The organism is Rhodoferax sp., from assembly GCF_028714215.1.
Taxonomy (GTDB): domain Bacteria; phylum Pseudomonadota; class Gammaproteobacteria; order Burkholderiales; family Burkholderiaceae_C; genus Rhodoferax.
This window is the reverse complement of sequence record NZ_JAQTMS010000027.1, coordinates 1-53,501: the sequence shown is the minus strand read 5'-3', so window position 1 is coordinate 53,501 and position 53,501 is coordinate 1. Positions and strand designations below refer to the sequence as shown.

General features: G+C 64.5%; 59 protein-coding genes and 2 pseudogenes (1 of these 61 running past the window's edge). 32 read left to right on the top strand and 29 right to left on the bottom strand.

The window, feature by feature from the left end; translation table 11 throughout:
• From PHS32_RS13690 to PHS32_RS13655, 8 genes are all read left to right on the top strand, one after another.
• Positions 1-456, top strand: partial view of an ABC transporter ATP-binding protein gene (locus PHS32_RS13690; protein WP_301079563.1) — the 3' portion only. 369 nt of this gene lie to the left of the window's left edge; 456 of the gene's 825 nt are visible here — the last part of the coding sequence; its start codon lies beyond the left edge, outside the window; the stop codon is at positions 454-456.
• Entirely contained in the window at positions 449-1,348 is a 900-nt protein-coding gene (locus PHS32_RS13685) for an ABC transporter permease (RefSeq protein WP_301079562.1), read from the top strand. The genes PHS32_RS13690 and PHS32_RS13685 overlap by 8 nt, the downstream gene beginning before the upstream one ends.
• Positions 1,345-2,289 carry an ABC transporter permease gene (locus tag PHS32_RS13680; protein ID WP_301079561.1) on the top strand — a complete coding sequence of 315 codons (945 nt, stop codon included), beginning with the start codon at positions 1,345-1,347 and terminating at the stop codon, positions 2,287-2,289. Before PHS32_RS13685 ends, PHS32_RS13680 begins: the two co-directional genes overlap by 4 nt.
• Positions 2,290-2,431: 142 nt before the next feature.
• Entirely contained in the window at positions 2,432-3,436 is a 1,005-nt protein-coding gene (locus PHS32_RS13675) for an ABC transporter substrate-binding protein (RefSeq protein ID WP_301079560.1), read from the top strand.
• Positions 3,437-3,572: 136 nt separating this feature from the next.
• Positions 3,573-4,247 (top strand): TetR family transcriptional regulator C-terminal domain-containing protein, encoded by a 675-nt coding sequence (locus PHS32_RS13670; protein ID WP_301079559.1) that lies wholly within the window; start codon positions 3,573-3,575, stop codon positions 4,245-4,247.
• A gap of 137 nt (positions 4,248-4,384) precedes the next feature.
• On the top strand, positions 4,385-4,642 hold the full coding sequence (locus PHS32_RS13665; protein ID WP_301079558.1) for a FeoA family protein: 258 nt from the start codon (positions 4,385-4,387) through the stop codon (positions 4,640-4,642).
• A 7-nt stretch (positions 4,643-4,649) separates the two neighbouring features.
• Positions 4,650-6,545, top strand: coding sequence for a ferrous iron transporter B (locus PHS32_RS13660; RefSeq protein ID WP_301079557.1), 1,896 nt, complete (start codon positions 4,650-4,652; stop codon positions 6,543-6,545).
• Positions 6,546-6,548: 3 nt separating this feature from the next.
• A complete protein-coding gene (locus tag PHS32_RS13655) occupies positions 6,549-6,812 on the top strand; it encodes a hypothetical protein (protein ID WP_301079556.1) in 264 nt (87 codons plus the stop codon).
• A gap of 21 nt (positions 6,813-6,833) precedes the next feature.
• On the opposite strand, the gene PHS32_RS13650 is transcribed toward PHS32_RS13655, so the two are convergent.
• The 5 genes from PHS32_RS13650 to PHS32_RS13630 form a co-directional block, all read right to left on the bottom strand.
• Positions 6,834-7,934 carry a sulfate ABC transporter ATP-binding protein gene (locus PHS32_RS13650; RefSeq protein WP_301079555.1) on the bottom strand — a complete coding sequence of 367 codons (1,101 nt, stop codon included), beginning with the start codon at positions 7,932-7,934 and terminating at the stop codon, positions 6,834-6,836.
• A gap of 144 nt (positions 7,935-8,078) precedes the next feature.
• On the bottom strand, positions 8,079-8,942 hold the full coding sequence (gene cysW / locus PHS32_RS13645; RefSeq protein WP_301079554.1) for a sulfate ABC transporter permease subunit CysW: 864 nt from the start codon (positions 8,940-8,942) through the stop codon (positions 8,079-8,081).
• Complete coding sequence (cysT, locus tag PHS32_RS13640) at positions 8,939-9,823, bottom strand: sulfate ABC transporter permease subunit CysT (protein ID WP_301079553.1); 885 nt, start codon at positions 9,821-9,823, stop codon at positions 8,939-8,941. Before cysT ends, cysW begins: the two co-directional genes overlap by 4 nt.
• A complete protein-coding gene (locus tag PHS32_RS13635; RefSeq protein ID WP_301079552.1) occupies positions 9,824-10,825 on the bottom strand; it encodes a sulfate ABC transporter substrate-binding protein in 1,002 nt (333 codons plus the stop codon).
• Entirely contained in the window at positions 10,822-11,403 is a 582-nt protein-coding gene (locus PHS32_RS13630) for an alpha/beta hydrolase (RefSeq protein ID WP_301079551.1), read from the bottom strand. Before PHS32_RS13630 ends, PHS32_RS13635 begins: the two co-directional genes overlap by 4 nt.
• 147 nt (positions 11,404-11,550) lie before the next feature.
• On the opposite strand from PHS32_RS13630, the gene PHS32_RS13625 reads away from it, so the two are divergent.
• The 5 genes from PHS32_RS13625 (at position 11,551) to PHS32_RS13605 (ending at position 15,717) form a co-directional block, all read left to right on the top strand.
• A complete protein-coding gene (locus tag PHS32_RS13625) occupies positions 11,551-11,925 on the top strand; it encodes a thioredoxin family protein (protein ID WP_301079550.1) in 375 nt (124 codons plus the stop codon).
• 87 nt (positions 11,926-12,012) lie between these two features.
• Positions 12,013-12,339, top strand: coding sequence for a hypothetical protein (locus PHS32_RS13620; RefSeq protein WP_301079549.1), 327 nt, complete (start codon positions 12,013-12,015; stop codon positions 12,337-12,339).
• 269 nt (positions 12,340-12,608) lie between these two features.
• Positions 12,609-14,006, top strand: a complete 1,398-nt coding sequence (locus tag PHS32_RS13615) for a hypothetical protein (RefSeq protein ID WP_301079548.1) — start codon at positions 12,609-12,611, stop codon at positions 14,004-14,006.
• Between the two features lie 26 nt (positions 14,007-14,032).
• Positions 14,033-14,950 (top strand): zinc ABC transporter substrate-binding protein, encoded by a 918-nt coding sequence (locus PHS32_RS13610; RefSeq protein WP_301079547.1) that lies wholly within the window; start codon positions 14,033-14,035, stop codon positions 14,948-14,950.
• Positions 14,947-15,717, top strand: coding sequence for a metal ABC transporter permease (locus tag PHS32_RS13605; protein WP_301079546.1), 771 nt, complete (start codon positions 14,947-14,949; stop codon positions 15,715-15,717). The genes PHS32_RS13610 and PHS32_RS13605 overlap by 4 nt, the downstream gene beginning before the upstream one ends.
• Before the next feature lie 25 nt (positions 15,718-15,742).
• Here the strand turns inward: PHS32_RS13605 and PHS32_RS13600 are convergent, their stop codons facing one another.
• The gene (locus tag PHS32_RS13600) at positions 15,743-18,004 is read right to left on the bottom strand and encodes a diguanylate cyclase (RefSeq protein WP_301079545.1); all 2,262 of its coding nucleotides are present in this window, start codon (positions 18,002-18,004) and stop codon (positions 15,743-15,745) included.
• Positions 18,005-18,184: 180 nt separating this feature from the next.
• On the opposite strand from PHS32_RS13600, the gene PHS32_RS13595 reads away from it, so the two are divergent.
• Together PHS32_RS13595 and PHS32_RS13590 are read left to right on the top strand one after the other, a co-directional pair.
• Positions 18,185-18,730 carry a GNAT family protein gene (locus tag PHS32_RS13595; RefSeq protein WP_301079544.1) on the top strand — a complete coding sequence of 182 codons (546 nt, stop codon included), beginning with the start codon at positions 18,185-18,187 and terminating at the stop codon, positions 18,728-18,730.
• A 172-nt stretch (positions 18,731-18,902) separates the two neighbouring features.
• Positions 18,903-19,826 (top strand): EamA family transporter, encoded by a 924-nt coding sequence (locus PHS32_RS13590; protein WP_301079543.1) that lies wholly within the window; start codon positions 18,903-18,905, stop codon positions 19,824-19,826.
• Positions 19,827-19,967: 141 nt separating this feature from the next.
• On the opposite strand, the gene PHS32_RS13585 is transcribed toward PHS32_RS13590, so the two are convergent.
• Positions 19,968-20,981 (bottom strand): NAD(P)-dependent alcohol dehydrogenase, encoded by a 1,014-nt coding sequence (locus PHS32_RS13585; protein WP_301079542.1) that lies wholly within the window; start codon positions 20,979-20,981, stop codon positions 19,968-19,970.
• Between the two features lie 102 nt (positions 20,982-21,083).
• Between PHS32_RS13585 and PHS32_RS13580 the strand changes: the two genes are divergently transcribed.
• Both PHS32_RS13580 and PHS32_RS13575 read left to right on the top strand, forming a co-directional pair.
• Entirely contained in the window at positions 21,084-22,004 is a 921-nt protein-coding gene (locus PHS32_RS13580) for a LysR family transcriptional regulator (RefSeq protein WP_301079541.1), read from the top strand.
• Positions 22,005-22,124: 120 nt separating this feature from the next.
• Positions 22,125-23,219 carry a M14 family metallopeptidase gene (locus PHS32_RS13575; RefSeq protein ID WP_301079540.1) on the top strand — a complete coding sequence of 365 codons (1,095 nt, stop codon included), beginning with the start codon at positions 22,125-22,127 and terminating at the stop codon, positions 23,217-23,219.
• 29 nt (positions 23,220-23,248) lie between these two features.
• On the opposite strand, the gene PHS32_RS13570 is transcribed toward PHS32_RS13575, so the two are convergent.
• On the bottom strand, positions 23,249-24,151 hold the full coding sequence (locus tag PHS32_RS13570; RefSeq protein ID WP_301079539.1) for a LysR family transcriptional regulator: 903 nt from the start codon (positions 24,149-24,151) through the stop codon (positions 23,249-23,251).
• A gap of 112 nt (positions 24,152-24,263) precedes the next feature.
• Here PHS32_RS13570 and PHS32_RS13565 point away from each other — a divergent pair, with 112 nt between their 5' ends.
• Genes PHS32_RS13565 through PHS32_RS13555 form a run of 3 tightly spaced genes read left to right on the top strand, consistent with a single transcriptional unit; the run spans position 24,264 to position 26,425 of the window.
• Positions 24,264-24,887 (top strand): glutathione S-transferase family protein, encoded by a 624-nt coding sequence (locus tag PHS32_RS13565; protein ID WP_301079538.1) that lies wholly within the window; start codon positions 24,264-24,266, stop codon positions 24,885-24,887.
• Positions 24,888-24,910: 23 nt separating this feature from the next.
• Positions 24,911-25,771 carry a pyridoxamine 5'-phosphate oxidase family protein gene (locus tag PHS32_RS13560; RefSeq protein ID WP_301079537.1) on the top strand — a complete coding sequence of 287 codons (861 nt, stop codon included), beginning with the start codon at positions 24,911-24,913 and terminating at the stop codon, positions 25,769-25,771.
• Positions 25,772-25,789: 18 nt separating this feature from the next.
• Positions 25,790-26,425: a LysE family transporter gene (locus PHS32_RS13555; protein ID WP_301079536.1), complete on the top strand. Its 636-nt coding sequence runs from the start codon at positions 25,790-25,792 to the stop codon at positions 26,423-26,425.
• A 4-nt stretch (positions 26,426-26,429) separates the two neighbouring features.
• Here PHS32_RS13555 and PHS32_RS13550 read toward each other — a convergent pair whose 3' ends face one another.
• Together PHS32_RS13550 and PHS32_RS13545 are read right to left on the bottom strand one after the other, a co-directional pair.
• On the bottom strand, positions 26,430-27,725 hold the full coding sequence (locus PHS32_RS13550; RefSeq protein WP_301079535.1) for an aminotransferase class I/II-fold pyridoxal phosphate-dependent enzyme: 1,296 nt from the start codon (positions 27,723-27,725) through the stop codon (positions 26,430-26,432).
• 191 nt (positions 27,726-27,916) lie between these two features.
• On the bottom strand, positions 27,917-29,164 hold the full coding sequence (locus PHS32_RS13545) for a D-alanyl-D-alanine carboxypeptidase family protein (RefSeq protein WP_301079534.1): 1,248 nt from the start codon (positions 29,162-29,164) through the stop codon (positions 27,917-27,919).
• A 69-nt stretch (positions 29,165-29,233) separates the two neighbouring features.
• Here PHS32_RS13545 and PHS32_RS13540 point away from each other — a divergent pair, with 69 nt between their 5' ends.
• Entirely contained in the window at positions 29,234-29,560 is a 327-nt protein-coding gene (locus tag PHS32_RS13540; RefSeq protein WP_301079575.1) for a thioredoxin family protein, read from the top strand.
• A gap of 122 nt (positions 29,561-29,682) precedes the next feature.
• Here the strand turns inward: PHS32_RS13540 and argC are convergent, their stop codons facing one another.
• A complete protein-coding gene (gene argC / locus PHS32_RS13535) occupies positions 29,683-30,645 on the bottom strand; it encodes an N-acetyl-gamma-glutamyl-phosphate reductase (RefSeq protein WP_301079533.1) in 963 nt (320 codons plus the stop codon).
• A gap of 120 nt (positions 30,646-30,765) precedes the next feature.
• On the opposite strand from argC, the gene PHS32_RS13530 reads away from it, so the two are divergent.
• Positions 30,766-31,650 (top strand): LysR family transcriptional regulator, encoded by an 885-nt coding sequence (locus PHS32_RS13530; protein ID WP_301079574.1) that lies wholly within the window; start codon positions 30,766-30,768, stop codon positions 31,648-31,650.
• 296 nt (positions 31,651-31,946) lie between these two features.
• On the opposite strand, the pseudogene PHS32_RS13525 reads toward PHS32_RS13530, so the two are convergent.
• From PHS32_RS13525 to PHS32_RS13460, 14 genes and pseudogenes are all read right to left on the bottom strand, one after another.
• A pseudogene (locus PHS32_RS13525) lies at positions 31,947-32,072 on the bottom strand (xenobiotic (desulfurization)monooxygenase subunit A, NtaA/SnaA/SoxA/DszA family protein); the annotation flags it as partial.
• Positions 32,073-32,078: 6 nt separating this feature from the next.
• Positions 32,079-32,873, bottom strand: a complete 795-nt coding sequence (locus PHS32_RS13520) for a MetQ/NlpA family ABC transporter substrate-binding protein (protein WP_301079532.1) — start codon at positions 32,871-32,873, stop codon at positions 32,079-32,081.
• 39 nt (positions 32,874-32,912) lie between these two features.
• A complete protein-coding gene (locus PHS32_RS13515; RefSeq protein ID WP_301079531.1) occupies positions 32,913-33,578 on the bottom strand; it encodes a methionine ABC transporter permease in 666 nt (221 codons plus the stop codon).
• Positions 33,571-34,623, bottom strand: coding sequence for a methionine ABC transporter ATP-binding protein (locus PHS32_RS13510; RefSeq protein ID WP_301079530.1), 1,053 nt, complete (start codon positions 34,621-34,623; stop codon positions 33,571-33,573). The genes PHS32_RS13515 and PHS32_RS13510 overlap by 8 nt, the downstream gene beginning before the upstream one ends.
• A 9-nt stretch (positions 34,624-34,632) precedes the next feature.
• Positions 34,633-35,958: a sulfatase-like hydrolase/transferase gene (locus tag PHS32_RS13505; protein WP_301079529.1), complete on the bottom strand. Its 1,326-nt coding sequence runs from the start codon at positions 35,956-35,958 to the stop codon at positions 34,633-34,635.
• Positions 35,959-35,967: 9 nt separating this feature from the next.
• On the bottom strand, positions 35,968-36,981 hold the full coding sequence (locus tag PHS32_RS13500) for a tripartite tricarboxylate transporter substrate-binding protein (RefSeq protein WP_301079528.1): 1,014 nt from the start codon (positions 36,979-36,981) through the stop codon (positions 35,968-35,970).
• 17 nt (positions 36,982-36,998) lie between these two features.
• Positions 36,999-37,214, bottom strand: coding sequence for a molybdopterin-binding protein (locus PHS32_RS13495; protein WP_301079527.1), 216 nt, complete (start codon positions 37,212-37,214; stop codon positions 36,999-37,001).
• Positions 37,215-37,257: 43 nt separating this feature from the next.
• Entirely contained in the window at positions 37,258-38,073 is an 816-nt protein-coding gene (locus PHS32_RS13490) for an ATP-binding cassette domain-containing protein (RefSeq protein WP_301079526.1), read from the bottom strand.
• Positions 38,074-38,096: 23 nt separating this feature from the next.
• Positions 38,097-38,987, bottom strand: a complete 891-nt coding sequence (gene ssuC / locus PHS32_RS13485) for an aliphatic sulfonate ABC transporter permease SsuC (protein ID WP_301079525.1) — start codon at positions 38,985-38,987, stop codon at positions 38,097-38,099.
• Positions 38,988-38,992: 5 nt separating this feature from the next.
• Positions 38,993-40,156 (bottom strand): FMNH2-dependent alkanesulfonate monooxygenase, encoded by a 1,164-nt coding sequence (gene ssuD, locus PHS32_RS13480; RefSeq protein WP_301079524.1) that lies wholly within the window; start codon positions 40,154-40,156, stop codon positions 38,993-38,995.
• 16 nt (positions 40,157-40,172) lie between these two features.
• On the bottom strand, positions 40,173-41,207 hold the full coding sequence (locus PHS32_RS13475) for a sulfonate ABC transporter substrate-binding protein (protein WP_301079523.1): 1,035 nt from the start codon (positions 41,205-41,207) through the stop codon (positions 40,173-40,175).
• 22 nt (positions 41,208-41,229) lie between these two features.
• A complete protein-coding gene (locus PHS32_RS13470; protein ID WP_301079522.1) occupies positions 41,230-42,192 on the bottom strand; it encodes a sulfonate ABC transporter substrate-binding protein in 963 nt (320 codons plus the stop codon).
• A gap of 113 nt (positions 42,193-42,305) precedes the next feature.
• Complete coding sequence (gene ssuE / locus PHS32_RS13465; RefSeq protein WP_301079521.1) at positions 42,306-42,896, bottom strand: NADPH-dependent FMN reductase; 591 nt, start codon at positions 42,894-42,896, stop codon at positions 42,306-42,308.
• 41 nt (positions 42,897-42,937) lie between these two features.
• Entirely contained in the window at positions 42,938-43,948 is a 1,011-nt protein-coding gene (locus tag PHS32_RS13460; protein WP_301079520.1) for a sulfate ABC transporter substrate-binding protein, read from the bottom strand.
• A 272-nt stretch (positions 43,949-44,220) separates the two neighbouring features.
• Between PHS32_RS13460 and PHS32_RS13455 the strand changes: the two genes are divergently transcribed.
• From PHS32_RS13455 to PHS32_RS13445, 3 genes are all read left to right on the top strand, one after another.
• A complete protein-coding gene (locus tag PHS32_RS13455) occupies positions 44,221-44,439 on the top strand; it encodes a CsbD family protein (RefSeq protein WP_301079573.1) in 219 nt (72 codons plus the stop codon).
• A gap of 78 nt (positions 44,440-44,517) precedes the next feature.
• Complete coding sequence (locus PHS32_RS13450) at positions 44,518-45,132, top strand: hypothetical protein (RefSeq protein ID WP_301079519.1); 615 nt, start codon at positions 44,518-44,520, stop codon at positions 45,130-45,132.
• 46 nt (positions 45,133-45,178) lie between these two features.
• On the top strand, positions 45,179-45,973 hold the full coding sequence (locus PHS32_RS13445; RefSeq protein WP_301079518.1) for a helix-turn-helix domain-containing protein: 795 nt from the start codon (positions 45,179-45,181) through the stop codon (positions 45,971-45,973).
• 10 nt (positions 45,974-45,983) lie between these two features.
• Here PHS32_RS13445 and PHS32_RS13440 read toward each other — a convergent pair whose 3' ends face one another.
• Positions 45,984-46,916 carry a LysR family transcriptional regulator gene (locus tag PHS32_RS13440; protein ID WP_301079517.1) on the bottom strand — a complete coding sequence of 311 codons (933 nt, stop codon included), beginning with the start codon at positions 46,914-46,916 and terminating at the stop codon, positions 45,984-45,986.
• Between the two features lie 201 nt (positions 46,917-47,117).
• Between PHS32_RS13440 and PHS32_RS13435 the strand changes: the two genes are divergently transcribed.
• From PHS32_RS13435 to PHS32_RS13425, 3 genes are all read left to right on the top strand, one after another.
• The gene (locus PHS32_RS13435; protein ID WP_301079516.1) at positions 47,118-47,600 is read left to right on the top strand and encodes a DUF4148 domain-containing protein; all 483 of its coding nucleotides are present in this window, start codon (positions 47,118-47,120) and stop codon (positions 47,598-47,600) included.
• A gap of 220 nt (positions 47,601-47,820) precedes the next feature.
• A complete protein-coding gene (locus PHS32_RS13430) occupies positions 47,821-48,252 on the top strand; it encodes a putative toxin-antitoxin system toxin component, PIN family (protein ID WP_301079515.1) in 432 nt (143 codons plus the stop codon).
• The gene (locus PHS32_RS13425; RefSeq protein WP_301079514.1) at positions 48,249-48,485 is read left to right on the top strand and encodes a DUF6290 family protein; all 237 of its coding nucleotides are present in this window, start codon (positions 48,249-48,251) and stop codon (positions 48,483-48,485) included. Before PHS32_RS13430 ends, PHS32_RS13425 begins: the two co-directional genes overlap by 4 nt.
• Positions 48,486-48,527: 42 nt before the next feature.
• Here the strand turns inward: PHS32_RS13425 and PHS32_RS13420 are convergent, their stop codons facing one another.
• Entirely contained in the window at positions 48,528-48,974 is a 447-nt protein-coding gene (locus PHS32_RS13420) for an EVE domain-containing protein (RefSeq protein ID WP_301079572.1), read from the bottom strand.
• Between the two features lie 94 nt (positions 48,975-49,068).
• Here PHS32_RS13420 and PHS32_RS13415 point away from each other — a divergent pair, with 94 nt between their 5' ends.
• Together PHS32_RS13415 and PHS32_RS13410 are read left to right on the top strand one after the other, a co-directional pair.
• Positions 49,069-50,049 (top strand): 2-dehydropantoate 2-reductase, encoded by a 981-nt coding sequence (locus PHS32_RS13415; protein ID WP_301079513.1) that lies wholly within the window; start codon positions 49,069-49,071, stop codon positions 50,047-50,049.
• Complete coding sequence (locus tag PHS32_RS13410) at positions 50,046-50,522, top strand: hypothetical protein (RefSeq protein WP_301079512.1); 477 nt, start codon at positions 50,046-50,048, stop codon at positions 50,520-50,522. Before PHS32_RS13415 ends, PHS32_RS13410 begins: the two co-directional genes overlap by 4 nt.
• 74 nt (positions 50,523-50,596) lie before the next feature.
• Here PHS32_RS13410 and PHS32_RS13405 read toward each other — a convergent pair whose 3' ends face one another.
• Positions 50,597-50,932 carry a histone protein gene (locus PHS32_RS13405; protein WP_301079511.1) on the bottom strand — a complete coding sequence of 112 codons (336 nt, stop codon included), beginning with the start codon at positions 50,930-50,932 and terminating at the stop codon, positions 50,597-50,599.
• A gap of 51 nt (positions 50,933-50,983) precedes the next feature.
• Here PHS32_RS13405 and PHS32_RS13400 point away from each other — a divergent pair, with 51 nt between their 5' ends.
• Positions 50,984-52,294, top strand: coding sequence for a polysaccharide pyruvyl transferase family protein (locus PHS32_RS13400; RefSeq protein ID WP_301079510.1), 1,311 nt, complete (start codon positions 50,984-50,986; stop codon positions 52,292-52,294).
• Between the two features lie 48 nt (positions 52,295-52,342).
• Here PHS32_RS13400 and PHS32_RS13395 read toward each other — a convergent pair whose 3' ends face one another.
• Positions 52,343-52,786 (bottom strand): universal stress protein, encoded by a 444-nt coding sequence (locus tag PHS32_RS13395; RefSeq protein ID WP_301079509.1) that lies wholly within the window; start codon positions 52,784-52,786, stop codon positions 52,343-52,345.
• A 143-nt stretch (positions 52,787-52,929) separates the two neighbouring features.
• On the opposite strand from PHS32_RS13395, the pseudogene PHS32_RS13390 reads away from it, so the two are divergent.
• Positions 52,930-53,165, top strand: a pseudogene (locus tag PHS32_RS13390) (ketopantoate reductase C-terminal domain-containing protein); the annotation flags it as partial.
• Positions 53,166-53,501 lie beyond the last annotated feature (336 nt).

The following is a 53,501-nucleotide window of genomic DNA, read 5'->3' as shown; positions in this document are numbered from 1 at the left end:
CAGGGCCGCTCCAGGGCCGACAGCAATAGCATCGCGCTGGAGCACTTGGCCCGCGTCGGGCTGACCGGCTTTGAGAGCAAATACCCGTGGCAGCTGTCCGGCGGCATGCAGCAGCGCGTCTCGATTGCGCGGGCGCTGTCATTCGAGCCGCGCATTTTGATGATGGATGAACCTTTTGGTGCCTTGGACGAAATCACGCGCGACCGGCTCAACGAGCAGTTGCAGCAGCTGTGGCAGCGGGAACGCCGCACGGTGGTGTTTGTCACCCACTCGATCGCCGAGGCGGTGTATTTGTCGACCCGCATCGTGGTCATGTCGCCGCGGCCGGGGCGCATCGTCAAGGTGATTGACTCGCTGTTGCCGGACGAGCGGCATCTGGGCTTGCGCGACACCCCGGCTTTCATCGAAGTGGCGCACGCCGTGCGCGAGGCCTTGGCCGATGGCCATCATGACTGACACCTGGCGGCAAAACCCGGTGGCGCGGTTCCGGCAGCAGGGCTTGCCGGTGGCGATCCTGCTGCTGGCGCTGTTGCTGGCCTGGTACGGCGCCGCCTGGGCGCTCAACGCGCCGGGAGCGATCGAACGCGTGCTGCCCCAGGATGGGGCGTGGACTTGGCGCGATCTGCTGGAGGCCACCATGGTGATGCAGCGCCCGCTATTGCCGGCGCCCCATCAGGTGGCGCTCGATCTCTGGTCCAGCCTGCTCGACTGGCCGCTGGACTCGCCGCGCAACCTGTTGTACCACGTGGCGGTGACGGCCGAGTCGACGCTGTGGGGTTTTGTGATGGGCACCCTGCTGGGCCTGCTGCTGTCGGTCTGCATCGTTCATTCACGCACGCTGGACCGGGCCTTGCTGCCCTGGATCGTGGCCTCGCAAACGGTGCCGGTGCTGGCGATCGCGCCTATCGTGCTGGTGATTCTGGGCAGTCTGGGTTTTGCCGGTGTGGCGCCCAAGGCCGTGATCGCCATGTACCTGTGTTTCTTCCCGGTCACGGTGGCCATGGTGCAGGGGCTGCGCTCGCCCCAGCGCATAGAGACCGAGATGTTGCACACCTATGCCGCCAGCCGCTGGCAGGCTTTGTGGCTGTTGCGGCTGCCGGCGGCCCTGCCATTCTTGTTTCCCGCACTGCGGGTTGGCATCGCCGCCGGTCTGGTGGGCGCCATGGTGGCTGAATTGCCCACCGGCGCGCAGGCCGGTTTGGGCGCGCGGCTGTTGACCGGCTCTTATTACGGCAACACCGTGCAGATCTGGTCGGCATTGGTGATGTCTGCTCTGCTGGGCCTGACCCTGACCAGCGTGGTGGCGGGCGTTGAACGCGTGGTGTTGCGGCACCGGAGCCAGGCATGAAGCGCAGCACAAGGGCCACCGCGCTGCTGGTGCTGGCCGGCCTGGCGGGCGGCGCCCTGCTGATGCAATTCCCCGTCGCCGCCGGTGAGGCGCCGACGCCGCTGTTCTGGCTGGCAACGACGGCGCTGGCGCTGCTGGCGCTGCAGTCGATCCGGCGCCTGGCGGCACTCGATGGTGCCCGCATCTATGGCCTGTTGACGGCGGCCCTGTTTGGCGTCTGGGTGGTCTATTTTTGGCAATTGCTGGTGGTGGTGCTGGAGGTACCCAGGGTCTTGCTGCCGCCGCCCAGCCTGATCCTGCAATCGATCGCCGACCATGGGCCCACCTTGTGGAGCGACTTTGTGCAAACGGTGCTCAAGGCGGTGCTGATCGGTTGGGCACTGGGTTCCGGGCTGGGGTTTGCGGTGGCCGTGGCGATTGACCGCCTGCCCTTCCTGCAACGCGGCCTGCTGCCGCTGGCCTCCCTGACCAGCACCATTCCCCTGGTGGCGGTGGCGCCGATCGCCGTGATGTGGTTTGGCTTTGAATGGCAGTCCAAAGCGGCGGTGGTCGTGCTGATGACTTTTTTTCCGATGCTGGTGTCGACCCTGGCCGGGCTCAAGGCCGCCGGCAAACTCGAGCGTGAGCTGATGCACAGTTATGCCGCCAGTTATGGGCGCACCCTGCTGGCGCTGCGTTTGCCGTCCGCACTGCCCTTCATGTTTGCGGCCCTCAAGGTGAATGCCACACTGGCCCTGATCGGCGCCATCGTGGCCGAGTTTTTCGGCTCGCCCACGTCGGGCCTGGGCTTTCGCATTTCGACCGAAGCCTCGCGCATGAACATGCCCCTGGTCTGGGGCGCCATTGTGGTGGCGGCCGTGACCGGTTCCGTGGCCTATGCCTTGCTGGTGCAACTGGAGCGACGTGCCGCGTTCTGGCACCCGTCGGTGCGGGAGGGCTGATGTCTACGGCGTTCATCCAGGTCAGAAATTCTGTCATCCCGGACTTGATCCGGGATCCATGCTGGCGTCAAGTGGATCCCGGCCTGCGCCGGGATGACAGCTGTGGCGCATTCTCTTTTTCACCACCCCCAAGGAGCTTCCCATGATTCGTTCTTCCAAGTTCACCAACAGCCTGCTGGCCGCGCTGCTGGTTGTCTGCGGCGCCAGTGCCAGCGCGGTGGACAAGGTCACTGTCCAGCTCAAATGGCTGCCGCAAGCGCAGTTTGCCGGTTATTACGTGGCCCAATCCAAGGGTTACTACAAGGCCGAAGGCCTGGACGTGACGATCAAACCGGGTGGCCCGGACATCTCGCCGGTGCAGGTGATTGCCGGCAACGGTGCCGACGTGGTGGTGAACTGGATGCCCGATGCCCTGGCCGCGCGCGAAGCCGGTGTGCCGCTGGTCAACATCGCCCAGGTGTTCAACAAATCGGGCCTGATGCTGACCTGCAAGAAATCCAGCGGCGTTGCCAGTCCCAAGGACTTCAAGGGCAAAACCCTGGGTGTCTGGTACGGTGGCAACGAGTATCCGTTCCTGAACTGGATGGCCAAGCTGGGTCTCAAGACCGACACCGACATCAAGATCCTGAAGCAGGGTTTCAACGTCGATCCGCTGCTGCAGAACCAGGCCGCCTGCATCTCCACCATGATCTACAACGAATACTGGCAAGTGGTGGATGCCGGTGTCAAGGAAAGCGATCTGGTCACCTTCTTCTATGAAAAAGAAGGCGTCGCTTCGCTGGAGGACGGCTTGTATGTGCTCGACTCCAAACTCAAGGACCCGGCTTTCGTGGCGCGCATGGGCAAGTTCCTGAAGGCCAGCTTCAAGGGCTGGAACGACGCCGTGAAGAACCCGGCCGAAGCCGCCAAGATCGTGGTGGCAGCCGATACCTCCGGCAGCGCGTCTGAAAAAGTGCAGAAGCGCCAGATGGAAAACGTGGCCAAGCTGATCAGCACCGCTGGCACGCCCAAGATGGGCTACCTGGAGCCGGCCGCCTTTGAGCGCACCGTCAAAGTGTTGCTGGCCGCCGGCAGCTCGCCGGTGATCAAGAAGGATCCAGGCAAGGCCGCTTACTCGCACGTGGTGTGGGAAGCCGCCTCCAAGTAAGCCACCGTTGCTGTCATCGGGGGTCTTATCCTGACGGGTAGGACCCCTTTTTTCCAGAATTGGCGCGACCGGCCGCAGCTTTGCGCAAGCGGGCCGGCGCAGTACGCAAGCGATTGTCAGATGTTGGATGTCCCAGATGATTCCTCTCTCCACCAGCAAGTCGGCGGTTGCCGCCGAGGAGGCGTCCAAAGGCCAGATTCGCCAGGCCAATGAAGCCCTGATTCTGGCTGCCGCCGAACGCGTGTTTGCCGGCGCCGGTTTTGGCGGTGCCACCATGGCGGCGATTGCCGAGGCCGCCGGCCTGCCGAAGGCCAACCTGCACTACTACTTCGGCAGCAAGCAGGAGCTTTACCGTACCGTGCTGGCGCGCATTCTGGAAGACTGGCTGGTGCCCACCCATGGCATTACGGCGGCGGCCGATCCCAGGACCGCGATCGAGCGCTATATCCGCGCCAAAATGGCTTTGTCGGCGCAACGCCCGCACGCCTCCAAGGTGTTCGCCAACGAGTTGCTGCATGGCGCGCCGGTGGTGAAAACCCTGCTGGCCACCGAGTTGCGCGAGATGGTGGCGGCCAAGGTAGCGGTGATTGACGGCTGGATTCGCGCCGGCCGCATGGCACCGGTGGACGCGGTGCACCTGTTCTTTACCATCTGGGCGGCGACCCAGACCTATGCCGACTTCGACGTCCAGGTGCGCGCCGTGCTGGGTCGGCCCGAGTTGACGGCCCAGGACCACGCCCGTGCCACTGAGCATGTGGTGTCGCTGATTCTGCGCGGCTGCGGCCTGCTGGCCAACCCCGCAAACCGATAGCAAAGCCGCAGCAGCGCTTGCCCGATCTGCTGGATCGGTGCTCTGGCAATGTTCTTGTTGCAAATTCTAAATGCGATAGAATCTCATTTGCATTTGGACCAGTCCAACCCGGTCCGGTACTTTTAGGGGTCTGCTGCATGCTTTTGTCTCAATTACCGAAGGGCTCGCACGCACTGGTGGCGCGTGTGGTGTCGACTTCCGCCGAGGTCGGCGCCGCCACTTTGCGCCGTCTGGGCGAGTTGGGCTTCATCGCCGGCGAGCCGGTTCGCCTGTTGCGGCGCGGTCCCGGCGGCCGCGAGCCGCTGGCCGTGCAGGTCGGCGAAACGCTGCTGGCGCTGCGCCTGCTGGAAGCGCAGTGCATCGAAGTGCACAGTGTCGAAGCCCGCGGCGCCTGAGGTTCTTATGTCCCACGCCGCCGTAGCCGGTTCACTCGCCGCCTTCAAAAGCATCGCGCTGGTGGGCAACCCCAACTGCGGCAAGACTGCCTTGTTCAACCTGCTCACCGGCGCGCGCCAGAAGGTGGCCAATTACGCCGGTGTCACGGTCGAGCGCAAGGTCGGCCAGGCGCGCCTGCGCAACGGCCAGACGGTGTCGGTGGTGGATTTGCCGGGCGCCTACAGCTTGTCGCCGGCGACGCCGGACGAGCAGGTGATGCTGGAAGTAATCGAAGGCCGGCGTGCCGGGGAACAGGCGCCCGACGTCATCGTGGTGGTGGTCGATGCCACCAATCTGCGCATGAACCTGCGGCTGGTGCTGGAGCTCAAGCGCACCGGGAAACCGCTGCTGGTGGCGGTCAACATGGCCGACGTGGCGCGCGCCCAGGGCCTGAAGTTGGACCTGGCCCGGCTGGCGCTGGAGTTGGCTTGCCCGGTGGTGGAAACGGTGGCCGTCAGGCACGATGGCCATGCGCAGTTGTTGACCCAGCTCGAACTACAGTTTGCCAACCCCGGCGCAACGCAGCCGCGCCCGGTCGCCGAGCCGACGCCGGTCACATCAACCGATCTGCAGCGCGAAGTGCGCCGCATCCTGGCCCTGGTGGCACCCACGGCGCCGACCTTGAGCCGTTTTCAGCACCGGCTGGACGCCGTGGTGATGCACCCGGTAGGGGGGCTGGTGATACTGGCAGCGGTGTTGTTCCTGATTTTTCAGGCGGTGTTTTCCTGGGCCAACCTGCCCATGGATCTGATCAAGGGCGCGATGGCGGCGGTGGGCGACTGGACCATCGCCCATATGGTGGCCGGGCCTTTGCGCAGCTTGCTGGTGGATGGTGTGATTGCCGGGGTCGGCGGTGTGCTGGTGTTTTTGCCGCAAATCCTGATCCTGTTCTTCTTCATCCTGCTGCTGGAAGACTCCGGTTACCTGCCGCGCGCGGCCTTTCTGCTGGACAACCTGATGGGCAAGGTGGGTCTGTCGGGGCGCGCCTTCATTCCCTTGCTGTCCAGCTTTGCCTGCGCCATTCCGGGCATCATGGCGACGCGCACTATCGCCAACTGGAAGGACCGGCTGGCCACCATCATGGTGGCGCCCCTGATGACTTGCTCGGCGCGTTTGCCGGTCTATGCCTTGCTGATCGGTGCTTTTGTGCCGCAGCGTGACATCGGCGGGCTCAGCCTACGCGGCCTGACCTTGTTTGGCCTGTATCTGGCCGGTGTCGTCTCCGCCATGGGCGTGGCCTGGGTCTTCAAGCGGGTCTGGATGAAAAGCGGCTACCAGCCCCTGATGCTGGAACTGCCGCCCTACCGCCTGCCCAGCCTGCGCAACCTCGGATTGGGTTTGTGGGAGCGGGCCCGCATCTTCCTGCGCCGGGTCGGCGGCATCATCTTTGCGTTGATGGTGGTGCTGTGGTTTTTGTCGACTTACCCGGCGCCGCCGGCCGGTTGGGACGCCAGCCAAGGCCCTGCCATCCAGTACAGCGTGGCAGGCTTGCTGGGCCATGCGCTGCAATGGCTGTTTGCGCCGATCGGGTTCAACTGGCAGATCTCGATCGCCCTGGTGCCCGGCATGGCGGCCCGTGAGGTGGCGGTGGGGGCGTTGGGGACGGTCTACTCGCTGTCGGCGGCAGACAAATCGGTGGCCGACGCCTTGTCGCCGGTGATCGCGCAGGGCTGGTCGCTTGCCACCGCTTATGCACTGCTGGCCTGGTTTGTGTTTGCGCCGCAGTGCCTGTCGACGCTGGCCGTAGTGCGGCGCGAGACCAACTCCTGGCGCTATCCGCTGTTCATGGCGCTGTACCTGTTTGTGCTGGCTTACGCGGCGGCGTTTGCGACCTACCGCCTCACGCTGTGGATGGGGGCCTAAGCAATGGCGCTCCAATCCCTGATCGTGTTCGCGGTGGTGGCCGGTTGCTTTGGGTACACGGCCTGGAGCCTGCTGCCCCAAGCCGCCTGCCGCGCACTCGCCAAGGGCTTGCTGCGTTTGCCATTGCCCCCGTCACTGGTGTCGATTTTGGAGAACACTGCCAGTGCCGCCGCCGGCTGCCAATGCAGTGGCTGTGATCAGGCCCAGCCCAAGGCGTCCCCGTCGGCCACGCAGGCGTTGGTGTTTTACCCGCGCAAACGCCGGTAGGCGCGGTGCCGCCCAGCCTCCTCAAGCCACAAAGACCCGTGCCTTGCGCGGCGTCAGCACCAAAGCCTCATCGGTCTTGAAACCGAGTGCCTGGAACTGTTGCGCCGGGATCTGCGCTTCGATCAGCTCCCCATTGCCGGTGGACGCGTCGAGCGGCATTAACTCCAGCCGCGCAATGGGCCCCACCACAATGGCGCGCGTCAGCTTGGCAAGAATGCCGCGCGGCTGGTCCGCCGCGTTCAAGCCAGGCGTGTAGCGTTGCACGTCCAGGTCATGCGGGCGCACGTAGGCAAAGGCTTTGGCGTCTTGTGCGTCGCCGTGCTCGGGCGTGGTCAGGCGCAAACCGTGGTGGTCTTCGCCAATCAGCATCTCGCCTTCGTGAGCCCGGCCATGGAACAGGTTGACGTCGCCCAAAAAGCCGTAGACAAAGCGGCTTGCCGGGTGGTCCCAGACCTCTTGCGGCGAGCCGATCTGCTCGACCACGCCGCTGTTCATCAGCACCACGCGGTCGGCCACTTCCAGCGCTTCTTCCTGATCGTGCGTGACAAAGATGCTGGTCACGTGCAAGTCGTCGTGCAGGCGCCGCAGCCAGCGCCGCAACTCCTTGCGCACCTTGGCGTCCAGCGCGCCGAAGGGCTCGTCCAGCAGCAGCACCTTGGGCTCCACCGCCAGCGCGCGCGCCAGGGCGATGCGCTGGCGCTGCCCGCCCGAGAGTTGCGCCGGATAGCGATCCGCCAGCCAGTCCAGTTGCACCAGGCCCAGCAGCTCATGCACTTTCTGCTTGATCTTGTCTTCGCTGGGGCGGCTGGCGCGCGGCTTCATGCGCAGACCGAAGGCCACGTTGTCGAACACGCTCATGTGCCGAAACAGCGCGTAGTGCTGAAACACAAAGCCGACATTGCGCTCGCGCACATGCACCTCGGTGGTATCTTCGCCGCTGAACAGGATGCTGCCCATATCAGCCGTCTCCAGGCCGGCAATGATGCGCAGCAGCGTGGTCTTGCCGCAGCCCGACGGCCCCAGCAGCGCCACCAGTTCGCCCGAGGCTATGTCCAGCGACACGTCGCGCAGCGCGTGAAAATCGCCAAACTGTTTGCTGACGTTGCGGATTTGGATGCTCATATCAGTTTCTCTTCGATTTCAAGGTTGTCATTCCGGGCTCCAAAGCTGTCATCCCGGACTCGATCCGGGATCCAGTGCCACGCAGCCACTGGATTGCGGGTGCTGAAACCCCGGACCTGATCCGGGGCCGCAATGACAAGTCACTCAAGATCGCGGTTTCTCCGGCGGCAATTGAGCGGCGGCCTTTTGCTCCCGCTCGAACTGCCACTCCACCACCGACTTGATCAACAGCGTGGCAACCGCCAGCAGCGCCAGCAGCGAGGCCACGGCAAAAGCCGCCACCGACTGGTATTCGTTGTACAGAATTTCCACATGCAAGGGCATGGTGTTGGTCTGGCCACGGATGTGGCCCGAGACGACGGACACCGCGCCGAACTCGCCCATGGCGCGGGCGTTGCACAGAATCACGCCATAGACCAGGCCCCATTTGATGTTGGGCAGCGTCACATGCCAGAAAGTCTGCCAGCCGCTGGCGCCCAGCACCATGGCGGCCTGCTCTTCCTCGGTACCTTGCGCCTGCATCAACGGGATCAGCTCACGGGCGATGAACGGGAAGGTGACGAACACCGTGGCCAGCACAATGCCCGGCACCGCGAAGACGATTTTGATGTCGTGCGCCTGCAGCCAGGGGCCGATCCAGCCATGGGCGCCGAACAGCAACACGTAGACCAGGCCCGCCACCACCGGCGAGACCGAAAACGGCAGGTCCACCAGCGTCGTCAGCAAGGCCTTGCCGCGGAATTCGAATTTGGCGATGGCCCAGGCCGCGGCCACGCCGAACACCAGGTTCAGCGGCACGGCAATGGCGGCCGTGAGCAGGGTCAGGCGGATCGCCGTCCAGGCATCGGGCTCTTGCAGCGCTTCCAGGTAGGCCGCAAAGCCTTTGCGCAAGGCCTCGGTGAATACGGCAGCCAGCGGCAGCAGCAGGAACAAAAAGACGAAGCCCAACGCGAGACCGATCAGCGTCCACTTCACCCACGCAACTTCGCCGGTGGGGGATTTACTCATGTCCCGCCTCCGGAACGCCGGCGCTGCCAGGCCTGCAGAGCGTTGATGAACAGCAGCAGCACGAAGGAGATGAGCAGCATCACCACCGCCACCGCGGTGGCGCCAGCGTAGTCGTACTGCTCCAGCTTGCCGATGATGATCAGCGGCGTGATTTCCGACACCATGGGCATGTTGCCGGCGATGAAAATGACCGAGCCGTATTCACCGACCGCGCGCGCAAAAGCCATGGCAAAGCCGGTCAACAGCGCCGGCGCAATGGTGGGAAAAATCACAAAGCGAAAAGTCTGCCAGCGCGTGGCGCCGAGGCAGGTGGCGGCTTCTTCCAGCTCTTTCTCGGCGTCTTCCAGCACCGGCTGCACGGTGCGCACGACAAACGGCAGGCCGATGAAGATCAGCGCGATCACGATGCCCATGCGGTTGAAGGCCAACTTGATGCCGTGCGGCTCCAGCACCTGGCCGACCCAGCCGTTACCGGCCAGCAAGGCGGTGAGCGCGATGCCGGCCACCGCAGTGGGCAGGGCAAACGGCAGGTCCACCAGCGCGTCGATGATCTTCTTGCCGGGGAACGGGTAGCGCACCAGCACCCAGGCCAGCAGCAGGCCAAAAAAAACGTTCACCAGCGCCGCCAGCAAGGAGGCACCGAAAGTCAACTGGTAGGAGGCCAGTACGCGCGGGCTGGTCACCGCGGCCCAGAACTGCTCCCAGCTCAGCGTGAAGGTCTTGAACAGCAGGGCCGAGAGCGGAATCAACACGATCAGGCTCAGGTACAGCAGGGTGTAGCCCAGCGTCAAGCCGAAGCCCGGCAGCACGCGCCGGGTCGGCCGCTTGCGCGAGGCCTGGCCCGGTGCCACCGGCAGCGCGGAAATCGTGGCAGCGGTCATTTACTTGACGGCGTAGAGCTTGTCGAACTGGCCGCCGTCATTGAAGTGCACTTTTTGCGCTTCCGACAGGGAGCCGAAATACTCGCTGACCGGGAACAACTGAATCGGCTTGAACGTGCTGGCGTATTTCTTCAGGATGGCGGCTGAGCGCGGGCGCAGCGCGTGTCTGGCGGCAATCTCCTGTGCTTCGTCGGAATACAGATAGTCCAGATAGGCCTTGGCCAGTTCGCCAGTGCCCTTTTTGGCTACCGTGCGCTCCACCACCGCCACCGGGTTTTCCGCCACGATGCTGACCGAGGGGTGCACGGCATCGACCTTGCCGGCGCCGAACTCGCGCTCCACCGATACCACTTCGGACTCGAACGTCACCAGCACGTCGCCGATATTGCGTTGCAGGAAGATGGTGGTGGCATCGCGCCCGCCTTTGGCCAGCACCGGCACGTTCTTGAACAGCTTGCCGACAAACTCGGCGGCCTGCGCGTCGCTGCCGCCTTTCTTGCGCACATAGCCCCAGGCCGCCAGATAGGCCATGCGGCCGTTGCCGCCGGTCTTCGGATTCACCACGATCACCTGCACGCCGGGCTTGACCAGGTCGTCCCAGTCCTTGATGTGTTTCGGGTTGCCGTTGCGCGTCAGGAACAGCATGGTGGAGCTGGTGGGCGAGGCATTGCCCGGGAAGCGCTTGGCCCAGTCCTTGGCCACCACGCCGGTACTGGCCAGAAACTCGATGTCGGTGGTGGTGTTCATGGTCACCACATCGGCGTCCAGTCCGTCGTTGACGGCGCGCGCCTGGGCGCTGGAGCCGCCATGCGCCTGGTCGATCTTGACCTCCTTGCCGGTGGTCTTCCTGTAGTGCGCAATGAAGGCAGTGTTGTAGTCCTTGTAGAACTCGCGCGCCACGTCGTAGGAGGCGTTCAGCAAAGTGGTTTGCGCCACCGCCAAATTACCGGCGGTCAGCGCCAGACTGGCCAGGGCCAGGGCTATATTTCTTTTCAGGTTCATACGGATTCCAGTTGCGATTTCGAATGCGATTGAGGGGTGGACGAGGCCAGCAATTGGCTGTCTCCGATCAGAGACTGCAACAGCGCCAGCCCCAGTGGCCAGGGTCCGAAGCCGGCCTCGATATTGATGTGGCCGGCCATTTGCAGCCGCACAAACTCGGAGCCCCAGGCGCGGGCATAAGCACCTGCGGTACGGACCGGGCAATAAGGATCGTTGCTGCTGGCGACGATGATGCTGCGGTACGGCAGCGGCTGGTAGGGCACCGGCGCAAAGTCGGCCAGCACGCCCCGGCGCTCCGGGTCGGCCGGCGCCACCAGCAGCGCACCCCGGATGCGTGCGCTCGCTTGCGGCGGCAAATGGGTGGTCGCAATGCTGCCCAGGCTGTGGGCAGCAATCACCACCGGGCCTGCTTGTTCGAGTATGGTGCGCGCGATCGCCGCCACCCAGGCGCTGCGTGACGGCGTGATCCAGTCGTCCTGCTGCACCCGCACGGCGCCCGGCAAGGTGTCGGCCCACAGGCTTTGCCAGTGACCAGGGCCGGAGTCACGCCAGCCGGGAACGATGATGATGCGGGCCATAGGGATAGCAAGTGTGTTGATGGAGCAAAAATAGTGTTGTTGAAGAGGCGCTGGCGGATTGTGAAGGGCACTCCTTAAAACACAAACTACTTATTTCGCATTTGTTTATCGCCGATTTGGCATAACGATTTTTGCGATCATTGCCCCATGAATCCTGAAACTCCGGCTTTGCCCGCCTCCGTCCTGGTCGTCTGCCTGTGTGCCGAGTGGTGTGGCGTCTGCCGCGACTACCGCAGCCGTTTCTGGCAGTTGCAATCCCGTTTTCCGCAGGCGCGTTTTCTCTGGATCGACGTCGAAGACGAGGCCGATCTGCTGCACCCGCTGGATGTCGAAGACTTTCCCACCCTGCTGCTGGCGCTGGGACAGGAGCCGCGTTTTTTCGGCCCGGTCACGCCGCAGGCCGAAATGCTGGAGCGCCTGATTCGCTCGCAGATCCAGGACCCCGGTACGCCAGCGTTGAAAAATCAAGCGCTTTCCGATCTGGTGGCCAGACTCTGGGCCAAGGCGTCGACCCCGGAGTAAGGTAGGCTGGGTGGCCCGCAAGCCGCTTCAGCAGAGCTTGAAGCTTTCGACTACCATCCAGCCCTTATGCAGACCCTGCGCCGCAACATGCTCTCACAGCGCCACCTGGCGTGGCTGCTGTGGCTGGTGTTGCTGCTGCCGATGGCGCAGACCGCCGCCACCTGGCACCTGCTGTCGCACGTGCGGGCAGACCAAGCGGACGTGGACGGTGGCAAGCCGGCGATCCACCTGAGTCAATGCGATCTGTGCCTGAGCGCTGCGGCCCTGGCCGGCGGCGCGCCGCTGCTCTCGACCCCTCGCCTGCCGCCGGCCGGGGTGTTGCACGAAGCCCCGGTGGTCGATTCGCGCGGCATCGTGTGGCTGGCGACTACGCCGGCCTACCACAGCCGGGCGCCCCCTTCTTTCCTGCGTTGATTGCCAAATCCTAGCGTCCGGCTGTGCAGCGCGTGGCCGGGTTTAAGCAGTTGGGGACAGAGCTGGCGAACGGCCAACATCTCGTTTCCAGTTGGGGACAGAGCTGGCGAACTGCCAATATCCCGTTTCAAGTTGAGGACAGAGCTGGTTCGCTTCGCGTAACTGCGGTCTGTCCCACAAGAGATTCGACCTGTGGCTGCGGTCTGTCCCGCAAGATATTCGACCTGTAACTGCGGCCTGTCCCGCAAAGTTTCAAAGAAAGAAGATTCATGTCCAAATTATTGTCGGCGAGCCTCGCGCTTGCCTTGGCCGCGCCGTTTGCCGCGCTGGCCGCCCCGCCTTCCAACACCAGCTCTGAAATACAAGGGCTGCGACAGGAAATCGAAGCCCTGCGCGCCGCTTATGAAGCGCGTTTGCAGGCCATGGAGCAGCGCCTGCTGGCGGCCGAGCGAGGCGCCGCAGTGTCAGCACCGGTCATGGCCGAAGCGGCTCCGCCCCAGCCCGCCGCGGCCCCGGCGCCAGCCAGCGCGGCGGGCGGTGCCAACGCCTTCAACCCGGCCATGTCCCTGATCCTCTCGGGCGGCTATACCCGTACCTCGCAGGACCCGGCCGGCTACCACCTGAGCGGCTTCCAGTTGCCGGCCGGCGCCGAGCTGGGGCCTGGCTCACGAGGCTTTGGCTTGGCCGAATCGGAACTGGGCCTGGCCGCCAATATCGACCCCTGGCTGCGCGGCGCCGCCAATATCTCGCTGCATCCGGACAACACCGTGTCGGTCGAGGAGGCCTTTGTCCAGACGACGGCACTCAGCCATGGTTTGTCCCTGAAGGCGGGGCGCTTCTTTTCCGGCGTCGGCTACCTCAATTCGCAGCACGCCCACACTTGGGACTTCGTCGACAACCCGCTGGCCTACCAGGTGTTTCTGGGCACCCAATACGGCGACGACGGCGTGCAACTTCACTGGCTGGCGCCCACCGATCAATACCTGGAACTGGGCGCCGAGCTGGGTCGCGGCCGCAGTTTTCCGGGCAGCGACACGGGCCGCAACGGCGCTGGCATGACGGCCCTGACCGCGCACACCGGCGGCGACATCGGCGACAGCCACAACTGGCGCGCCGGGCTGTCGGTGCTGACGGCCCAGGCCAACGACCAGAGTCTGACGACCATGGATGCCGGTGGTGGCAGCGTCATCAACAGCGCCTTCACCGGCAACACGCGCGTCTGGTTGCTGGACGGTGTCTGGAAATGGGCGCCCAACGGCAATGCCACGCGCACCAGCTTCAAGTTGCAGGGCGAATACCTGCACAGCACGCGCAGTGGTAGTTTGACCTACGATCCCGGCAACGCCAACCTGTCCGACGCCTACCGCGCCGAGCAGTCGGGCTGGTATCTGCAAGGCATCTACCAGTTCATGCCGGCTTGGCGTGTCGGCCTGCGCACCGAGCGACTCAATCCCGGAACGCCCGACTACGGCCTGAATGCCGCTGCGTTCGCCAACAGCGGCTACCAGCCGAGCAAGAACACCTTGATGCTGGACTTCAACCCGAGCGAGTTCTCGCGCGTGCGCTTGCAGCTGGCGCAGGACAAGTCGAGAGAAGGGCTGACCGACAACCAGGTCTTCCTGCAGTACCAGATGAGTCTGGGCGCACATGGCGCCCACAGTTATTGAACCCCTAGCCCATTCAAGGAGCCTTCATGATGAATCGAAAAACTTTGTTCGCCCTGCTCGCCGCACCCGTGCTGCTGCTGGCGCTGCCGGCGCAGGCCGCGCTGCGCGTCTTTGCCTGCGAGCCCGAATGGGGCGCGTTGGCGCAGGAACTGGGTGGTAATCTGGTCGAGGTGTCGGTCGCCACCAGCGCCTTGCAGGACCCGCACCAGATCCAGGCTAAACCAAGTCTGATCGCGCGTGCCCGCAACGCCGATCTGGTGGTTTGCACCGGGGCCGAACTGGAGATCGGCTGGTTGCCGGTGTTGCTGCAACAGTCGGGCAATGCCAAGGTGCAGCCGGGGCAGAGCGGCAACTTCGCGGCCGCCGATTTTGTCCGCAAGCTTGACCTGCCGGGCCAACTGGACCGCTCGCAGGGCGACGTGCACGCCGCTGGCAATCCGCACATCCAGACCGATCCGCGCAATATCGCCCAGGTGGCGACGGCGCTGGGGGCGCGGCTGGCGCAAGTCGACGCCGCGCACGCCAGCCAGTACGCGCAACGCCTGAGCGACTTCTCGCAACGCTGGCAGCAGGCGATAGTGCGCTGGAACACGCAGGCGGCGCCGCTCAAGGGGGCGGCGGTGGTGTCGCAGCACAAGGCTTTTGTCTACCTGTACGACTGGCTGGGAATGAAGGAAGTGGCGGTGCTGGAGCCGAAACCGGGCGTCGAGCCCACCGCCTCGCATTTGCAGCAGGTGCTGGCTTCGCTGAAAAACGCGCCGGCACGCATGACCTTGTACTCGGCCTACCAGGACCCGAAACCGGCCGAGTGGTTGAGCAAGAACGCCGGCGTGCCGGCGGTCAAGATCCCCTTCACGGTGGGCGGCACCGAGGGCGCCAAGGACTTGTTCGGCCTGTTCGATGACACGCTGGCGCGGCTGCTGGCGGCCGGAGCCAAGCGATGAACTGGAGCGCGCTTGACTGGGGCATCCTGGGCCCGGCCCTGATCGCCGGACTGCTGGTGCTGGCCACCCACGTGCCGCTGGGGATGCAGGTGCTGGACCGCGGCATCGTCTTCATCGACCTGGCGATTGCCCAGATCGCCGGCCTGGGCGTCATCGGCGCCGATGCGCTGGGCCTGCCCGAAGGCGGCGTGGCGGTGCAGGTGGCCGCCGTCTCCGCCGCCCTGCTGGGTGCCTTGCTGTTGACCTGGACCGAGCGGCGCGCGCCGCAGCAGCAGGAAGCCCTGATCGGTGTCATGTTCATTCTGGCGGCCTGTGCCGGCATCTTGCTGCTGTCCGGCAATCCGCATGGCGGCGAGCATCTGAAAGACCTGCTGGTGGGGCAAATCCTGTGGGTCAACACAGCCCAGTTGCTGTGGCTGGCCGGCGTCTCGGCGTTGCTGTTGTTCGCCTTGTGGCGGGGCTGGGTGCAGCGCCTTGGGCGCTTCGGCTTCTACGCCGCCTTTGCACTGGCGGTGACGGCCTCGGTGCAACTGGTGGGTGTCTACCTGGTGTTCTCCAGCCTCATCATTCCGGCGCTGGGCACGCGCCGCTATCAAGGCCGGCGTCGCCACCTGATGGCCTACGCCATCGGTGCGCTGGGCTACGCCAGCGGCTTGACGCTGTCCGCCTTGTTCGACCTGCCCTCCGGCGCCGTGATCGTCTGGACGCTGGCGGCCTGCGCGTTGGTCGCCGCCACCATGGGCGGTCCGAAAAGCGCGCCGCTTTGACGGGGGATTTACCGTGCGCGACAAGTCATAGGGCCGCGCCATCCCGCCGTTGATAGGTGCAGACCCGGTTGCGGCCGCTGTGCTTGGCTTCATAGAGCGCTTGATCGGCCTGACTGAGCAGTGTGTCGATGTTGTTGCTGGCGCCGGCGAGCGTGGTCATGCCAATGGAGACCGTGAAGTGGAGCGGTCGCCCCTGGTCCAGGGCGACCTCGGTATCGGCCGTCAACCGGCACAAGCGTTCAGCCACTTCCAGGGCGTGTTCGCCATCGGTCTGCGGCAGCACCACGGCGAACTCCTCGCCGCCGACGCGCCCCACGGCGTCCACGCCGCGCAAGGTATGCCGGACCAAGCCACCGAAGGTCTGCAGGACAAGGTCGCCGACCTTGTGACCGTAGGTGTCATTGATATTCTTGAAGTGGTCGATGTCCAGCATCAGCACCGACAGCGGACCGCCGTACCTGAGCGTGCGCGACAAATCCTGTTCCGCCAGCGCCATGAAATGACGGCGGTTGGCCAGATTGGTCAGAAAGTCGGTCTGCGCCAGTTGCTTGAGTTCCCGGTCGGCCTGCTTGCGCGCAGTGATGTCGCGGGTGACGCCCAGCAAACCCGTGATCCGCCCGTCGGTGTCGCGCATGGGTACCGCATGCGTGTCCAGCCAGCGATGCGTCCCCTTGAGGCCAACGATCTCGAACTCCAGCGTTCCCGACTCCCCCTGATTGACCCTCTGGTTGAGGCTGTCGAACGCGTCGCGGTACTCAGGCGTGAGGAGTTCTGTCAACTTGTGTCCGACGGCTTGCGTGTCGGACTCCGCCTCAATCATTTGAAGGCCAGCGCGGTTCATTTGCAGCAGGGTGCCATCGGCTGCCAGTACCTTCACGCATTCGGGTTCGGTCTCGATGATGGTCTTCAACTTCCATTCGCTTTGCGCCAGCGCCAGCTCGGCGCGCTTGAGTTCAGTGATGTCCGAAACCAGGACGAAGAATCCACGCACCCCGTTGGCATCCTGGTCCGGAATGTAGTGCGCCCAGGTATAGCCGATACTGCCGTCGGCCTTGGTCAAGGTGCGCTCGAAGCGCTGGCGTTCGCCGCGCAGGGCGGCCTTGATGAAGGGTTCGTTCCGGCGGAACAATTCGTCGCCCATCATGTCCTGGATCCGGATGTTGTGCATTTGCTCGGGCGTCCGGCCAAACCATTCCAGATAGGCCTTGTTGGCGAAGCGGCAACGCAAGTCACGGCTCCAGTAGGCCACCATGCCAGGGATGTTGTCGGTCAGGGTTTTCATGAAGCGTTCACTGGCCGCCAGCGCCTCGACCACTTCAGCCTCCTTGCGGGCAAATTCCCGTTGCCGGCGCCGGTAGGCATAAAGACCCAATGTGGAACCAAGGGCGAGCAGACCGAACAGGCCGCTCTGGACCCAGAAGTCGCGCCACCATCCGGCATAAACCACATTCAGGTCGCGCCCCACGGCGACCACCAGCGGTTTGTCCTGCCGTAGCCTGGTCGGCTGTATCGAGCGCAAGGCCATCATGCGTTCCTCGCCGGTTGCGTAGACGATGCCGGTAAGGAGGTTGCTCTCCTTGCCGCTGTCGCGGTGCCGGGTGAAGAACGAACCCGGTTGTGCCAGGTTCTTGCCGACCTGGCCTTCCCGTTCCGGCACCATCGCGACCTGAAGGCCATCGCCGTGGGCAATGGCGACCCACATGTCCGGCGCATAGAGCACCGAGTTCATCAAGGTCCTGAAATACTCCGGGTCCAGCGTGGCGACGATGATGCCGGCGAACGGGCCATCGGGCCCCGGGATGGTCCGTGCCACGTTGACTCCGTAGGCGCCCAGTGTGGTCAGGAACGGCGCCGACACGAACAGCATGTCGGGGTCGGGATTCTGGCGCACAGTCTTGAAGTAGTCGCGGTAGGCGAAGTTCTTGCCCAGCAGTTCCGGCCGGGTCGATGCCGACACGGTACCGGCGTCGTCCAGCAGCAGCAGCGTGCGCACACCCGGCAGCGCGTCGGTCAGCATTTTGAGATGGTCGCCCAAGCCCGGGTTGGCCTTGCCTTGCGGCGCGTCCTTGCGCAGATCTGCCAGCACCCGGCCGACGGCCGTCAGATTTTGCTCAAGGTTCTCCTGAATCACCTGAGCCTGGGTCAGCAGCCGATGCTGCTCCCGACTCTCGGTGCGGGCGCGCTCCAGGTAGAGGTTGAATCCGGTTGCCCCGCCCAGAGTGAGCAGCGCGACCGCCAGGATCGCCCATTGGGTGAAGAACGAATTCCTGTTCAGGTGGTGCAGCACGGGTTGCCTAAGGTCGAACCGATCAATGAGGGGCGCTGGCGAATGGATTTGCCGGATCATTCTATGCCGCTCGGGATGCGATGCAATGCCCGTTGTCCCCCGACACTCGCGCCACGCGAGAGCGACAAATGGGTGCAACGGCGGTTACCATTGCTTGCCTGAAAACCAAGGGGCGGCTGAATGAATTACTCTGCACTTCCGAGCCTGAAGCACCAGTTGGTCACTCTGCGGCCCATCGTCTCCGGCGACATCGAGCCCTGGTTTGACTACCTGTCACTGCCCCAGGTCTACCAGCACACCAGCTGGAACGTTCACTCACCCGCCGAACTCGCGCACTGCGCCTGGCGCGAAGAGGAGTTCACTCCTTCATCCCCGCTGCGCTTTGCGATTGCCCTGCGAACAAGCAGCGAACTTGTCGGGACCGCAGGCTTTCACACGGTCTCACCGCAGAACGCGACGGCCGAAATTGCCTATGACCTTGCGCCCGCGTACTGGGGCAAAGGCATCGCCACCGCGGTGTGCCGGGAACTTTCCGCCTGGGCTCACTCCGCTGCCGCTGTCATTCGCGTCCAGGCCACGGTGTTGGAAACAAACGTTCGCTCAGCCAAGGTACTTGAGCGTTGTGGCTTTCAGCGTGAGGGCTTGCTTCAGGCTTATCGCCTGGTCAGGGGGCAGCCAGGCAACTTCTACATGTACGCCCATGTCCAGCGCCGCACAGCCGCCTAGCCCTTAGCGCAGACCTCTCGCAAAAGCTGGTCGAGATCGAACAATGGGTGTCACAGTCGCCATCAATACTTCGGTCCGCAGCGAATCATTCGCCTGTCAGACGTCCTCACAATGGAGTCCACTTGCAGCGAAACGTGACGCAAGCAGTCGCTGCCACTACCGTGAGAACCCCATGACAACTACTGCCCGAAGCATCGCCCCTGGTGCCGGAAGCTCACGATTGGACTTTGTGCTGCTCTTGACGCTGGCCACGCTTTGGGGGGCGTCTTACACATTCATTCGAGTTGCCGTCGCCACCATCCCTCCGATCACACTCATTGCGGCCAGAACGCTGATTGCCGGTTGTCTGCTCGCCGCCTGGGTGGTGATGCGCGGCATTCCGGTGCCACGTGACCCGGCAGTCTGGCGTCGCTTCCTGGTGCAGGCGCTGTTGAACAGCGTGCTGCCGTTTACGCTCATCGCATGGGCCGAGCAATCGGTGGAGGCGGGGTTGGCAACTATCCTGAACTCAGCTTCGCCGGTGCTGGCATTTGTCGCCACCTGGCTCATTACGCGGCACGAGCAGATCACTGCGCGCAAGCTGTTCGGTGTCATCGCGGGGCTCGTTGGCATCTGCATGATCGTTGGCACAAGCGTGTTCAGCGGCCTTGGCAATCAAGTCTTGCCGCAGCTTGCGATTGTTGCCGCGACAGTCTGCTATGCCGGTGCCGCGATATATGGTCGCTCATTCCACGGCCTGCCACCGGCCGTCCCGGCCGCCGGATCGCTGCTGCTGGGGACAGCGCTGCTGATTCCGGCAAGTCTGGTGATCGACCGCCCCTGGGCTCTGCACCCATCAACCCTCTCGTTGGCGGCGCTGCTGGCGCTATCGATCTTCTCGACCGCGGTCGCCTTCGTGATCTACTTTCGACTGGTGCAAACGCTTGGCTCCGTGGCGACGACGGCGCAGGCGTACTTGAGGGTCCCGATTGGCGTCGCACTGAGCGTGATCTTTCTCGGTGAATCCCTGACAGCTACGGCCTGGATCGGATTGGCCTGCGTCGTCGCTGGCGTCGCCGCGATGGTGATTCCACAAAGGGCTGTGGCGACGAACTGAGCGTTGCACCCGGAGAAGGTTAAGCAGAGTGAGGCCTCTCGCTACCCGGCGCCCAGTTCGCGTGTGCACATGATCTCGATGACGGTGGTCTTGCCTTGGTTGATTTGCGCACCGATGGCGATGGCAATGCCCGCCAACCGGCTACTGAAAAGTGAGCACCACCTTGCCGAACGGGCCGCGCGCCAGATGGTCGAACGCTGCCGGCAATTCCTGCGCCGGGTATTCGGCGGCAATCACCGGTTGCAGCGCGTTGACATCGACGGCGCGCACCAGATGCTCCAGCGCCTGCCGGTGACCCACGCTCACCCCTTGCACCACGGCCCGCCGGAGCATCAAGTCGAAGCCGGAAGCAGCCAGTTCGGCACCGTCCAGTAACCCGATCAGCGCCACCCGGCCGCCCCCCGCCAGCGCCTGCAGCGACCGCCCCAGGTTGGCGCCGCCCACCGTCTCCAGCACATGATCGGCGCCGCGGCCCTCGGTCAGTGCCAGCACGGCGCTGGGCCAGTCGCTGGCGCGCTCCAGCACATGGCGGGCACCCAGCTTCAGTGCCTGCGAGCGCTTGCCGGCGTCGCCCGACACCACGATCGCTTGCGCGCCGTGCAGCCGGGCCAGTTGCAGCCCGAACAGCGCGACGCCGCCGGTGCCGTGGATCAGCACCGTCTGGCCGGCGCGCAACCTGCCGTTTTCCACCAGACCGGTCCACGCCGTCAGCGCCGCGCAGGGTAGCGTGCTGGCTGCCGCGGCGTTCAGCGTGCTTGGTGCCGCCGCCAACCACTGCGCATCCAGCACCACTTGCGACGCCAGCATGCCGGGGCCGGGGCCGCCCAGCGTGCTGGCCTCGGGCGGTATGGCACCGTCCAGCCAGCCCGCCACAAAGGTGCTGATGACGCGCTCGCCGCCGCGCCAGCGGGCGACTTCAGTGCCCACCTCGAGCACCGTGCCGGCCATGTCCGAGCCGGGTGTGAACGGCAGCGCGGCGGGCGCCATGCCGTAGCGGTTCTCGACCATCAGCAGATCGCGATAGTTGAGCGAGGCCGCCTCCACCCGGACCCGGACCTGACGCGGTCCCAGCGGGCGTTGTGTGGTTTCGACGTAGCGCAGGTTTTGCCGTCCCACTGCGCTGAGTTGCCATTGGTGAACAAGATCGTTTGCCATTGCAGTCCTTGGATAGAAAATGAAGAGAGATCGAATACTACTGATTCCCTATAATCCCCAGTGAAGTAAATAACTCAATTCATAAGGGAATATATATCTCCAATGAGTGAACGTTTGCAAGGCATAGAAACCTTTGTCGCCGCCGTTGAGGCCGGCAGCTTCTCGCTGGCCGCGGAGCGCCAGCGCTTGACGCGCTCGGCCGTCGGCAAGGCCATTGCGCGCCTGGAGCACCGGCTGGGCACCCGCCTGTTCCACCGCACCACGCGCAGCCAGCGCCTGACCGACGACGGCCAGCTCTACTACGAACGCTGCCGCCGCGTGCTGGCGGAATTGGAAGAGGCCGATGCCGCGCTGGAGGCCGGTCGCAGCGAGCCGGTGGGGCGTTTGCGCCTGTCCATGCCGGAACTGTTGGGCCGGCGCTGCGTGGCGCCGCTGCTGCTGGAACTGGGCCGCGAACACGCCGGCCTGTCGCTGGAGGTCTCGTTCAACGACCGTCGCGTCGACCTACTGGAGGAGCGTATCGACCTGGCCTTGCGCGTCGGCCCGCTGGCCGACAGCGCGCTGCTGGCGGCGCGGCCGCTGGGGCGGCAATGGATGGGCGTCTACGCCGCGCCAAGCTACCTGGCGCGGCAGCCGCAGCCGAGCAGTCTGGATGAGTTATTGGCCCAGCGCGCCCGGCACAGCTACATCGCCTACGCGCGCGACGGCGGCGTCAAGCCCTGGCTGTTCAACGATGCCAGCGGGCGTGCCTTCGACTTCGAGATCGCCACGCGCTTCGCCTGCGACAGCCTGGAAGTGGTGGCCGACGCCGGCGTCGCCGGCCTGGGCCTGGTCCGGCTGCCAACCTGGCTGGCCGCCCAATCGCGGGCCAACGGCACCCTGGTCCATCTGTTCGACGAGGCACAACCCTACGGCTACGAACTCAACGCCGTCTGGCCGCAGGCGCGCCTGATGCCGCTACGCCTGCGGGTGGTGATCGACCGCCTGGTGCAGCGGCTACCGGGCTTGCTGGAGCCGCGCTGATGGCCTACGGGGGAACTGGCGAGCGGCGATACTTGGACCCATGCGCTTGAATTTCCTGTCCGTTATGCGCCCAGAATTTCGTCAATAAAGCCGAAGCCCCGTTGACCTTGGAGAACCCCCATGAGCACGCCAACCGAGTCCTTTTCCGACAGCTATGCCCAGGCGCGCGCCAAGTTTCTGCAAGCCGCAGGCAACGCCGGGTTGGCGCTGACCTGCTACCCGCTGGACCTGCCCGGCGTCGACGGTGAGGCGCTGGCCATCGACGCCGCCTGGCAGGGGCCGCGCGACGCCCAGCGCGTGCTGCTGGTGAGCAGTGGCGTGCATGGCGTGGAGGGCTATTGCGGCTCCGGCGCGCAGACCGCGCTGCTGGGCGACGCGGCCTGGATGGCGGCCGTCGAGCAAGCCGGCGTCGCCGTGCTGTACCTGCACGCGCTCAACCCGCATGGCTTTTCGCACACCCGGCGCGTGACGCAGGAGAACGTGGACCTGAACCGCAACTTCCAGGACTTCAGCCGTCCGCTGCCCGCCAATCCGGCGTATTGCAAGCTGCATCCCCGGCTGTTGCCGCCGATCTGGCCGCCCACCTTGGGCAACCGCCTTGCCATCCTGGGGCTGATCCTGACGCAGGGTCTGCGCCGCCTGCAAACAGCCATTTCCGGCGGTCAATACGAAAGGCCAGACGGCTTGTTCTTCGGCGGTAGCGCGCCGAGCTGGAGCAACCTCACCTTGCGCCGCGTGCTGCGCGAACAACTGGGACAGGCGCGGCGTCTGGCCTGGCTGGACTTGCACACGGGTCTGGGCAAAAGCGGTGATTGCGAACGCATGTTCATGGGTACGCGGGGGCAGGCCGAGGGCTATGCGCGTGCCAACCGCTGGTGGGGTCAGCGCACCGCCTTGATGCATCTGGGATCGGCGTCCTCGGTCTCGGCTGACCTGACCGGTCTGCTGTGGGTGACCGCATCGCAGGAATGCCCGCAAGCCGAGTTCACTGGCATGTACATGGAATTCGGTACCCAACCCCTGCTGGAAGTGATGCACGCGCTGCGCGGCGACCACTGGCTGCACCTGCACGCCGAGGCGCCGGCGGCACTGAAGAGCGAGATCAAGCAGCGCCTGCGCAAGGCGTTCTACGTTGAAACACCGCAGTGGCAGCAAGCCGTGCTGACCGAGGTGCGCCAGGCGGCGCTGCAGGCGCTGGATGGACTGAGCTGCTGAACCCGGGATCGGTCGACCGCGCGGTGTGCCTACAGCATCGGCTGGATGACCGCCAAGCGCCCCAGTGCCGCAACCGCGTGATCGACGAAGGCGCGCAACTTGGGCGCCATGTGGCGCGCGCTCGATACCACGACGTGAACCGGCAACGGCGCCGGTTCCAATTCCGGCCACAGGCGCAGCAAGGCGCCGCTGGCCAGATCTTCGGCCACCTGGTACGACAACACGCGGGCCAGCCCGCGTCCGGCTTTCACGGCCAATAGCACGGCTTCGATTTCATTGACCGTCAGGCGCGGCGTCAGGCGCACCAGCCGGTCGCGCCCGCCCTGCCGGAACCGCCACTCCGGCGCTTTGGCCACGCCCGAACTGAAAATCACGTCGTGCCGCGCCAGCTCGGCCAGCGACTTCGGGCTGCCGCGACGCGCCAGATAGTCCGGGCTGGCGACCAGCATGCGCCGCACTTCGCCGACCCGGCGCGCCACCATGCCGGCATCCGGCAAGGGACCGATGCGCACGGCAACATCCAGGCCCTCGTCGATCAAATCCAGGTTGCGGTCGTTGAGCACCAGTTCGATCCGCATCGCCGGATAGCGGTCCAGATAGCTGTTGACGACCGGAGTGACGTGACGCCGGCCGAAGACCGCAGGTGCCGTCACCCGCAACAGGCCGCGCAAAGGCGCGGCCGCGTCCTCGCGCACCGCTGCGTCATAGTCCATCAACAGCCGGCGCGCCTGTTCCGCCAAGCGCTTGCCGGCTTCGGTGGGGGCCAGCTGGCGGGTGGTGCGCTCGACCAGACGGGTGCCGAGACGGGACTCCAAGGCGCTGAGGGCACGGGTGACGGCCGGCGGCGAGCGGCGCAATTTGCGCCCGGCGCCGGCGAGGCTGCCGCTGTCCAGGATGGCGATGAATATTTCAAGCTCGTCGAGGCGGTCCATGAGGCGTCACATTCTTCCAGGTTTCGGAATATTGAATTCCAATTTGGCCTAATTTACATCGATTCCGGGAATGCATAACATGGCCTGTTTGAACCCCCAGGAAACCCCCTTCATGAATACCCCCACCATGACCTTGTACGGCACGCCCACTTCAGGCCACGCGCACCGCGTCGAATTGCTGCTGCGGATGCTGGAACTTCCCTATGCCTACGTGGAAGCACCGGCGCCGGTGCGTCGCACGGCCGAATTCCGCAAGCTCAATCCCTTGGGCCAGATACCGGTGCTGACGGACGGCGAACTGGTGCTGTGCGACAGCAATGCCATCATGGTGTACTTGGTCAAACGCTATGCCCCGGACAGCGGCTGGCTGCCCGCCGAGCCGGTGGCTGCCGCCCAGGTGCAGCGCTGGCTGGCTATCGCCGCCGGCGAACTGCGCTACGGACCGGCGGCCGCACGCATGGCACTTCAGTGGGGCATGCCGGAGGACCCGGTGCGTGCCGCCGAAATCGCCGACCGGCTGCTGCGCTTCATGGACGCACACCTGACGGGCAGAAGCTTTCTCGCCGCCGAGCAGGCGACGCTGGCCGACCTGGCCTGCTACGCCTATGTGGCCCACGCACCGGAAGGCGGCATCTCACTGGCGCCATTTCCGCAGGTGCGGGCCTGGCTGGCACGGGTGGAGGCGCTGCCGCGTTTCAAGGCTATGCCGGCCTTGCCGCTCAAGGTCGGCGTGTGAGCCCGTTGGCGTCAACGAAAGGAGTGTTCCATGCAGGCGAATTGCGGGCGCAGGCCTTGGCCGGCGTCAGCGCATCGGGCGCGGCGATCCGCGAATTCATGCCAGAACAGCACCGCACCTTTTTCGCCGCGCTGCCCTTCCTGTTGTTGGCAAGCACCGATGACGATGGCTGGCCGGTAGCGACGCTGCTGGCCGGGGCACCGGGTTTTGTCTCCAGTCCGGATCAGCGCAGCCTGCGCATCGAGGCAGCGGCAGGCGCGCCAGACCCGGTTCGCGCGCTGCTGCGGCCTGGTCGTCCGGTCGGCCTGCTGGGCATCGATTTCAACAGCCGTCGCCGCAACCGGGCCAACGGCATCGTTTGCGAAGCCGGCCCCGATGCGTTGGACATTGCGGTCACGCAATCGTTTGGAAATTGTCCCAAGTACATCCAGCCGCGCGAAGTGCGCGTGACGCCCGCAAGCGCTCGGCCGGCGGCAACGCTCAGCCCCCTTGCCGGGCTCGATGGTCAGGCGCGCGCTTTGATTTCGACGGCGGATACTTTTTTTGTCGCCACCAGCGCGGGCCAAGCGGGCGAGCGCCCCGGCGGCGTCGATATGTCGCACCGCGGTGGCGCGCCGGGTTTTGTCAAGATAGCCGGCGATACCCTGGTCTGCCCCGACTATGCGGGAAATCGCTACTTCAACACGCTGGGCAATATGTTGCTGGAGCCGCGTGCCGCGCTGCTGTTCATCGATTTCTCGAACGGCGACTTGCTGCATTTGCAAGGCCGCAGCGAGATCGTCTGGCGTGCCGAGGACAATCAGGACTTCCCGGGCGCCGAGCGGCTGTGGCGGTTTCGTGTCGAGCGCGGCTGGCGCGGCGCCGGTCCGCTGCGGGCCGAATAGCAAAGAGAACAGAGCACCATGAACACTGCGATGACGGTTTTGAGTATCGGCAGCGCCATCGCCATTGGCGCCATCAGTCCTGGGCCAAGCTTCGTGATGGTGGCACGGACGGCGGTGGCTTCGACGCGCGGAAATGGCCTGGCCGCTGCGCTGGGCATGGGGGCCGGCGGCATTGTCTTTGCAACGGCGGCGCTCTTGGGACTGCAAGTGCTGCTGGCTTCCGTGCCCTGGCTTTATCTGGCATTCAAGGTCGCGGGCGGCGGCTATCTGGCGTACCTGGGTTATCGAATCTGGCAGGGTGCCAACGCGCCATTGCAGCTTTCGGCCAGTGGCGGGCCGGACTCCCAGCCGAGCTTGAAGCGTGCCTTCATTTTGGGATTGGGCACGCAACTGAGCAACCCGAAGACGGCCATTTTCTATGGCAGCATCTTTGCCTCGCTGTTGCCGCACGACATTCCCGCGGCACTCCTGGTGGCCTTGCCGATCGTCGTTTTCTGCATTGAAGCAGGTTGGTACAGCATCGTCGCGTTGCTGTTGTCGTCGGCTTCTCCGCGTGACGCCTACCTTCGTTACAAAAGCCGGATCGACCGTGTGGCCGGCGGCGTGATGGCGCTATTGGGCTTTCGACTGGTCATCACCGCCGCCAGAGTCTGAGGCTTCAGACCGCGGCCAGGGCTTGCGTCAGATCGGCCAGCAAGTCGTCGATGTGCTCGATGCCGATCGACAGCCGCACCGCGTCCTCCGACACGCCGGCCTTCGCCAGTTCTTCCGGCGACAGCTGGCGGTGGGTGGTGGAGGCCGGGTGCGTGGCCAGCGACTTGGCGTCGCCGATGTTGACCAGGCGGGTGAACAGCTTGAGCGCATCCAGAAAACGGGCGCCGGCCTCGCGACCCTGGCCGGGCGCCGCCTTGACGCCAAAAGTCAGCAGGCCGGAGCCTTTGCCGCCCAGGTATTTTTGCGCCAGCGCATGGTCCGGATGGTCCGCCAGGCCGACGTAGTTGACCCATTGCACCTGGGCTTGCCGCCGCAGGAATTGCGCGACTTTCAGCGTGTTGTCGTTGATGCGGTCCATGCGCAGCGCTAGCGTCTCTATGCCCTGCAAAATCAGAAAAGCATTGAACGGCGAAATGGCGGCGCCGTTGTTGCGCAGTGGCACGACACGAGCGCGGCCGATGTAGGCCGCCGGCCCCAGCGCTTCGGTGTAGATCACGCCGTGGTAGCTGGCATCGGGCTCGTTCAGGCGCTTGAATTTGGCCTTGTGCTCAGCCCACGGGAACTTGCCGGAATCGACGATGGCGCCGCCGATGGAAGTGCCGTGGCCGCCCAGGTATTTGGTCAGCGAATGCACCACGATGTCGGCGCCGTGCTCGAAGGGTCGCAGCAGATAGGGCGTGGCCACCGTGTTGTCGACGATCAACGGCACGCCCAGGCGGTGCGCGATCTCGGCGATGCGCGCCAGATCCACCACCGTGCCCTGCGGGTTGCTCAGCGACTCGACATAAACGGCTTTGGTTTTTGCGTCGATCAGCGGCTCGAAACTGGCCGGATCGCGCGGATCGGCAAAGCGCGTGGTGATGCCGGAAAGCGGCAGCGTGTGGGCGAACAGGTTGTAGGTGCCGCCGTAAAGCGCGGTCGAGGCGACGATGTTGTCGCCGACCTCTGCGATGGTCTGGATCGCGTAAGTGACGGCCGCCTGCCCGGAGGCCAGCGCCAGCGCGGCGATGCCGCCTTCCAGTGCCGCCACGCGCTGCTCCAGCACGTCTTGCGTCGGGTTCATGATGCGGGTGTAGATGTTGCCCGGCACCTTCAGGTCGAACAGATCGGCACCGTGCTGCGCGTTGTCGAATGCGTAAGCGGCGGTCTGGTAGATCGGCACCGCCACCGCCTTGGTAGTAGGGTCGGGCGAGTAGCCGGCGTGTACCGACAGGGTTTCAAATTTCCAGGATTCGGGCATGGGCAACTCCAGAATGAATGCAACGCAAAAGTGCGAAGAACGCGATTCTGGGAGTGACTTGTTGAAACTGGAACTACTGTTTTGTAGGTTTCTAATTGCCAACAAATATAAGCAGCTCGACAGATGAACGCATCCGCATGCCGGCCCGCTATGTGCGATCGCTGGAATGGCAGGCGCTGGCCTGCCAGCGTTCACTTTCCGAACAACTTGGCGATGTGTTGCCAGGTGCGCAGCAGCAGGCCCGCGCGTTCCACATCGGCCTGAGCGACGAGCGGGGCTTCGCCTATTGGCTTACCGTTCGAGGTTGCGACCACCTTGCCGATCACAGAACCCTTGGTCACCGGCGCCTCCAGGCCCGGCTTGAGCTCCACCGTTGTCTGCACTTGCTGGCCGCGCGGCACGGTCAGCATCCACGGCGCGCCCAGGCCCGCGGCGACCGTATCGACCTTGCCGAAGCTGACCTTGGCCGTCGTGACCACGGTGTTCGGTTGAATCGGGGTGGCCTTCTCGAAGTTGCTAAAGCCCCAACCGAGCAGCGCTCGGGTCTCGTCGGCACGCGCCTGAGCGCTGTGGGTGTTGAGGATGACCGTGATCAGGCGCATGTCGTTGCGCTTGGATGAGGTGACCAGGCAGTAGCCGGCCGCTTCGGTGTGGCCCGTCTTCAGTCCGTCCACGGTGGGATCGGTGTAGAGCAAGGCGTTACGGTTGCCTTGCTTGATACCGTTGTACTTGAACTCGCGTTCCGCGTAGATCGGGTAGTAGTCAACGCTGTCATGGATGATTGCGCGCGCCAGGATGGCGAGGTCGCGCGCAGACGAGTTGTGCGCCGGGTCGGGCAGGCCCGTGGCGTTCACGAAATGCGTGTGCGTCATTCCAAGGCGCTGGGCTTCGGCATTCATCAGCTTGGCAAAGCCCTCTTCGGAGCTGGCCATGTGCTCGGCAATCGCCTTGGACGCGTCGTTGCCCGACTGGATGATGATGCCTCGCAGGATGTCTATCACCGTGGCCTGGCTGTTCAGCGGCAGATACATGCACGACTCGGTGCTCGACCCTCGGCACCAGGCGTTCTGACTGACCGAGACCAGGTCGGTTTGCTTGAGCTTGGCCGTGCGCAGCGCCTGCTCGATCAGGTAGCTGGTCATCATCTTGGTCAGCGAAGCCGGCGGCAAGGGTTCGTCAGCGTTGGCCGAGGCAAGCACCTCGCCGGAGTCGAAGTCCATCAGCAGCCATGCCTTGGCTGGCAGCGCCGGCGGGTTGCCTGCCAAGGTGGTCTGAGCAGCCAACGGCGGCAGGGCGTTCACGGCGGGCGCGGCCTTCTTGTGAGCCGCGGGTTTGGTAGTGGCGTGGTGTTTGGCCGCGAAGGCCGCCGAGTCAGGAACCAGGGCGCCCGCGGCAATTGCGAGCAGGAGAGGGAGGATGGAGAGAGTCTTGGTTTGCATGGCGTTTTTGGGTAGAGAGTTGATTGTCGTAGATCGGCGTTGACCTTTCTGGTGAGACACAATCCGGACATGCGTTCATCCAAACCCTACCTCAGCGAAATCGAAGCCCCGGCGCGCTCCGAAGTTGACGCCCTGCCAGGCTTGACGCTGCTCGAATTCGGCACGAGCTGGTGCGGCCATTGTCGTGCGGCCCAACCCGCGCTTGTTGAAGCGCTGTCACAACATGCGCAGTGGCGTCACATCAAAGTTGAAGACGGGCCCGGTCACGCTCTTGGGCGGAGCTTTCGCGTCAAGCTCTGGCCTACGCTGGTGCTACTGCGTGACGGACAGGAAGTTGCACGCGTGGTGCGCCCCACCCAAACAACCGACATTTCAACCGCATTGAGCGCCGCGTGATGGCGCTGAGGGAGGGATTGTTGGTTGACGGGCATAGCTTTGGGCCACACGCTGCCAGTCGCGGATGTCCGCTTTGATGCCGTCGACAGCCGGCAAGTGGGCACGTCCGCGGCCGCTCTCGATCATGCAGCCAGCACGACGGGCTCCAAACGCGGTCCCGCTGCCAACCCGAGCATCAGGGCGAGGTTTTGCACCGCGGCTCCTGCGGCGCCCTTCCCCAGGTTGTCGAACACCGCGGCCAACAGCACCTGGCCCGTGCGCTCCTGCGCAAACACCGCCAGTCGCAATTGGTTACTGCCGTTCAACGCCTGGGGGTCGAGCCGCAGCGCATCGACGTCCTCGGCAAGCGGTTGCACCTCGATGAAAGCTTGCCCTGCGTAGCGCGTCTGAAGCGCGGCGTGCAGGCGCGCAGCCGTCACGCCAGCGGGCAGCAGGCGCAGATGCAGCGCCATCGTCAACACGATCCCTTGTCGATAGTGGCCATACGCCGGCACGAACACCGGCGCATGCGCCAGCCCGGCATGTTGCTGGATCTCAGGCACGTGCTTGTGGTTCAGACCCAGGCCGTAGACCTGGAACGGCAACGCGTTCGCAGCGCCGGCGCCTTCATGATCATCGAGCCCGGCTCGGCCCCGTCCTGAATAGCCCGACACAGCGTGGATGACCAGCGGATAGTCGGCCGGCACCAGGCCCTCGTCAATCAAGGGCTTGAGCAATGCCAGCGCCCCTGTGGGGTAGCAGCCGGGATTGCTGACGCGCTCGGCGGTGGCGATGCGCTCTGCGCTTGCGGGCTCCAACTCCGGCATGCCATAGACCCAGCCGGGCGTTGTGCGATGGGCCGAGCTTGCGTCGATCACCCGCACACCGGGACGGCGCACCAGCGCGACGGCCTCGCGCGCGGCGTCGTCCGGCAGGCACAGCAGTGCGACGTCGCAGTCATTCAGTGCATCGGCGCGATGGGCCGCGCTCTTGCGATGCTCGGACGGCAACTGCAGCAGGCGCAGGTCGTTACGCCCCGCCAGCCATTGCCGCACTTGAAGGCCGGTGGTGCCTTGGTCACCGTCGATGAAAACGAGAGGGGTCATTGAGCGCTCCGATTGAGTTTGACGCGCATGATGCATCGACCGGCGAATCCAGTCCAGTTGAATCTAATAAACTACGTCTTCAGAAATCCTGAATCATTGTTCGACGACCAAGGTTGCACCATGCGCGAAATTAACCTCGATCGCCTGCGCACGCTGCTGACGGTAGCCGACCTCGGCTCGTTCGCCGCGGCGGCCAAGGCACTTCACCTGGCACCACCCACGGTGACGCTGCACGTGGCGCAGCTCGAAGCCCGCCTGGGGACGCGCCTGCTACACCGCGCACCGGCCGGAGTCACCGCGACCGCGGCGGGCAGCTTGCTGATCGACAAGGCTCGGCGGCTGCTGGCCGAAGCCGACGATCTGCTGCAGACTGTGCAACGCCAGATCGCCGCGCGCGGCGGCCGCGTGCGACTGGGCGCATCCACCGGCGCGCTCGCGCATCTGCTGCCGCAGGCGCTGGAGACTTTGGCCACCCGGCATCCGGAGATCGACGTGCAGGTCGCGGTGGTGACCAGCGAGGAGGCCCTGGCCCGACTGGCGGCCGGCAGCCTAGACATCGGCATTGTGGCGCTACCGCAGCCGGCGCTGCGCGGCCTTCGCGTGCAGGCCTGGCGCCGGGATCCGGTGCTGGCGTTCATCCCGACCCATTGGGAACCGCCGCGGCACGTGACGCCCGCCTGGCTCGCCGCCCGGCCTCTGATCGCCAACGACCGCGGCACCCGGCTCTCGCGCCAGACCGCCGAATGGTTCGCCGCGGCTGGCGAGCGGCCGCAGGCGCGCATCGAGTTGAACTACAACGACGCGATGAAGAGTCTGGTGGCAGCGGGCTACGGCGCCGCGCTGTTGCCGCACGAGGCAGGCGCGCCGCCGCCGGATAGTCGCATCAGCATGCGACCGTTGAAACCTTCGCTGTCAAGAGCGCTGGGTATCGCGCATCGGGCGAGGTCGGACGACGAGGCGACGGAGGCGACGCTTCGGGCTTTGCTTGAGATGCGGGGTCGTTGAAAAAAGTCGAGATGTACGAGCTTCGGGCCTGCCGCCAGCTCTGAATCGGACAATGGTGTTCAAAACAACTGATGCGATGGACTCGGATCGGCCGGTTGCTGCAAAAGAGCCGAGTGCGCCACTTCTGAACACAAGGTTCAAAGTCAGCCCAGCCCCAGCCGCCACATGTGCTCCACCTCACCGACACGCGCACCACAGCCCTCTGCAAGCCACCATGCGGCGGCTTGCAGAGGGCTGGTGTGCAAGGCTGCCCGACCGATCAAGGCCGCCTTGCGCTCCCCACGGCGCGCGGCGTGCTGGTTCTCCGGGCGGGCCAGTGCCAGGTTCTCGCGCAGGGTCTTCCCTTCGTATTCGGTACGGAACAGGCCGCGGCGCTGCAGCTCGGGGATCACCAGGTCAACAAATTCGTCCACGCTGGCGGGACCATCTCAGAACCCTGTCACCACCGCGCCCTTGAACTCGGTCTGCACGAACTTGCGGATTTGTTCCGAGTGGTAGGCCTTGACCAGCTTGGCGACCCAGGGCTTGTCCTTGTCCTGCTCACGCACCGCAATCAGGTTCACGTACGGACTCTTGGCCGCCTCCTGGGCGATGGCATCCTTGGCCGGGCTCAAACCGGCCGACAAGGCGTAGTTGGTGTTGATGGCCGAGGCATCCAGGTCATCAAGCGAGCGCGGCAACTGCGCCGCGTCCAGTTCCACGAACTTGAGCTTTTTCGGGTTGTCGATCACGTCCAGGGGTGTCGCCTTCAGGCCCGCTTCGGGGCGCAGCTTGATCAGGCCCTTGTCTTGCAGCACCAGCAACACGCGCCCGCCATTGGTCGGGTCGTTCGGGATGCCGAACTTGGCCCCCTCTTTCAACTCGGCCAGGCTTTTGACTTTCTTGGAATACAGGCCGATGGGAAAGTTGACGGTGTAGCCGACGTTGACTATTTTGTAGCCGCGGTCCTTGATCTGCTGGTCCAGATACGGTTTGTGCTGGTAGCTGTTGGCATCCAGGTCGCCGGTAGCCAGCGCCGCGTTTGGCTGCACGTAGTCGCTGAACTCGACAATCTGGATCTTCAGCCCGTCCTTCTCGGCCAGCTTTTTCACCTGCTCGAAGATCTGCGCGTGCGGCCCGGCTGTGACGCCGACCTTGATTGGTTTGTCCTGTGCCAACAGCGGCGACAGGGCGGCGGCCAGCAACAGGGCGGTGGCAGATTGCAAAACAAAACGCTTGTTCATGAAAATTCCTTGAATAAAAAAATGAAGTGAGGAGAAAAACTATTTGTGGCTGAGGCGCCGCACCAGCGCGTCGCCCGCGCTTTGCACCACCTGCACGAAGACGATGAGCACCAGCACCACGGCCGCCATCACCTCCGGCAGGAAGCGCTGGTAGCCGTAACGGATGCCCAGGTCACCCAAGCCCCCGCCGCCAATGGCACCGGCCATGGCCGAGTAGCCGGTCAGGCTGACCAGCGTGATGGTCAGCGCCGCCACGATGCCGGGCAGCGCCTCCGGCAGCAGCACCTTGAACACGATCTGGCGCGTGCTGGCACCCATGGCCAGCGCCGCTTCCACCAGACCGTGGTCGACCTCGCGCAACGCGGTCTCGATCAGGCGGGCGATGAACGGCGCGGCCGCCAGCGTCAGCGGCACCACCGCCGCGGCGGTGCCGATGCTTGATCCGGTGACCAGCCGCGTGAACGGAATGATGGCCACCAGCAAAATGATGAACGGCGTCGAACGCACCGCGTTCACCGTGGTGCCGACGAGGCGGTTCAGGGTCAGGTGTTCCAGCACGCCGCCGCGGCTGCTCAGATGCAGGTAGACGCCCAGCGGCAGGCCCAGCAGCGCACCGATGGCGCCCGACAGGCCGACCATCAGCAGCGTCTCGCCCAACGAGGTGGCAAACAGTTCCAGCAGTTGCGGTGTGAAGCTGTCAAACATGGGCCACCTCCCGCACGTGGATGCCAGCGCCGCGCAGGTGGGCCACGGCGGCGCTCAGGCCCTCGCTGGCGCCTTGCAGATGCACGGCCAGCGAGCCAAAGGGCTGGCCCTGGATCTCGTCCACCTGGCCGTGCACGATGTTCAGGTCCAGGCCAAAGCGGCGCACCACGTCGGACAGCAGCGGCTGGTCGGAGCCATCGCCGGCAAAGGCCAGGCGCAGCAACTGGCTGGCGTGCGGATTGCCGCGCGCCGTGTTGATCGCCATCAGCGCGCGGATGCGGGCGATCACGCTGGCCGGCAACTCCTGCGGCACGATTTCATCGACCAGGCTGCGTGTCGTGGCATGCTGCGGCTGCGTGAACACATCGATCACCGCGCCCTGCTCGACGATGCGGCCGGCATCGATCACCGCCACCCGGTCGGCCACCTGCTTGATGACCTGCATCTGGTGGGTGATGAGGACGATGGTCAGGCCGAAGTCGCGGTTGATCTGGCGCAGCAGCGCCAGGATGGAGCGCGTGGTCTCAGGGTCCAGCGCCGAGGTGGCCTCGTCCGACAGCAGCACCGTGGGGCGGCTGGCCAGTGCCCGGGCAATGCCGACGCGCTGCTTTTGCCCGCCGCTGATTTGCGCCGGGTAGCGGTCGCGTTGCGCGGACAGGCCGACCAGGTCCAGCAGCTCGTCCACGCGCGCCTTGATCAGCGCTGGGCGCTCGTGCACCAGTTGCAGCGGCAGCGCCACGTTCTCGAACACGGTGCGCGAGGCCAGCAGGTTGAAGTGCTGGAAGATCATGCCGATGCCGTGGCGTGCGGTGCGCAGCGCTTCGGCGGAGAGCGCGGTCAGGTCTCGCCCATCGACCCGCACCCGGCCTTGCGTTGGACGGGTCAGCAAGTTGATGGTGCGGATCAGCGAGCTCTTGCCCGCACCGCTGCGCCCGATGACGCCAAACACCTGTCTGGCGGGTACGTGCAGGTCCACGCCGCCCAGCGCGTCCACCGGCCCGTGCGGGCTGGGGTAGCGCAGGTGAATGTCTTCGAGTTGGATCATGGTGTGGTTTCAACCTCGCTGGAGCTTGTGGGGTACATAGTGATCGGCCTGGATGTCGGGCGTGATGCCGTGCGTGCGCACGTCCTCGGTGATGGGCAGCACGGTGGTGTCCCACGCGACCCACTGGCTGCGCAGTCGCTCAAACACTTCGGGGTGGCGCTGGCGCAGGTTGGCGCGCTCGCGCTGGTCGACCACCACGTCGAACAGGAACTCGTTGTCGTTGACCTTCAGGTACTTCCAGTTCCCGTCGCGCACCGCACGCTGGCCCTGGGCCTTGTAGCGCCAGAACAGCGTGCGGGGGTGCTGGGGTGCCTGGCCCTCCAGCACCGGCAGGATGTTTTCGCCGTCGCTCGGGTAGGCTGGGTCGGCGGCCAGACCCGCCGCGGCCAGCAGCGTGGGCAGCCAGTCAAACGTGATGGTGACCTGCTCCTGCACCTGGGGCTGGATGCGCGCGCTCCAGCGCAGCAGCGTGGGCACGCGCAGCCCGCCCTCCAGCAGCTCGGTCTTCTGGCCGGTGAAGGGCCAGGTCTTGGAAAAACGCTCGCCGCCGTTGTCGCTGGTGAAAATGACGATGGTGTTGTCAGCCTGACCGGATGCGTCCAGTGCCGCCAGCACCTGGCCCACGGCGCCGTCCAGTGCCTCCACGATTTCACCGTACTTGCGCAGGTTGCCGCCGTCGTAATGGAATAGGTCCTTGATCTCGCGCGAAACGGCTTCGTCACCCGGCCCTTCCCACGGCCAGTGGGGTGCGGTGAAATGCAGGGATAGAAAGAACGGCTTGCTGGCCCGCTCGGGCTTGCGCAGATAGGCGCTGGCCTCGTCCGCCAGGATCTGGGTGTAGTAGCCCACCCGCTCCACGGGTACATCGCCCTCCCACAGGTCGGGCCTGACGTGCTCGCCCACACCGGGCTTGTGCGTGAAGTAGTCGATGGCCCCGTGGTGGTTGCCGAAAAAGTGGTCGTAGCCGCTCAGGCGCGGGCCGTATTGGGGCGGTAGACCCAGATGCCATTTGCCGATCAGCGCCGTGTCATACCCGCCCGCATTCAGCAGGGACGGCAGGGTCGGGTGCTCGGGTGGCAAGCCCAGGCCGGTGTCGCGCAGCACGATGGGCTCTTCCAGCCCGGCACGCAAGCGGTACTGGTAGCGTCCGGTGATGAGGGCAATCCGCGTGGCCGAGCACACGGCCGAATTGGCATACGCCTGGGTGAACCGCACCCCCTGGCCCGCCAGGCGGTCCAGGTGGGGTGTGGCAAAGTCGGTGGCGCCATAGACGCCCAGATCCGCCCAGCCGAGGTCGTCGGCCAGGATGAAGACAATGTTGGGTTGACGACGCATGGCAAGCCTTTAGTCCGCCTTGAAGCCCGAGGCCTCGATCACCGGGCGCCACTTGCCAATGTCAGCCAGGCGTAGTTGCTCAAGCTGCTGGGGCGTGCGTGGATCGCCTTCCAGCGACAACTCATCGAGCTTGGCCTTGATGGCTGGCTCGGCAAGCGCCGAGTTCAGCGCGCGGTTGAACGCGTCCACGGCCACCGCCGGTGTGCCTTTGCGGGCCCACAGGCTGTACCAGCCGCTGCCTTTGGCCTGCGGGAAACCGGCCTCGGCCACCGATTGCACATCCGGTAGTTCGCGGGTGCGTTTGTCGGTGAAGGTGGCCAGCACGCGCACCTTGCCCTCGCGGTGCAAGGGTGCCAGCCCGGACGTGGTTTCGATGGCCGAAGTCAACTGCCCGCCCACCAGGTCGGTAAACAAGCCCGGGCTGCCCTTGTAGGCCACATGCACGATGTCCACACCCGCAGCCTTGCCCAGCAGCAGCCCGAAGAAGTGCGGCAGGCTGCCGGCGGCCGGGCTGCCGAAGTTGGCCTTGGTCGGGTTGGCCTTGAGCCAGGCCACAAATTCGCTCAGGTTCCTCGCCGGGTGCGAGGCCGGTACCGCCAGCGCGAACTGGAAGTGCGCCACCAGCCCCACTGGCACGAAATCCACCGCCGGGTCATAGCCGGGTTTGCGAAACACTAGTTGCGACAGCACCGGCGTGATGAGCGGGGCGATGAGGTAGGTGGCCCCGTCGGCCGGCGCATTCAGCAGCGCCTGTGCGGCAATCTGCCCGTTGGCGCCGGCCTTGTTTTCCACAATGATGTGGTGCCCCTTGCCCAGTTGGGGCGCAATGCGCTCGGCCAGGATGCGGGCCAGCGCGTCGATGGCGCCCCCCGCGCCGAAGCCCACCAGGATGCGAGCCGCTTCGGGCACCGGAGACCGTGCCGCAGCGCGCCCCGGGAAGGCCAGCCAGGACACCCCGCCGGCGGCCAGGGCAGCAGCGCGCTGACCCCAGGCTCGTCGTGTCAAGCCACGCTCTGTCGTCATGTAGGGACTCCGGATCTTCACAGCTTGGCAATCGAGACTTCGGTCGACTTGACCAGTGCCACCACTTCGGAGCCCAGCACCAGTTCCAGTTGATCGACCGAGCGGGTGGTGATGACCGAGGTGACGATGCCCCAGGGCGTTTCGACATCGATCTCCGAGACGACGTCGCCGCGAATGATTTCGCGCACCTTGCCGCGGAACTGGTTGCGCACATTGATGGCTTGAATGGACATAAAAGTCTCCTTGAGAAGTTGGTTGAAAAACGAATTGAATGAATCAGATGGCCCAGCGCAGGCCATGCGCTTGCGCACCGGGCCAGTGGCTGTCGCCGTGGGCCGGCTCCCGCGCGGGCTTTTGCAGCACCCGCTCCAGGATGCGTTTCTCCAGCGCGGCAAAGGCCGGGTCGCCCTGCGAGCGGGGCCGTGCCAGGCTGACGGTTTCGTCCAGCGCGATGCGGCCATCCTCGATCAGGATCACGCGGTCGGCCAGCGCCACCGCTTCCTGCACGTCGTGCGTCACCAGCAGCGCGGTGAAGCCGCTGCTTTGCCACAAGCTCTCGATCAGCTGCTGCATCTCGATGCGGGTCAGCGCGTCGAGCGCGCCCAGCGGCTCGTCGAGCAGCAGCAGGCGCGGCTGGTGCACCAGGGCGCGCGCCAGCGAGACGCGCTGGCGCTGGCCGCCCGACAGGCGCGCCGGCCAGTCGTTCTGGCGATCCGCCAGCCCAACCCGGCCCAGCACCTCCAGCGCCGCCGCCTGCTGCGCCTTGGGCAGGCCCAGCGCCACGTTGTCAACGACGCGCTTCCAGGGCAGCAGGCGCGCATCCTGGAACATGATGCGGGTGTCACCGGACAGGCCGGCGAGCGCTTGGCCGTTGACCTTGATGCTGCCGGCCGAGGCCTGCTCCAGCCCGGCCACCAGCCGTAACAGCGTGCTCTTGCCGCAGCCGCTGCGCCCGACGATGGCGACGAACTGGCCCGGCTCGATCGCCAGCTGGTTGTTGCGCAGCACCTCGCGCGCGCCGTAGTTCTTGCTCAGGCCATGCAGCGTCAAGGAGACGCCGCGCTCGGAAGGTTTGAGGGATTGAGTGCTCACAGGGGGACTCCAACTTGGGTAACTCATGGCGCCTGGTAGCCCGGATGCCAGCGCAGCCAGTAGCGCTCCAGCCCCTTGGCGAAGAGGTCGGCCAGCTTGCCCAGCAGGGCGTAGAGCAGGATGCCCACCAGCACGATGTCGGTTTGCAGGAATTCGCGCGCGTTCATCGTGAGATAACCAATGCCGGCCTGCGCCGAGATGGTTTCGGCCACGATCAGGATCACCCACATCAGGCCTAGCGAAAAGCGCAGGCCCACCAGGATGCTTGAGAGGGCACCGGGCAGGATGATTTGCCGGTAGAGTTGCCAGCCCGACAAACCGTAGCTGCGGCCCATCTCCAGCAAGCCTGGGTCGACGTTGCGAATGCCGTGGAAGGTGTTCAGATAAATCGGAAAGAACACCGATACTGCGATCAGGAACAGCTTGGCGCTCTCGTCGATGCCGAACCACAGGATGACCAGCGGAATCATGGCCAGCGCCGGGATGTTGCGCACCATCTGGATGGTCGAATCGAGCAAGGTCTCGGCGATGCGGGAAGAGCCTGTGAGCAGCCCCAGCGCCAGGCCCAGGCCGCCACCGATGGCCAGCCCGGACAGGGCGCGGCCGGCGCTGACCCGGACGTGCGTCCACAACTCGCCGGAGAGCGTCAGCGTCCAGGCCGCCGCGATGACGTCCAGCGGCGCCGGCAGCACGCGGGTCGACAGCCAGCCGCTGGCGGCGGCGATATGCCAGGCCACCAGCAGCGTCAGCGGCAGCAGCCAGGGCAACAGGCGCTGCACCACGCCGGCGGCAAATACCTTGAGCTGGCCCAGCGACAGGGGCCAACTGGCCGCGCTGGGCAGGAAGCCGAAGCCGGGGGCCTCGATGCTGTCGGGCATGGGGGTCACCTGCAATTCTCGCAGTGGGTGCTTCATGGCATTCAACTTTGCGCGGCGCGCGGCAGGTAGTTGTTGCCGACCACCTCGCCAAAAGGGCCGGTCAGTTGCTGTCCGGCGAGCTGCTGGCGCAAGGGCAGCGGCAGCAGCGGAAACACCAGCTCGGCAAAGCGGTAGGCTTCTTCCAGGTGCGGGTAGCCGGACAGCACAAAAGTGTCCAGCCCCAGGGCCGCGTATTCCTGAATGCGCGCCGCCACGGTTTGCGGGTCGCCCACCAGCGCGGTACCGGCGCCGCCGCGCACCAGGCCGACACCGGCCCACAGGTTGGGACTGATTTCCAGGTCGGCGCGGCTGCGTTTTTTACCGCCAGCGTGCAAGGCCGCCATGCGGCGCTGGCCTTCCGAGTCCATGCGCGAGAAAGCCGCTTGCGCGCGGATCACCGTGTCGTCGTCCAGACGACTGATGAGGCGCTCGGCGGCCTGCCAGGCCTCAGCCTCGGTTTCGCGCACGATCACGTGCAGCCGGATGCCGAACTTGACGCTGCGGCCATGGCGCGCCGCACGCTGGCGCACATCGGCCACCTTCTTGGCCACTTCCGCCGGCGGCTCGCCCCAGGTCAGGTAGGCGTCCACCTGCTCGGCCGCCAACTCGTGCGCGGCCGGCGAGGAGCCACCAAAGTAGACCGGCGGATAAGGTTGTTGGACCGGTGGGTAGAGCAGCTTGGCGCCCTTCACGCTCAGGTGCTTGCCATCAAAGTCGAAGGACTCGCCGGTGTGGCTGCGCGCCAGGATTTCGCGCCAGATGCGAATGAACTCAGCCGACTGTTCGTAACGCTGGGCGTGATCCAAAAACACGCCGTCGCCTTCCAGCTCGGTCTGGTCGCCGCCGGTCACCAGATTGATCAGCAGGCGCCCGCCGGAGAGCCGGTCGAAGCTGGCGGCCATGCGCGCGGCCAGGCTGGGCTGGTGCAAGCCGGGCCGCACCGCCACCAAAAATTTAAGGCGCTGGGTCAGCGGCAGCAAGCTGGCCGCCACCACCCAGGGGTCTTCGCAGGAGCGCCCGGTGGGAATCAGCACGCCTTCGTAACCCAGGCTGTCGGCCGCCTGCGCCACCTGCTTGAGGTAATCGTGATTTAGGGTGCGCGCTCCTTCGGCGGTGCCCAGGTAGCGGCTGTCGCCGTGGGTTGGTATGAACCAGAAGATTTTCATGAAAATGAGCTGTGAGTTAAGAGGAGGTTTGAGCTGTCGCATGCCGGGCGGCTGGTCGCCAGACGATGTCGGCCACCTTGACCGGTTTGGGGATCAGCGCCAGCCGCGCAAAGGCATCGGCCACGCGCTGCTGATCAGCCACCGTCTCGGCCTTCAACCAAGCCACCGGCGAGCGCGGGCGGCGCTGCAGAAAAAGGCTGACGACCCCGGCGTCGAGGCCGCTGAAGTCGGCGATCAGCTTGATGGCGGCGGGCCGCTGCTCCTGCGCAAAGCGGTCGGCCCGCGTCAGCTCCTCGAACAACTGGGCGATGACCTGCGGGTGCTGGGTGGCAAACGAGCGGGACGCCAGGTAGAACGAGTTGTTGCCCGACAAGCCCTGGCCGCTGCTCAGCACGCGCGGCTGCAGCGCCAGTTCGGTGGCGGCATAGAACGGGTCCCAGATGGCCCAGGCGTCGACGCTTTTGCGCTCGAAGGCAGCGCGCGCATCGGCCGGGCTGAGGTAGACCGGCTGGATGTCGGACCATTGCAGACCGGCCTGCTCCGCCGCGCGCAGCAGCAGGTAGTGCGCGCTGGAGCCTTTTTGCAGTGCGACTCTGCGGCCCTTGAGTTCGGCCAGCGTGCGAATGGGCGAGTCCTTCAGCACCAGAATGGCGGAACTCAGGGGCTTGGATGGCTCGGCGCCGGCGTACACCAGGTCCTTGCCGGCAGCTTGCGCAAACACCGGTGGCGAATCGCCGGTCAGGCCGAATTCCAGGCTGCCCACGGCCAGCGCTTCCAGCAACTGTGGTCCGGCCGGAAATTCGATCCAGCTGACTTTGGTTTGCGGCCAGCGCCGTTCCAGCTGGCCCTGCTGCTTCAGGATCACCAGGTTGACGGCCGACTTCTGGTAGCCGATGCGCAACAGCGTCGGCAGCTTGCCCGTCGCACCGCTTTGCGCCCAGGCATTGCGCGAAGTGATCGGACCGGACAGGCCCCAGACGCCGGCCGTGACCGCCAGCATGCGCAGCAGCGCGCGCCGCGTACCGGGGGCCGTTTGATGCAAATCGGTCATGATGTTGCTCCGTTGGCGCCGCTCAGCCCAGGTCCACCGGCGCGGCGTGCAGCAGGTTGAGCTTTTTCGGAATCAGCTTGAGTTCGAAAAAGGTGTCGGCAATCACCTGCTGCTCGGCCAGGATCTCGCGCGTGACCGGTGCCGTGCCATAGGCGCTGCGGCTCAGGTAGAGTTCGGTGATGCTCTTGTCGAGCCCCAGCACGCTGGACAGTTCGCCGGCGGCGGCAGCCTGATTTTTCGAGGCCCAGCTGTCGATGGCATTGATTTCGTGAATCGCGATCTTCAGCAGGTCGGTGTGTTTGGTGGCGAAGTCGCGCGAGGTGAAGTAATAACCCCGGTTGTTGACGACACCGGTGGCGTCCACCAGCAGGCGCGCCTCCAGTGTTTTCTGGGCGGCGGCCAGGAACGGGTCCCAGATGATCCAGGCATCGATGGCGCCTTTCTCGAAGGCAGCGCGGGCGTCCGGTGGCGGCAGGAAAACGGTTTGCACGTCGGCGTATTTCAGGCCGTTCTTTTCCAGCAGCTTGACCAGGAAATACTGCACGTTGGAGCCCTTGTTGAAGGCCACTTTCTTGCCCTTGAGGTCGGCCACGGTCTTGATCGCCGAGCCTTTCGGCACGATGACCGCTTCCAGCCTGGGGCGCGGCACGGTGGCACCGGCGTAGACCAGCGGCGCCCCGGCGGCCTGGGCGAAGATTGGTGGCGCCTCGCCGACGTCACCAAAGTCGATGGCGCCGACGTTGAGCGCTTCCAGTTGCACCGGGCCGGCATTGAATTCGGTCCAGCTGACGCCGGCGCCCAGCGGGGCCAGGCGCTTCTCCAGTGTGCCGCGGGCTTTCAGGATCGAGAGCCAGCCTTTTTGGTGACCGATGCGCAGCAGGCGGGTCGGCTTTTGCGCCAGCGCCAGGGGGCTGCCGGCCAGCGCGGCCGAGGCCAGGCCGGTAGCGAGCAGGTGGCGGCGGGTAAGAGACAGTTTGTTTGACATGATGAGGTTCCAGGGATTGCAGGCGACAGCTGCTCCTGACCACCGGCGGGGGTCAAAAACAGGCAAACGGAAAGAGGGCAAGCGCGCCGGTCAGAGCCAGACGCGGGGTCGTGTCAAACGCTACATCGCACTTGCGAGAAAGGCACCGGTGCAAAGCGGCGCCCGGTTGGCGGCGGCGGACGCAGTGTTTCGGTGATCAAGGTGTGCACCGCCTCGTCCAGCCGGGCACCGATGTCTTCATCGATCTGGTAAGCGCCCTGGGATGAGAGCTTGACTTGCGCGTCGGTGGCGTAGATGCCGGGCAGTATCTGTTTGGCGCCCAGCGACTGCAGCACCGGGCGCAAGGCGTAGTCCAGCGCCAGCATGTGGTTGGGACTGCCGCCGGTGGCCAGCGGCAACACGGTTTTACCCGCCAGCGCGGTTTGCGACAAGAGGTCCAGAAACACCTTGAGCACACCGCTGTAAGCCGCCTTGTAAACGGGGGTTGCCACCACCACCACGGCGGCATTGGCAAGGCGCTGCACCGCGTCGGCGATGCTGCGGTGGCCGAGGTCCGCCAGGATCAGCGCCTGCGGCGACAAGTCGCGAATCTGCAGGCGCTCGACGTGGGCGCCGCGCCGGCGAAGACGCTGCTGGACGCCGTCCAGCAGGGCGGCCGAGCGCGATTTTTCCGAGGGGCTGCCGGCGATCAGCAAGACGGTCATTATTTTTCTCCCTGAGGGGTGCGTGTGCGACAGACCGGGGCTTACTTCTTCAGGTAGATCTGGTCAAAGCTGCCACCGTCGGCGAAGTGGTCCTTGTCGGCCTTGGCCCAGCCGCCAAAAGCCTGCGCTATGGTGAACAGGTTGAGTTTGGGCAACTGCTTGACGTACTTGGCCTGGAATTTTTCCGAAATCGGGCGGTAGAAGTTCTTGCCGGCAATGTCCTGGCCTTCGTCGGTGTACAGGTATTCCAGATAGGCCTGGGCCACCGTGCGGGTGCCCTTGCGATCGACGTTCTTGTCCACCACGGCCACCGGCGGCTCGGCCAGGATGCTGAGCGACGGATAAACGATGTCGACCTTGTTGCCGAATTCCTTTTCCAGCAGGTGCGCCTCGTTCTCCCAGGAGATGAAGACGTCGCCCTGGTTGCGCTGGGCAAAGGTGATGGAGGAGCCGCGGGCACCGGTGTCGAGCACCGGCACGTTCTTGTACAAGGCCTGCACGAACTCCCTGGCCTTGGCATCGCCGCCCAGTTTGCGTTTGGCGAACTCCCAGGCCGCCAGGTAGTTCCAGCGCGCGCCGCCCGAGGTTTTCGGATTCGGCGTGATGACGCTGACGCCCGGCTTGACCAGGTCGTCCCAGTCCTTGATGCCTTTCGGGTTGCCCTGGCGCACCACCAGCACGATGGTGGAGGTATAGGGCGACGAGTTGTGCGGCAGGCGTTTTTGCCAGTCCGGCGCCAGCCATTGGCCGTTCTTGACCAGGGCGTCGACGTCGCCGGCCAGGGCCAGCGTCACCACGTCGGCGTCCAGCCCGTCGATGACCGAGCGCGCCTGCTTGCCCGAGCCGCCATGCGACTGCTTGACCGTGACATCCTGGCCGGTTTTGGCTTTCCAGTGTTTGGCGAAGGCGGCATTGAACTCGACGTACAGCTCGCGCGTCGGGTCATAGGAAACATTCAGCAGCGAGACCGCGGGTTGGGCGGTTGCGCCCAGCGCTGCGCCGGCCAGTACGGTGCCCAGGGCAAGGTTAAAAAAGCGGCGGCTTGTGGCCATGGGTTCGACTCCTGAAATTGACTGCGAAATTGCGATGCAGTGGATTCTGCGAGTTAATGCTTAAAACAGGAACTACTGAATTTTCAGTTCTAAATTACCAAAACATCTTTGGTGGCAACCACCTTCCCTTCAATGCGCCTGCGGTGATCGTCGCGCAGCTCTGTGTGCTGGCAAACAGACCGGGGCTTGCCTGCCCCCTAAGCTTCAGCCCAAGGTACAGCGCAAGCGCCAACGGCAGCCCGCCAATTCACCATCACTTGAAGGACACCGCAATGAACTGGGATCGCATCGAAGGCAATTGGCATCAGTTCAAGGGCAATGCCCAGCAGTGTTGGGGCAAGCTCACGGCGGATCATCTGCACGTGCTCGCCGGCAGGCGTGATCAGCTGGCCGGCAAGATCCAGAACAGGCGCGGTCTCTCCAGCGACGCCCAGAAGCAGCAGCTGAGCGACTGGAACAAGCGCCTCAAGGCCAGCAACACCTTCAAGTAAAGCCGGGCCAAACCGGCCGCCGTGGCGAGTCGCTTCGTCTTGGCGGCATTCGCAGATTCAATCAACCAAGGAATATCCATGAACAAATTCAGCAGCAACGCGATGGCCATCGCGATCGGCCTCGTTTTCAGTGTCGGCGCGCTGGCGCAAGGCATGTCGCGCGATCAATACAAAGCGCGCAAGGACGGCATTGCGACGGACTACAAGTCGGCCAAGACGGCGTGCGCGGCCCTGGCCGGCAATGCGAAGAACATTTGCCAGGCGGACGCCAGCGGCAAGGAAAAAGTTGCCAAGGCAGAGCTGAGGGCCAGCTACAAGCCCTCGGAGAGCGTCAGTTACCGGCTGCGTGTCGCCCGAGCGGACGCCGACTACTCAGTGGCCCGGGCGAAATGCGATGACAAGGCCGGCAACGTCAAGGACGTCTGCGTGAAGGAAGCCAAGGCCGTAGAGATAGCCGCCAAGGCCGACGCCAAAGCCCAGATGAAGACCGTCGACGCGAATGAGGTGGCCAACGACAAGTCGGCCAAGGCGCAGAGCAGTGCGATCAAGAAAGGCGCAGACGCGCGCCAGGATGCGGCGGCCGAAAAGAACAACGCCGACTACGCCGTGGCGAAAGAGAAGTGCGACGCGCTGGCGGGTGACGCCAAGAGCAATTGCAGCAAGGATGCGAAGTCGCGTTTCGGCAAATCCTGAGACGCATTTGACTGCAGATCATTCATCCAGCCAAAGAGCCGTGCTCGTGACCGCGCTCGAAGTTCTGGCCCAACCGATCACCGTCATGCCGGCGCGTTCAGGCGCGGGTGCGGCGGTGGCTTGCGTGTCCACGTCCCATTGCACCCACTGTCATCTGCGCCAATGGTGCGCGCCCAGCGGCATTGCCAGCACCGATGGCGACCGCGCGGACAGCCTTATGTTTGGCCGGCGCCGGGTCCGGGCCGGCCAGCGGCTGTACCGGGAGGGAGAACCCTTCAAATACCTCTATGAAGTGCGCAGTGGCAACCTGAAATCGAGCCTGACAACGGCGCAAGGGCTGGCGCGGGTCAGTGCTTTTCACATGACCGGAGAACTGATCGGACTGGACGGCGTGGCCGAAGGCCAGCATGCCAGCAGCGTCACCGCGCTGGAGGATGCCGAGGTGTGCGCCGTTTCCTATGCATTGCTGACTGAATTGGCGCTGAGCCATGCCCAGTTACAGCAGACGCTGATGCAGCACATGAGTCGTGAGATCGTGCGCGAACTTCGCATGCTGGTGTTGCTGGGCAACATGACGGCCGAGGAGCGACTGGCGACCTTCCTGCTGAGCCTGTCGCAACGACTGGCGGCGCGGGGCTATTCGTCCAGCGACTTCCACATGCGAATGACGCGCGCCGATATCGGCAGCTATCTGGGGCTGACGCTGGAGACCGTCAGCCGAACCTTCTCCGCATTCCAGAAACTGCGCCTGCTCGAAGTCGATCAACGCCACATCCGTATCACCGACCTGGGCGGCCTGACGCGCGTCGGGGACCAGCGCGCGCACAAAGAACTCCACTGATAGGCAGGCGCTAACAGTTGTCGCAGGCTTGCGTGGCGCGGCTGATTGCGGAGCGGGTCCGCTCGGTCAGGTAGTCCAGAAAAACGCGCGTGCGCTCGGGCAAAAACTTGCGGCTGGGAAGCGCCGCATACAGGCTCAGCCTGGCGGAGATCCACGGACGCAGAACCCGCACCAGCTCGCCGCGCGACAGGTAGGGTGCCACCAGTTCTACCGCGGAAGAGGTGATGCCGGCCCCATCCAGGGCCGCCCGCAGCAGGGTATCGGTGTGATTGACCCAAAGACCCGGCGCCACCACCAGATCCAGAGCCTCGTCCTGGCGCTCGGAATTGAGCAAGCGCCAGGTGCGCGGGCTCAGCCCCGACGTTTTGAGGAGCAGGATTTCATGCTGCGCCAGCTCAGCCGGCGTGGTGGGTGTGCCTTTGCGTTTCAGGTACTCGGGCGAGGCCACCAAGACGGCTTCGGAGGAGGAAATCTTGCGCGCGATCACGTCGCCATCGAAAGCCTCGTCGGTCGGCAGCAGCGTGATGTCGTAGTCCTCGATCGGTGGCTCCTTGAAGGACGCCACCTCGATGTTGAGCAGGATCTTGGGGTACAGCTGCCTGAATCCGGCGATCAACGGCGCCAGCACGTGCGTCGCCAGCACCGGCGGCGCCAGCACACGCAATACGCCGGCCAGTTCATGGGTCTGGGAACTGGCCACGCCATGGGCGTCATCGATGTCTTGCAGGATGGAGCGCACCCGGGTCAGATAAGTTTCTCCCGCCACACTGAGCGACAAGCGCCGTGTCGTGCGGTGCAGCAGCCGGGTTCCCAGATGGTCTTCCAGATCGGCCACCAGCCGCGTCACGACCGCCGGCGACATGTCCAGCGCTCTTGCGGCGGCGGCAAAGCCACCCTCATCGATGACTTTCTGAAATACCCGCATTGACATCAATCGGTCCATGGCGCCCTTAATTGAGGTTTCAAGGCCTTCATTATTGCAGATATAGCAACGTATCGATGTTTTCAAGGTTGTTTATCTTTAGCAATAGAAACTTTAAAGTTCACCCCATCGATGAGACGAAACCTTAAACGCCGCACCGATGCCGCCTTGAAAGAGCGAAATCTTTCAGGCGGGATCTTCAACTTTGAAAGGATTTAAATCATGAAAACCTCTTACGCCGTCACCATCGCCCTCGCCCTGGCAACCCTTGGCGCAACTTATGCCAATGCCGCCGACCTGTCGGCAGCCGGCAAGACACGCGAACAAGTGCGCACCGAACTGTTGGCAGCCCAGCGCAGCGGCGACATCACCTATGGCGAAACCGGCGCGAAACTCAATGAACTGTTCCCCGGCCAATATCCGGCCAAACTGGCAAGCCAGGGCCTGACCCGCGATCAGGTCAAGGCCGAACTGTTTGCCGCCCAACGCAGCGGCGAGGCCATCGCCTACGGCGAAATCGGCGCCAAGCGCAACGAGCTGTTCCCCGGCCAATATCCGGCCAAGTTTGCAGATCAGGGTTTGACCCGGGATCAAATCAAGGCGGAGTTGTTTGACGCCCTGCGCAGCGGCGACACCATCGCCAACGGTGAAACCGGCGTCAAGCTCAACGAGTTGTTCCCCAACCGCTACTCGAAGAAGTCCTGAAACCGTTCACCCCTGGCGGCCAGCCATCGCTTGGGTAGCGGCCAGGGGCACAAAGAAATCGCGACGCTGTTCAGGCTGGCGCTGTGCGCTGGCCTGGAGGCGTTTTTTGCTTTTTGATTGATCGACCGCGGCGCGGCGCTTGCAAATCTCCGGTATGCAGGTGTGCATCATCTTGATAAGTGATGCAATATGGTACGACCTGTGATACCATATAAACGCGATGAAGCAAGCACCCAAAATTGTCATCGATACCAATGTGCTGGTGTCTGCACTGCGGTCACGGCGCGGGTGGTCTTTCGACCTGTTAACGCGGCTGGGCAAGGGTCAGTTCGAGCATGTCGTCACGGTCCCGTTGCTGATCGAGTATGAAGAGGTGTTGCACCGCGAAGGCATGGTCCCTCTCACCAGTGCTGCCGTGGATGATGTGTTGGACTATGTCTGTGCTAGCGGTCTGCGTCAACAAGTGCATTTTTTGTGGCGCCCGAAGCTTAGCGACGTGCGCGACGATATGGTGTTGGAGGCAGCGTTCAATGGCCAATGTGAGGCCATCGTCACCTGGAACATTCGCGACTTTTCCGCAGCTGCGGCGATCGGGATCGAAGTCCTGAACCCCGACTTGTTTTTGAAACGATTGAAGGAGCCTAAATCATGAGTGCACTCAGTGTTCGCTTGCCCGAATCCCTGCACAAGTACGCCAAGCAGTACGCTGCGTTGGAAGGCATCTCCGTCAATCAACTGATCAGTACCGCGCTGGCCGAAAAGCTCTCAGCGTTGGCGACCGAGGACTATCTGGAGTTGCGTGCCAAGTCTGGCAGCCGCAAAAAGTTTGACGCTGCGCTGGCGCAGGTGCCTGACGCCGCGCCCGATCAGTGGGATCGAAAGTAACTTGCTGCGCTCAGCGCCACGTGCGGGCCCATGTGTGCCACTTCACGTGATGGCCTGCCAGTGGCGCGGCGCCACCGGCGTGATGGAAAGGCGGTTGCCTTTTTTCAGCACCAGCAGATCGGCCAGCTCGGGCCGGGCGCGCAGCTGGGCCAGGGTCAGCGGGGGAATCTTGCGCAGCAGCTGCACGTCCACCAGCAGCCAGCGCGGCGCCTCGGGCTTTGAGGCCGGATCAAAATAAGGCGACTTGGGATCGAACTGGGTCGGGTCGGGCCGGCTGGTCGAAGCCACGCGGGCGATGCCCACGATGCCCGGCTCGGCGCAACTGGAGTGGTAGAACAGCACGCCGTCGCCCACGCGCATGGCGTCGCGCATGAAGTTGCGGGCCTGGTAGTTGCGCACACCGGTCCAGGGCACTGTGGCAGCGGGTGCGGCCAGCGCATCGTCCACTGAGCATTCTGTGGGCTCGGATTTCATCAGCCAGTAGTTCATGGCCGCCAGTTTGCCAGCATCCGGCCGCTGTTGCACGGGCGGCTTCAGCCCTGCCTAGAATGGCCGGTCTTGTTCCACCCACCAGAGTTCCACCATGGCCAGCACCCCACTCAGCGAAACCCATGCCGCCAAGAAAGGCTTCAAGGTCGCCGTGATGGGCGCCGGCGCCGTCGGCTGCTACTACGGCGGCATGCTGGCGCGCGCCGGGCATGAGGTGGTGCTGATCGCGCGGCCGCAGCACGTGGCTGCCATCACCAGAGCCGGCCTGCGCCTGCAGACCACCAGCTTCGATGAGCAGGTGCGCCTGGCCGCCAGCACTGAGCCCAGTGCCGTGCAGGGCGCCAAGCTGGTGCTGTTGTGCGTCAAGTCCCTTGATACCGAAGCGGCTGGCGCCCAGATGCTGCCGCACTTGGCAGCCGATGCGCTGGTGCTGACCCTGCAAAACGGCGTTGACAACGCCGACCGCTTGCGCAGCGTGCTGCCGCCACACGCGGTGGCCGCCGCTGTTGTGTATGTTGCCACCGAGATGGCCGGCCCCGGCCACGTCAGACACCACGGCCGCGGCGAGCTGGTGATCGAACCTTCCAACGCCAGCGCAGCCGTGGCGCAAGCCCTGATCGGCGCCGGCGTGCCGACCGAAATTTCTGGCAACGTGCGCGGCGCGCTGTGGGCCAAGCTGATCCTCAACTGCGCCTACAACGCCGTCTCGGCGATCACCCAACTGCCCTACGGCAAGACGGTGGCCGGTGCGGGCATCCAGGACGTGATGCGCGACGTGGTGGCCGAATGTCTGGCCGTGGCCCGGGCCGAGGGCGTGCCGGTGGCGGGCGATGTGCATGCGGCCGTGGCCCAGCTCGCCGCCAGCATGCCCAGCCAGTTTTCATCCACCGCGCAGGATCTGGCGCGCGGCAAGCGCAGCGAGATCGACTACCTCAATGGCCTGATCGTGCGGCGCGGCGAAGCGTTGGGCGTTGCCACGCCGGCGAACCGGGTGTTGTGGGCGCTGGTGAAGTTGCTGGAGGGAAAGCCCCTCAATCAGGACTATGCTCCAACACTTTGCGTCAAGGCACCATGACAGTCGATACCCCCGAACCGATCCAACAAGCCCGCGTATGGGGCGATGCGCAGTGGACAGCGCGCGTCATCAAGAACGAAGACGATGATGGCTGGGCCGTTGCGATGTACCTGGCAGGCCAATCCGAGCCGGCTTTGGTCGGCCCCTGGACCATGGGGCGCGACAAAAAGAATCCCAAGCCACTGGACACCGCTGCCTTCCATACGCTGGTCAAAACGGCCAAGGAGTTCATCCGCCGCTCCGAGCAACAACGCCATGCGCAGCTCAACAAGAACCTTACCCTGACGGTGCAAGGCCGGCCCATTCGGGTGCTTCTGTCCATCGTGCCGGATGAAGAGGGTGCCAGTGCAACATTGAGTGCCCAGGACGAGTTCGGTGAAGAACTGGCCCGGGTTCGCGTCTCACCGGCCTTCAAGTTGAATCTCGACAGCGCGCAGGCGTGGATCGAGTCTGGCTACGCGCGGCCGCATTGACGCCCAATCGGCTCAAGCCAAAAAAAAGACCCCGAAGGGTCTTCTTTCAAAAGCACAAGTGCTGCCAGAGAAGCTTACTTCTTGGCAGCCGGCTTGGCCGCCTTCTTCGGAGCCGCAACCTTGGGGGCAGGCTTGGCCGCTGCCTTGGGAGCTACCGGCGCTGTGGCCACTGGCACAACTTTCAACGCGGCACGTTGATCCCGCAGGGCTTTGATCTCGGCAAAGATCTTGTCCTTGCGTTCGGTCAGCTTGGCGATGCTGGCGCTGATCTTCGCAACGGCCTTGGCAGTTTTGGAGACCGGAGCTTTCTTTGCCGGTGCCTTGACGACGGGCTTCACCACTTTCGCGGGAGCCGTTACTTTCTTCGGAATTGCCGCAGCCTTGGGAGCGGATTTTTTCGCAGTTGCCATTTTCAAATTTCCTTTTTGTTGACCTGGTTCAAATATTTCGCCAGTGCCCTATTGTCTCAAGTATTTTTGATAGGGAGGAACGACGCGGACGATGGTGTGCTGGCAGGTGTCATCGGACCACGTCAGGCTTGGTACGCCAAGGCCGTGACGTACGATGCGGCCATGGCGCGGTCCATCATTCTTTTTGGCGCATTCGATCGACACAACTTCGGCGATCTGCTGTTTCCGCACATCGCGGCAGCGCTCTTGCCGGATGAGGATCTGGTGTTCGCCGGCCTGGCCAGCCGAGACCTGCGTTGCCATGGCGGCCACCAGGTCAGGGCTCTGGCGCAACTGGCCGCCGACGGGGCCGAGCCCACGGGCGCACTGATCCACGTCGGTGGCGAAATCCTGACCTGTAGCGCGTGGCAAGCGGCGATCATGCTGCTGCCGCCGGAACAGGCGCAGGACAGCATCGCCTATCTGCACACCAGACCTCGGGCGAAGAGGGAATGGGTGCGCAGCATGCTGGGCAATGCCGCGCTGGCACCCTACACGCTGTCGCGCAAGCTGCTTCCCGGTCTGGCCCGGGTGATCTACAACGCGGTAGGCGGCGTCGGCCTGGACCAATGCGACCCGGCCTTGCGCGCCGAGGTACTGGCGAACCTCGCGGCGGCAGACCATGTGAGCGTGCGGGACCGGCAGACGCTGGCGCAACTGGCGGCAGCCGGCATCCCGGCGCGCCTGACGCCAGACCCCGCCGTGATGGTGGCCGAGCTCTTCGGCGCGAAGATTGCCCAGCGTGCGCGGGAGGGTGAAGTTGCGCAGCTTCTGGGCACGTTCCCACGGGGCTACGTCGCCGTGCAGTTCAGTGCCGACTTCGGCGACGACCCAACGCTGACGGAAGTCGCCGCCCAGCTTGACCGGATAGCCGCCGCCAGCGGGCTGGGCGTGGCCTTGTTCCGCGCCGGAGCGGCACCTTGGCATGACGATCTGGCTTGTTTGCAGCGCGTCGCGACACGCATGCGGGCGCCCTCGGTGACGGTGTTCGGGTCCCTTGATGTTTGGGATATTTGCGCGCTGATTGCCAACAGCCGGGCTTATTGCGGTAGCAGCCTGCACGGCAGGATCGTTGCGATGGCATTCGCGCTGCCGCGCGTCAACCTGCGCCATCCGCAAGCCACCAAACATCCCGGCAAGCAGGCAGCGTTCGCCGCCACCTGGGAAGAACCGGGCGTACCCGCCACGGTCGAGGTGGGTGACATCGCGCAAGGGATTGGCGATGCCTTGGCGCTGGACCCGGCACAGCTTAGGCGCAGCGCCAGACTGTTGGTCACGCAGTATCGACAGGGCTTCGACTCGGTCCGCGCCGGACTGCCATAAGCCATCTTCCCGCAGCGGCCCGGCGTCCGTTTGGCGATGGCGCGGTTTTCAGCGTATCACCAGGACGGGGATCTCGGAATGGGTAAGCACTTGCAGCGTTTCGCTGCCAAGCAGGACGCGCTTGACGCCGCCGCGCCCATGCGAGGCCATCACAATCAGGTCCGCTTTCGATTTCTTCGCCACCTTGAGCAGAGCTTCGGAAATATTGCTTGATTTTGTGACCACGGCATTGACGCTGATGTGCTGGGCAACAGTCGTCTTGCGCAGTTGATCGAGCGATGCCCGTGCCTGGTCTTCCCATTCCTTTTCTATCGCCGTCATTTCCTTGATGCTGAGCGTGGACGAGCCATCGAAGAACGTTTTTTGATAGGGCGGCACGACGCGCACGATGGTCAGAACCGCGTCGAAATTCACAGCCAACTGAGATGCAGCTTCAACCGCCATTCGGGATAGCTTGGTGCCGTCGGTAGCAACCAGAATCTTCTTGTACATATGTCGCCCTTTCAGTGCTGGCAAGTGTCATCGGACCACGGCAGACATCGCTGCCGAATAGGGCTTTGTACTCCAAGTACGGTAAAAGTCCATAGGCAGGCGTTGCGGGCGAGGGCATCAAGGACGTGATGCGCGACCTGCACGCGACCGTGGCCAAGCTCGCCGACAGCATGCCCAGCCAGTATTCATCGACCGCGCAAGACCCGGCGCGCGGCAAGCGCAGCGAGATCGACTACCTCAACGGCCTGATCGTGAAGCGCGGCGAGGCGTTGCGACGCAGGCGAACCGGGTGTTGTGGGCGTTGGTGAAGTTGATGGAGGGAATCAACCAAAGAGTGAACCCTCCTGCTATGGCGAACAATGTCTTTTCGATGCGTTAGAAGCGGCCAGCCACTATCAGTGCAGTTGCACCAAGCCTGAAGATTCGGGGGGCTCTCTGCTTACCAACAATAAAGTCCGGGTGTGCGTGCTGCCCGAAAAGATGGCAAGGCTAGGTTGTGTACGGCCGAAAGGCTGGCATCCAGAACCGGTCGTTTTCGTACGTAGACGCCACGCCCAGTTCTGGGAAGGTAGGATAGGGGCGGGGATCGGCTAGCCTGAATATTTCATACGGCTGAGTCGGCGGTCCCGCCCGAAGGCGCGTTGTCATTGGTATCTGAGGCCAAACACAACATAGGACCGCCAATGTCAAACTGTACCGGAGAATTTGGAGCAGG

What these genes read in the sequence shown, in the direction of transcription:
- PHS32_RS13685 (WP_301079562.1), top strand. Translation starts at nt 449, where the DNA reads ATGACTGACACCTGGCGGCAAAACCCGGTGGCGCGGTTCCGGCAGCAG.
- PHS32_RS13680 (WP_301079561.1), top strand. Translation starts at nt 1,345, where the DNA reads ATGAAGCGCAGCACAAGGGCCACCGCGCTGCTGGTGCTGGCCGGCCTG.
- PHS32_RS13675 (WP_301079560.1), top strand. Translation starts at nt 2,432, where the DNA reads ATGATTCGTTCTTCCAAGTTCACCAACAGCCTGCTGGCCGCGCTGCTG.
- PHS32_RS13670 (WP_301079559.1), top strand. Translation starts at nt 3,573, where the DNA reads ATGATTCCTCTCTCCACCAGCAAGTCGGCGGTTGCCGCCGAGGAGGCG.
- PHS32_RS13665 (WP_301079558.1), top strand. Translation starts at nt 4,385, where the DNA reads ATGCTTTTGTCTCAATTACCGAAGGGCTCGCACGCACTGGTGGCGCGT.
- PHS32_RS13660 (WP_301079557.1), top strand. Translation starts at nt 4,650, where the DNA reads ATGTCCCACGCCGCCGTAGCCGGTTCACTCGCCGCCTTCAAAAGCATC.
- PHS32_RS13655 (WP_301079556.1), top strand. Translation starts at nt 6,549, where the DNA reads ATGGCGCTCCAATCCCTGATCGTGTTCGCGGTGGTGGCCGGTTGCTTT.
- PHS32_RS13650 (WP_301079555.1), bottom strand. Translation starts at nt 7,934, where the DNA reads ATGAGCATCCAAATCCGCAACGTCAGCAAACAGTTTGGCGATTTTCAC.
- cysW (WP_301079554.1), bottom strand. Translation starts at nt 8,942, where the DNA reads ATGAGTAAATCCCCCACCGGCGAAGTTGCGTGGGTGAAGTGGACGCTG.
- cysT (WP_301079553.1), bottom strand. Translation starts at nt 9,823, where the DNA reads ATGACCGCTGCCACGATTTCCGCGCTGCCGGTGGCACCGGGCCAGGCC.
- PHS32_RS13635 (WP_301079552.1), bottom strand. Translation starts at nt 10,825, where the DNA reads ATGAACCTGAAAAGAAATATAGCCCTGGCCCTGGCCAGTCTGGCGCTG.
- PHS32_RS13630 (WP_301079551.1), bottom strand. Translation starts at nt 11,403, where the DNA reads ATGGCCCGCATCATCATCGTTCCCGGCTGGCGTGACTCCGGCCCTGGT.
- PHS32_RS13625 (WP_301079550.1), top strand. Translation starts at nt 11,551, where the DNA reads ATGAATCCTGAAACTCCGGCTTTGCCCGCCTCCGTCCTGGTCGTCTGC.
- PHS32_RS13620 (WP_301079549.1), top strand. Translation starts at nt 12,013, where the DNA reads ATGCTCTCACAGCGCCACCTGGCGTGGCTGCTGTGGCTGGTGTTGCTG.
- PHS32_RS13615 (WP_301079548.1), top strand. Translation starts at nt 12,609, where the DNA reads ATGTCCAAATTATTGTCGGCGAGCCTCGCGCTTGCCTTGGCCGCGCCG.
- PHS32_RS13610 (WP_301079547.1), top strand. Translation starts at nt 14,033, where the DNA reads ATGATGAATCGAAAAACTTTGTTCGCCCTGCTCGCCGCACCCGTGCTG.
- PHS32_RS13605 (WP_301079546.1), top strand. Translation starts at nt 14,947, where the DNA reads ATGAACTGGAGCGCGCTTGACTGGGGCATCCTGGGCCCGGCCCTGATC.
- PHS32_RS13595 (WP_301079544.1), top strand. Translation starts at nt 18,185, where the DNA reads ATGAATTACTCTGCACTTCCGAGCCTGAAGCACCAGTTGGTCACTCTG.
- PHS32_RS13590 (WP_301079543.1), top strand. Translation starts at nt 18,903, where the DNA reads ATGACAACTACTGCCCGAAGCATCGCCCCTGGTGCCGGAAGCTCACGA.
- PHS32_RS13585 (WP_301079542.1), bottom strand. Translation starts at nt 20,981, where the DNA reads ATGGCAAACGATCTTGTTCACCAATGGCAACTCAGCGCAGTGGGACGG.
- PHS32_RS13580 (WP_301079541.1), top strand. Translation starts at nt 21,084, where the DNA reads ATGAGTGAACGTTTGCAAGGCATAGAAACCTTTGTCGCCGCCGTTGAG.
- PHS32_RS13575 (WP_301079540.1), top strand. Translation starts at nt 22,125, where the DNA reads ATGAGCACGCCAACCGAGTCCTTTTCCGACAGCTATGCCCAGGCGCGC.
- PHS32_RS13570 (WP_301079539.1), bottom strand. Translation starts at nt 24,151, where the DNA reads ATGGACCGCCTCGACGAGCTTGAAATATTCATCGCCATCCTGGACAGC.
- PHS32_RS13565 (WP_301079538.1), top strand. Translation starts at nt 24,264, where the DNA reads ATGAATACCCCCACCATGACCTTGTACGGCACGCCCACTTCAGGCCAC.
- PHS32_RS13555 (WP_301079536.1), top strand. Translation starts at nt 25,790, where the DNA reads ATGAACACTGCGATGACGGTTTTGAGTATCGGCAGCGCCATCGCCATT.
- PHS32_RS13550 (WP_301079535.1), bottom strand. Translation starts at nt 27,725, where the DNA reads ATGCCCGAATCCTGGAAATTTGAAACCCTGTCGGTACACGCCGGCTAC.
- PHS32_RS13545 (WP_301079534.1), bottom strand. Translation starts at nt 29,164, where the DNA reads ATGCAAACCAAGACTCTCTCCATCCTCCCTCTCCTGCTCGCAATTGCC.
- PHS32_RS13540 (WP_301079575.1), top strand. Translation starts at nt 29,234, where the DNA reads ATGCGTTCATCCAAACCCTACCTCAGCGAAATCGAAGCCCCGGCGCGC.
- argC (WP_301079533.1), bottom strand. Translation starts at nt 30,645, where the DNA reads ATGACCCCTCTCGTTTTCATCGACGGTGACCAAGGCACCACCGGCCTT.
- PHS32_RS13530 (WP_301079574.1), top strand. Translation starts at nt 30,766, where the DNA reads ATGCGCGAAATTAACCTCGATCGCCTGCGCACGCTGCTGACGGTAGCC.
- PHS32_RS13520 (WP_301079532.1), bottom strand. Translation starts at nt 32,873, where the DNA reads ATGAACAAGCGTTTTGTTTTGCAATCTGCCACCGCCCTGTTGCTGGCC.
- PHS32_RS13515 (WP_301079531.1), bottom strand. Translation starts at nt 33,578, where the DNA reads ATGTTTGACAGCTTCACACCGCAACTGCTGGAACTGTTTGCCACCTCG.
- PHS32_RS13510 (WP_301079530.1), bottom strand. Translation starts at nt 34,623, where the DNA reads ATGATCCAACTCGAAGACATTCACCTGCGCTACCCCAGCCCGCACGGG.
- PHS32_RS13505 (WP_301079529.1), bottom strand. Translation starts at nt 35,958, where the DNA reads ATGCGTCGTCAACCCAACATTGTCTTCATCCTGGCCGACGACCTCGGC.
- PHS32_RS13500 (WP_301079528.1), bottom strand. Translation starts at nt 36,981, where the DNA reads ATGACGACAGAGCGTGGCTTGACACGACGAGCCTGGGGTCAGCGCGCT.
- PHS32_RS13495 (WP_301079527.1), bottom strand. Translation starts at nt 37,214, where the DNA reads ATGTCCATTCAAGCCATCAATGTGCGCAACCAGTTCCGCGGCAAGGTG.
- ssuC (WP_301079525.1), bottom strand. Translation starts at nt 38,987, where the DNA reads ATGAAGCACCCACTGCGAGAATTGCAGGTGACCCCCATGCCCGACAGC.
- ssuD (WP_301079524.1), bottom strand. Translation starts at nt 40,156, where the DNA reads ATGAAAATCTTCTGGTTCATACCAACCCACGGCGACAGCCGCTACCTG.
- PHS32_RS13475 (WP_301079523.1), bottom strand. Translation starts at nt 41,207, where the DNA reads ATGACCGATTTGCATCAAACGGCCCCCGGTACGCGGCGCGCGCTGCTG.
- PHS32_RS13470 (WP_301079522.1), bottom strand. Translation starts at nt 42,192, where the DNA reads ATGTCAAACAAACTGTCTCTTACCCGCCGCCACCTGCTCGCTACCGGC.
- ssuE (WP_301079521.1), bottom strand. Translation starts at nt 42,896, where the DNA reads ATGACCGTCTTGCTGATCGCCGGCAGCCCCTCGGAAAAATCGCGCTCG.
- PHS32_RS13460 (WP_301079520.1), bottom strand. Translation starts at nt 43,948, where the DNA reads ATGGCCACAAGCCGCCGCTTTTTTAACCTTGCCCTGGGCACCGTACTG.
- PHS32_RS13455 (WP_301079573.1), top strand. Translation starts at nt 44,221, where the DNA reads ATGAACTGGGATCGCATCGAAGGCAATTGGCATCAGTTCAAGGGCAAT.
- PHS32_RS13450 (WP_301079519.1), top strand. Translation starts at nt 44,518, where the DNA reads ATGAACAAATTCAGCAGCAACGCGATGGCCATCGCGATCGGCCTCGTT.
- PHS32_RS13440 (WP_301079517.1), bottom strand. Translation starts at nt 46,916, where the DNA reads ATGGACCGATTGATGTCAATGCGGGTATTTCAGAAAGTCATCGATGAG.
- PHS32_RS13435 (WP_301079516.1), top strand. Translation starts at nt 47,118, where the DNA reads ATGAAAACCTCTTACGCCGTCACCATCGCCCTCGCCCTGGCAACCCTT.
- PHS32_RS13430 (WP_301079515.1), top strand. Translation starts at nt 47,821, where the DNA reads ATGAAGCAAGCACCCAAAATTGTCATCGATACCAATGTGCTGGTGTCT.
- PHS32_RS13425 (WP_301079514.1), top strand. Translation starts at nt 48,249, where the DNA reads ATGAGTGCACTCAGTGTTCGCTTGCCCGAATCCCTGCACAAGTACGCC.
- PHS32_RS13420 (WP_301079572.1), bottom strand. Translation starts at nt 48,974, where the DNA reads ATGAACTACTGGCTGATGAAATCCGAGCCCACAGAATGCTCAGTGGAC.
- PHS32_RS13415 (WP_301079513.1), top strand. Translation starts at nt 49,069, where the DNA reads ATGGCCAGCACCCCACTCAGCGAAACCCATGCCGCCAAGAAAGGCTTC.
- PHS32_RS13410 (WP_301079512.1), top strand. Translation starts at nt 50,046, where the DNA reads ATGACAGTCGATACCCCCGAACCGATCCAACAAGCCCGCGTATGGGGC.
- PHS32_RS13405 (WP_301079511.1), bottom strand. Translation starts at nt 50,932, where the DNA reads ATGGCAACTGCGAAAAAATCCGCTCCCAAGGCTGCGGCAATTCCGAAG.
- PHS32_RS13395 (WP_301079509.1), bottom strand. Translation starts at nt 52,786, where the DNA reads ATGTACAAGAAGATTCTGGTTGCTACCGACGGCACCAAGCTATCCCGA.